Genomic DNA, 41,818 nt, shown 5'->3' with positions numbered 1-41,818 from the left:
TGAGAAGTCTATATAATCGTTATGAAATTTTACGTCAATCTTAATAGAACCGCCGTATACCGAACGGTATGTACGGTGGTGTGAGAGGTCGGGGGTTAGTCACTCCCTCCTACTCGATTTTAAAGCCTTTTTTCTAAAATATTGTTGTTAAGCTAAACTTTGTGAAGGTTGAAGGCGAACACTGCACGTGGAAATCAACGAAAACAACCTAGTTAAAAGACAAGAACAAATTTATCCTATATGGTAACTTGCCTTGTTATTATTGATATAATTATATAAAGCTTTATTTTTTATGATAGGTGATAGATATGTCAGAAATGAAAAAATTCCCGCTAATTACAGGTATTATTTCACTAGATTTTATTAATACAGAGGTTGTAAGGCGTGGACAGCGCCATAACTTATTAAGTTCAGAAAATGATGTGAAAGATTGGCTTCACGAAATGAAGGATTATAATCCGACAATTTCATTGCTTTTCACTGATGAGATAGAAGTAACAAATCTTTTGCTAAATGAGCTATTAACATTTCGTTCTTTATTAAGAGAAGCTTTTGAAGCAATTGCGGATCGGAAAGGTGCTTCAAGTGAGTTTCTTGGATTGTTAGAAAAGAAGATTGAAGCGGCTCCCTTTAGCTTTAAGGTTAGCGAACATCAAATTATTCCTCTTCCGGTTGGGAAAATAGAGGATTCAATTATTTCACTCATAGCTTATGATGTCATCAAGTTAGTTGAGGGAAAAAAACTAAATTCTTTAAAACGTTGTTCAAATCCAGAATGCGTTTTGCTGTTTATTGATGAAGGTGGAAGACGTAAATGGTGTTCAATGAAAATATGTGGGAATCGTAAGAAAGTAGCACGGTATCAAAAGAAGGAAAAAGGTAGATAACTGACCAACTTGTTTTAATTAGCAGGAGGGTCTTTTTATTTTGCGGATATCTTTAAAACAATAGTAACTAACCATAAAAATAACGTTTGACAGGTTAGTTAGCTGCGGTGTAAATTATAGGTGGTATGAAAAATATGGAAGATAATTAGGGGGATGGGTATGGAGCATTATATTTTTAAACAGTTGGATTTTGTGAGAGGGAATACGATTCGTCTTTTGGAAAATATAGATGATGACACCTCAGAAATCATTCCTGCTAGATTTAATAATCATATTAAATGGAATGCTGGACATATTTATCTTGTCCAAGAAAGGTTTGCTTTTTATTTTATCGGGAAGGAAATGATTTTACCTAAGGAATTTCAAGCGTTATTCAGCCCTGGAACTAAGCCAGCTGAATGGTCACTGCCGATTCCATCAATGAGTGATCTTACTAGTCTGTTAAAGGAACAGGTAGAACGGATTGAAAGGGAATTGCCGCTGCACTTAAGCGAGAAGCTGTCACAGCCGTATACAACATCAACAGGATTAACGCTATCTTCAGTTGAAGAGCTGTTAAGCTTTTGTTTATATCACGAGGGGATGCACTTTGCGACAATTAAAGCGCTGAAGCAGGCCGTTACGCAGATCTAAGTAAAAGGTTTTATTGGAACAGACATGTGAGACTCGAGCAGATGAGAAATGTGAGTAGCTTTACAAGTCTGTAACGCGACAAGCAACAAATAAAAAGAACCATTCTCACCATATAGTTTTTGAGAATGGTTCTTTCGGTGTTTACTTTGCATTTGCGCCAATGCTTCCTGTTTTGATTTCGTATGGCGAACATAAGGATTAACATTTCCCCAGCTGCCACGCTTCATTGAAACATCTAGCTTGCCTTCCCTAATTAATTTTTCACGGTGCTTTTTGGCTTTTGATTTGGACATCTACATTCCTCTCCAATCCTTTTATTTTGGCTGCTATGTGTTTTTCCTAAGAGTGGATTTATCGCGATAAAAACCCATTAGCCATTGCTTTGATAAGGTCAAAAATCCTATATCAATTAAATTATAACCAAATATTTGAAAGAAATGAATTAATTTAGGTTGAAATTCTCATCTCAATGACAGGAGAATCATGTATAATAATAGACTGATTATTTATTAAATCTCGCTTATATTGAGGTGTTTACATATGATTATTTGGATTAATGGAACATTTGGTGCCGGTAAAACAACGGTTGCTTATGAATTACATAGAAGATTACCTTTATCACATGTATATGACCCTGAACGAATTGGGTATGTGTTAATGGATAATATCCCAAAGGAATTATTAAAAAAGGACTTTCAAGATTATCCACTTTGGAGAGAAGCGAACTATAAGCTATTAAATCAGCTTTCAAAGGAATACGTTGGAACGATCATTGTTCCTATGACACTTACAAATGAGGAATATTATGATGAAATAATAGGGAAGCTAAGTGCGGACGGTATCGAAATCAAACATTTTACTTTAGCTGCTTCAAAGCAAACAATTGAGAAAAGATTAAGAAAGCGATTTGAAGGTAAAAAATCGTGGGGATATGAGCAGGCAGAAGAAAGAATCATGAACTTAAAAAAGGATCGATTCAAGGAGCATATACAAACAGATACGCTGTCAATAGATGAGATTGTCAATGTTATCGCAAATACATCAGGGTTAACATTGCTACCTGATTTAAGAACGAAAGGCAGACGTTTCTATGAGAGATTATTAGTTACCATGAAGGAAATAAGTTTGTTTAAGTAGCACTTCTTTGATAAAGCATTAAGGAAAAAGGCTACTATAATCGGAATTTATTAAGAATATTAAATTATCCTAATAAAATAATTAAAAAAACGTTTACAAACAATAAAATCTTCTCTATAATGACACTAACAAGTTAAGAATCGTGCTGATGAGTCTATGAGAGACAGCTTATTGTGTTAAAAGGTTTATTGATCTTTTAATGCATGAGCTGTCTTTTTGTCTTTTAACACGGTTTTTAACTGATTACATTCTTTGAAAACGCTTAAAAGGGAGAGAGGGGTAGAGGCTATGTCTGCATTTTTAGGTGAAGTCATTGGCACAATGATTTTAATTATTTTTGGTGGCGGTGTTGTTGGAGGAGTTGTCCTAAATAAATCTAAGGCGCAAGACTCTGGCTGGATTGTGATTACAATGGGGTGGGGATTTGCGGTAGCATTTGGTGCTTATGCGGTTGGAAGTATAAGCGGAGCACACTTAAATCCTGCTGTAACATTAGGTTTTGCTTCTATAGGTGAATTTCCATGGGCAGACGTTCCCGTTTATATTGCAGGGCAAATGCTTGGAGCGTTTCTCGGTGCAACAATTGTCTGGCTCTATTATTACCCTCATTGGAAGGCAACAGAAGACAAAGGCGCAAAGCTAGCTGTGTTCTCAACAGATCCAGCGATTAAGCATACACCAGCAAATTTTATTAGTGAAACAATCGGAACAGCAGTTTTAGTGTTTGGCTTACTAGCCATAGGTGCCAATGAATTTTCGCAAGGCTTAAACCCGATTATAGTTGGATTTTTCATCATGGCAATTGGACTTTCATTAGGAGGAACAACAGGATATGCGATAAATCCTGCGCGTGACTTAGGGCCACGGATTGCACACTTTATTTTACCGATTGCTGGGAAGGGTTCATCTAATTGGAAGTATGCCTGGGTACCTGTAGTCGGTCCAATTGTCGGTGGGATATTAGGTGCACAGTTTCATCAAGCCGTATTTGTAACGGGGTCACTAAATGCGTTATATATATTAATAGGGATTTTGGCAGTAAGCGTACTAATTGCTAGATTTTCAAATACAAATAATAGTAATGATCTGAAAAGAAATGAAAGCATTTGACAAAGATAGATTCGGCTTTTATTTGATAAAGGGGAGGAATCAAGTATGGAAAAAAAGTATGTATTAAGCTTAGATCAAGGAACAACAAGCTCAAGAGCAATTTTATTTAATAAACAGGGAGAAATTGTTGATGTTGCACAAAAAGAGTTTACTCAATATTTTCCAAAATCAGGCTGGGTTGAGCATGATGCCAATGAAATCTGGAGTTCAATTTTAGCGGTTATTGCCGAGGTCTTAACGAAGACAAATGTAAATCCAAAGGAAATTGCTAGTATCGGGATTACAAACCAACGTGAAACAGCGGTTGTTTGGGATAAGGAAACAGGCCGTCCTGTTTACAATGCGATCGTCTGGCAATCAAGACAAACTGCTGACATTTGTGATGAACTAAAGGAAAGGGGTTACAACGACCTTTTCCGTCAGAAAACAGGGCTGTTAATTGATGCTTACTTTTCGGGGACGAAGGTGAAATGGATATTAGACAATGTTGAGGGAGCTAGACAAAAAGCAAACGATGGAAAGCTATTATTTGGAACAATCGATACATGGTTAATTTGGAAGCTTTCCGGCGGAAAAGAGCATGTAACGGATTATACAAATGCTTCTAGAACACTTATGTATAATATTTATGAATTAGCATGGGATGACGAATTGCTTGAGATATTAGATGTACCAAAATCAATGCTGCCTGAGGTGCGCTCATCTTCGGAAGTATATGCAGAAACCGTTGATTATCATTTCTTTGGTGAGGCTGTTCCGATTGCAGGGGTTGCTGGTGACCAGCATGCAGCGTTATTCGGTCAGGCGTGCTATGAGAAAGGAATGGCTAAAAATACGTATGGTACCGGCTGCTTTATGTTAATGAATACCGGTGATAAGGCCGTACCTTCTGAGCATGGTTTATTAACAACAATTGCTTGGGGGATCGACGGAAAAGTAGAATATGCGTTAGAGGGAAGTATTTTTGTTGCAGGATCAGCAATTCAATGGTTACGTGATGGTCTTAGAATGATTGATAATGCACCTGCAAGTGAAGGATATGCATCAAAAGTGGATTCTACAGATGGTGTTTATGTTGTTCCGGCATTTGTAGGTCTCGGAACTCCGTATTGGGATAGTGATGCACGTGGAGCAATTTTTGGGCTAACGCGTGGAACATCAAAGGAGCATTTTATTCGCGCAACACTTGAGTCACTTGCTTATCAAACAAAGGATGTTTTAAAGGCGATGGAGGCAGACTCAGGGATTGAATTGAAAAAATTACGTGTCGATGGCGGTGCTGTAAAGAACAATTTCCTTATGAGCTTTCAAAGTGATATATTAAATGTTGCAGTAGAACGCCCTGTTGTAAATGAAACAACGGCTTTAGGTGCAGCTTACTTAGCAGGTCTTGCGGTAGGGTTTTGGAAAGACCGTTCAGAAATTGCTAATCAGTGGAAAATGGAGAAATCATTTGAACCAACAATGGCCGAAGAAGAAAGAAATACATTGTATGATGGATGGAAGAAAGCTGTTGAAGCAACAATGGGGTTTAAACCGAATAAAAAATAAAAATTTTGTTATCAGAGGCATTGAATAAACATATAGATATAGTAAAATGAAGCTATAAACATTTACAAGTTAATAAATAATGGTCTGAGAATCTGAGGGGACCACAGCAAGGCTGTTAGCAAGCGCTAATACAGCTTATGTTGTGGTCCCTTTTTATTTTACTTTTCTTAAAGAAGGGACGGAGAGAATATGACATTTTCAAGTTTAAAAAGAGCAGAGTATTTAGAGGAAATGGAGAAGCAAACATTTGATTTACTTGTTATTGGTGGTGGAATTACAGGGGCAGGAATTGCCTTAGATGCACAGGCAAGAGGATTAAAAACAGCGTTAATTGAAATGCAGGATTTTGCAGCTGGTACGTCTAGTCGTTCAACAAAGCTTGTTCATGGGGGACTTCGTTATTTAAAGCAGCTTGAGGTGAAGCTAGTTGCTGAGGTTGGAAAAGAGCGGGCAATTGTTTACGAAAATGCACCACATGTGACAACACCAGTATGGATGATGCTACCGATTTATAAAAATGGTACATTTGGAAAATTTTCAACGTCAATTGGTTTAAAGGTGTATGATTTCTTAGCTGGAGTAAAAAAGTCAGAGCGTCGCAGCATGCTAGATGGTCGTTCGACAATCGCTAGAGAGCCCCTTTTATTAACAGATGGACTTAAGGGATCAGGAGTATATGTTGAATATAGAACAGATGATGCCCGCTTAACACTTGAAGTTTTGAAGGAAGCTGTAAACCGTGGAGTATTAGCTACTAATTATACAAAGGCTGAATCCTTCATCTATGAAAATGAAAAACTAGTAGGAGTAGAGGCGATCGATCAGATTACAGGTGAGAAAAAAACAATCTATGCTAAGAAAATCGTCAATGCAGCAGGACCATGGGTAGACTCTTTAAGAGAAAAAGACCAGTCAAAGAAGGGGAAATACCTTCATCTTACAAAAGGAGTACATCTTGTCATTGATTCCTCACGCTTTCCATTGAAAGAGGCAGTTTATTTTGATACACCGTTCAATGATGGAAGAATGATGTTTGCGATTCCGCGTGATGGCAAAACATATGTTGGTACGACAGATACAAACTATAAAGGATCAATAAAACACCCAAGAATGACTACAGAAGATCGCGACTATATATTAAATGCGATAAACTATATGTTCCCTACATTAAAATTACAAGTAAATGATGTTGAGTCAAGCTGGGTTGGTCTTCGTCCCTTAATTCATGAGGAAGGTAAAGACCCATCAGAAATTTCAAGGAAGGATGAAATCTTCCTTTCAAATAGCGGCCTTATTACAATTGCAGGGGGCAAACTAACAGGCTATCGAAAAATGGCTGAAAGTGTAGTTGATTTAGTTCTTCAGCAATTAAGCGGAAATAAAAAGATTCCACGAACAACAACCGATCGATTAACATTATCTGGTGGCTATGTTGGTGGCTCAGCTGGCTTTTCACAATTTGTAAAAGATAAGGTGAACGAAGGAATTAGCGTAGGCTTAACGAGAGCAGAGGCAGAGAAACTAGTAAAACGATATGGCTCAAATAGTGATAAGTTATTTGACATTATTAAAGGCGATAAGGATGAGGCAACGAAATATGGTTTATCAATGGAAGTTTATGCCTCTCTTAAATATGGAATTGAGCATGAAATGGTGACAACTTTAACAGATTATTTCATACGGAGAACAGGAGCATTATTTTTCGATATTCATTGGGTGAAGGAGTGGAAAGCTGCTGTGTGCCGTTATATGGAAGATGTGCTATCATGGTCAAATGAGGAAAAGCTTCATCAACAAGAGGAATTGGAACGACAGCTTCACGATGCAGTTAACCCATTAGAGGTTAAAGAGGAAATATAAATGGCCTAATGATGAACATAATCCCTCTGCATATTAAATATTGTAGAAGATGAGGGACGCTCTACTAGAAAGAAATTAAAAGAAAAAGGAGGGCACTTATGGCGTTTAATGGGCAATATATATTACCTGCAATAAAATCAATGAAGGATTTTGAAAAAATATTAAAAAGTGAGATTGAGTATATTGTCATGTTAGAGGTTCACATTGCTCAGCTAGAAAGTATAATGAAATATGCTGGGCAACATCATAAAAAGGTTATCTTACATGCAGACCTGATTCAAGGCTTGAAAAACGATGAATATTCAACAGAATACCTTTGTCAAAAAGTAAAACCAGCAGGCTTGATTTCAACAAGGGGAAGTGTAGTAAAGACGGCAAAGAAAAATAAAATATTAGCGATCCAACGGCTCTTTCTCCTTGATACACTTGCTATTGAAACAAGTTATCGACTTGCAGAAAAAGTGCATCCGGATTATATTGAGGTTTTACCAGGCTGTGTACCACATCTTATTGAAAAGGTACACTTGGAAACGAAAATTCCTGTTATTGCAGGAGGGCTCATCACGAAAAAGGAAGAGATTACAAGTGTTCTAAATGCGGGAGCAAAGGCAATAACGACGTCCCGTAGTGAGCTATGGTCAGTAAATGTCGGGTAATTCTATAAGGGAAGGTAACAAAATGAAGAAAAGAATGCGTTATTCTGTACTCGCAATCATTATTATTATTATCGCTATTCTATTTAGTACCTATAAATTAATGAATTCTCGAACCTATCAATTATTCGGATCGATCACACATGAGGTAAATACAAAGGAGAAGGTAGTTGCATTAACCTTTGATGACGGACCAACAAAACAGGTGGAAGGTCTTCTAACTGTTTTAAAAAAACACAATGCAAGGGCTACCTTTTTCTTAATAGGCAATGAAATCGAAAAATTTCCAGATGAAGCAAAGAAAATTGTTGAAACAGGCCACCAAATTGGCAACCATACCTATTCTCATAATCGAATGGTTTTCAAATCACCTTCATTTATAAAAGAGGAGATTGAAAAAACGGATAAACTAATTCGTGAAGCTGGATATAATGGCGAGATTGACTTCAGACCTCCTAACGGAAAAAAGCTGATCGGCTTGCCATATTATCTAAACAAGCATAATCGCGAAACGATTACATGGAGCCTTGAGCCTGATAGTTATTATTCTTCTGCAGCTGATAAAGCAAATTATGTAAAGGAAAATATTAAAAATGGCTCAATTATATTAATGCATCCAATGTACGATGAGACAGGAGAAGAATTAAAAGCTGTGGAACAAATAGTGAAGGAGCTTTCAGCAGAAGGCTATCAATTTGTCACAGTTGATGAATTACAAAGTATGGAAAGATAAACAAAGGACAAGGGTTGGCCCTTGTCCTTTTGTACTGTTTTATTTGTTATCTGAAGGTAATCGCCCTTATCTTTTATCTTTATTGCAACATTACGGACTGTTAAGAGACCGTCATTTATATCTGTGATAAGTGCCGCTTTATCATTTGTAAGAATAGGTGTTTCCGCTTTTCTTACAATGAACCTGATAAAAATTCAATTACCTGTTCAGGTGTTTTAGCATTTGCACTATGTAAATGTGCTAGTTTTTCTCCGTCTTTGAAAACAAGGAGACTAGGAATTCCCATAACATCATATTGTTCTGCAAGCTCTGGAAATTGATCCTTGTCGATTTCGCGCATTGTCACGTTTTGTACTTCTTCAAAAACCGTTGGCAAAAACATATCCATTCTTTTGCAATCAGGACACCAATCAGTGACAAACTTAACGACAACGGGCTCCTGACTTGAAATAAACTGTTGGAATTCCTCTTTTGATTTTAATTGTTCCACTTCATATCACCTCTACGTTATTTTAACCAATTCACCAAGAAAAAACAGTATCTATGCTTCTGTTTCAAATAATGTCCAAGAAATAACTACTAATCACGCATATTTCTTGACGGCTCATTTAAATTGTCCCTATACTCACCTTACTACATAAAAAAATTGATTAATAGTGAGGAAGGTTTATAAAGATGGAAATAACGAAAAGTAATAAAATAGATCTTATAAAAGAAAAAGTAACGATCGTACCACATGATAACGGTGCTACTTATTTAGTTGGTCCCATTCGTTTACCTGTTCAGTTAGAAGGAAATACTGTTCACTTTAAATGGTATTGCTGGTTAGATGTGGAGCAGAGTAGTAAAAGCTTAGAAGAAATTTTAGAAAAGCTACCTGAGTCTAATTTAGCTAGTCAGCAGCAATCAAGTGTATTAGTTTATGGTGATTTTAATGAGTCTGAGGATGCGCTTATTCGGATGCATAGTATTTGTCATACAGGAGATATTTTTGGTAGTAAGCGTTGTGATTGCGGGTATCAATTAAAACAATCGATGAAGATGATTGTTGAGCATGGTTCAGGAGCGGTCTTTTATCTTGCTAATCATGAAGGAAGAGGCATTGGATTATTTAGTAAGGCGTTAGCCTATCTCCTTCAAGAAGAAGGGTTAGACACGGTTGAAGCGAATGAGGAGCTAGGGTTTGCTGATGATACAAGAAGCTATGATGAGGCGATACGAGTATTAAAAAATCTTCGTACGAAGCCTGTAACGGTCATTACGAATAATCCGAAAAAGCTTTCTGCACTTCAAAATTCAGGTGCAAATGTTTTAGGTCGAGTTCCATTATGGGGAGATATTTCAGGTTATAATAAGCATTATCTCGAGACAAAGATGGAGAAGGCAGGTCATCTTAAAGGAGGATATCCAATTGAGTGAGCATGAGTTTTATATGAATTTAGCCTTGACGAATGCAAGAGCGATGAAGGGACAAACAGACCCGAATCCATTAGTAGGCTCAGTTATTGTCAATGAAAATCGAATAGTTGGTGTTGGGACACATTTAAAGGCTGGAGAACCACATGCGGAAATCCATGCCTTAAGAATGGCTGGCGAGAAAGCGAGAGGTGGAACAATTTATGTGACACTTGAGCCTTGCTCACACCATGGTCGGACAGGCCCTTGTGCTGAAGCTATCGTAAAGGCAGGATTAAAAAAAGTAGTTGTAGCCACTTTAGATCCAAATCCAGTAGTTGCCGGGAATGGAATAAAAATTTTAAAAGATGCAAATATAGAAGTAGAGATAGGGATTTGTGAAGAGGAGTCTAAAAAGTTAAATGAAGTTTTTAATAAATTCATTGTGACCGGAAAACCATTTATCACCTTAAAATCCGCGATGACACTGGACGGGAAAATATCTTCCTTTAGCTGGGATAGTAAATGGATTACGTCCGAAGAGGCAAGAAAGGATGTTCATCAATTACGCCATGAACATGTTGGAATTCTTGTCGGGGTTAATACTGTTGTAAAGGATAACCCAGAATTAACAACTAGAATTCCGAATGGCAGAAATCCGATACGAATTATTTTAGATAGTTCCTTGAAAATTCCCTTTGAGGCAAAGGTCGTTACAGACAAACTAGCAGAAACATGGATTTTTACATCACAGCAATATTCAAGAGGAGCAAAGGAAAAGCTTGAACAGCTTGGCGTAAAGGTTTTTGTAACGAGTGGAAGAGAACGTGTTGATTTACATGAGACCCTTTCGATTTTAGGTGAGCATTCTGTTTCATCTGTCCTAATTGAAGGAGGGGGAGAGGTAAATGCATCTTTCCTCCAAGAGGGATTAGTTGATAAGCTTATCCTCTATGTAGCGCCAAAATTAATTGGTGGAAGAACAGCACCAAGCTTCTTTTCAGGAGAAGGGATCGAAAAGATGGCAGATGCGATAAAGATAGACAACATGGAAGTCGAAAAAGTAGGGATTGACTTTAAATTTACCGGTTATGTTAATAATTAATAACACGCTTATACTTAAAAGTCCTTTCTTAACAGTCTAACGTTAAGAAAGGCTTTTGTTTATATATTAGTATTGTCATCGCTAGAGAAATAGCGTAAAATAAAACCAAGTAAACATATAAGAATTATAATATATAAAATGAAGATACATGAAAATAGAAGCGTTATAGGAGGCATCGATATGAGTGATGAGGTATATCCAGTCCTATCTGGAGCAGATAGTTTATTTTACCGAGGAAATGAAATAGGGGTTATCCTCTGCCATGGATTTAACGGAACACCACAAAGTATGCAATATATTGGTGAACAATTAGCGAAATATGGCTATACGATTTCAATTCCACGACTATATGGACATGGAACACATTATTTAGAGCTAGAAAAAAGCAGTTATCATGATTGGATAGATAGCTTACAGTCTGCCTATAAAGATTTAGCCAAAATATGTGAAAAGGTATATATTGTAGGGCAATCAATGGGAGGGGCATTAACGATACAAATTGCTGCAGCAAATCCCGAGATTGCAGGTGTTTTCCTAATAAATGCTGCGATAACGGATGTATGTTATCGCCAGTATCAACATCAGGAAGAGCCAAGATTCATAGAGGAAGGAAAACCTGATATTAAAAAGCCTTCAGTCTATGAAATTACGTATGATAAAGTTCCAATTGCAGCAGTTCATCAATTATTGAACGTAATGGAGGATTCGCAGGAAAAGCTACCTCATGTTACAACATCAACGGTTATTTTTAAGTCAGCGGTTGATCATGTCGTTCCACCTGAAAACTCACATTATATTTTTGAACATGTAAATTCGAAAGATAAAAAAATGATTGAACTTCAAAATTCCTACCATGTTGCTTCAATGGACTATGATGCAGTGGAGATTGTGGATAACATTTATCAACATATTCAACAAGATATGCGAAAGAAAATAGGGAATCCTGTGCAATAAATAAATGAACCTGTGGATAATCCGAGAATTACCCACAGGTTTATCCACATAACTCATTACTTTTCCACATTAATGTAAACGTTTTACAAATTATTAGGAGGAATTTACTTGATAAAACAAAGTTATCCCCAATCCTTGTCAATCCCCCATAACTTAAAAATATAAAAGCTCGCTGAATACGAGCTTTTATATAGAAAATCGTTTCGTTGAAGCAGGAGCTTTTCCTACTTTAACATGCCTTTTAGTTCGTGTTATATAACTATGCAACACTAAACCTACGACTACTAATAGGATGCCAATTAAGGAAATGGCTGTAGGAAGTGGCGTATGTAAGAACATAATTTCACCGAATAGAACAAAAACAACTTGAATTGATTGTGTTGCTTCAACAGCTGATAGCTTTGCCATATCATGTTTTACTAAAGTAGTTGCTTGGAAGAAGAGCAGAGTTGCAATAACTCCTGAGCAAATAGCAATAATAAATGATTGAATCGTTTGTGTCCTAGATGGTGCACCAGAAGTAAATAGTGCGATAACGGCTAACAATATCCAAAAAGGCATACTGCAGATTGTCATACCGAGAACACGCTGGAAGACATCGATTTTTTTACCGCTTAACTCCATCATTTTGCGATTTCCTAACGGATAAGCAAAGGAGGCGATGATAATGGGAATTGTACATAATAAAACGGGCTTTAATGAAAGAGTTGTCGCATGTTCAATTTGCATAAGTGCAACACCGGCAATAATAATGAATGACATAAAAAGCCCCTTCATAGGGATTTTCCCCTTGACCTTGATTACGCCATTTTCTGTCTGTTTTTCCTCATAAAAGAACGGAACAAGAAGTGAGCCTGATAAAATTGTTATTTGCCATGTTGCAGAAACTAACCAGCCCGGTCCATAGGCACCTGCAAAGCATATCGGCGCATAAAAGAGGCCGAATCCAATTGTCCCCCAAAGCACCCATTGCTTAGGATGCTGTTTCATTTCTTCTAATAGAGGCTGCCATCCCTTTCTCCCGAATACGATTAAAAACAAAAAGGGGAGCATAAAAAAGTAGCGCAATGATGCGCTCCATAGCCAGCTTCCTCCTGATAATTCCATAGAACGATTCAAGACAAATGTAAAAGCAAAAAAGAATGATGAACAAATTCCAAGAAGAATAGCTTTCAAGATTGACCACCTCAGCTTTTGAATGAATGGATAAATTATATAATACTAGTAAGCTCATTACGAATTAGATAGTTTAGAAGAAAAATGTGATAATTTCTATCCTCAAGAATAATATGTACAAGCACACCTTTTTTGGAGGAATAGAGAATGAACATAATATTTAGTTATATTTTTCTAGGACTATCGTTAGCAGCCCCTATTGGACCAATAAATGCAGCACAAATAGATAAAGGGATTAAAGGGGGATTTTTAAATGCTTGGCTAGTAGGCCTTGGAGCAACGATGGCAGATATCGTCTATATGCTACTCGTATATTTAGGCTTAGTTCATTTTCTGGAAATCCCATTTATGAAAGCATTTTTGTGGTTATTTGGATTTTTTGTATTAGTCTATACAGGAATAGAGAGCCTTATTAGTGCGGGAAAATAAACCTTACACGGAAATCGCTCAAACGTAACCTATTCAAGATCATTTATTTCTGGCTTTTTTATGTCTTTAGCAAATCCTCTCACTATATTATTTTGGCTAGGAATTTATGGTTCCGTATTAGCAAATGCTGTCGAGGCTTATAGTATGAAACAGCTTATGATAAATAGCTTTGCGATTATTTTAGGCCTTTTAATTTGGGATTTTACGATGGCTTGTGTTGCTAGTACATTTAGAAGATTTTTAACAAACAGATTGCTAATTGGGATTTCTTATTTGTCAGGTTTATCTTTAATAGGTTTTGGTATCTATTTTGGTTATCAAGCATTTAAGCTACTCTTTTAACAGAATAAAAAAGGGGGAAGGAAGCCTCATAAGAGACGACCCCATTTACTTATTCTCAAGATATGAACTAATAAGTCCGATCACAATTCCTAGCAAAGCACCACCTGCAACCTCAGCTGGCTGATGGCCTAATAGTTCATTTAATTCTTTCTCCTGTTTTACGTGGAAGATTCCAGGTAAATGACCGGAAAGTACTTCAATATCAGCATCTATATCATTGACGATTTTGGCTATTTCACCAGTATGCCTGCGAATTCCTTGAGCATCATACATAACGATAATTCCGAATATGACTGCTAAAGCTGCATCAATAGAGTCCCAGCCTTTTTTCGATGCTACATATGTTGCAAGTGCAGATACACCAGCCGAATGGGAGCTTGGCATGCCGCCTGTTGAAAATATTGGTCTCCAATCCCATACGCCATTTTCCTTACGATGTGTAAAGATTTTTAACCCTTGTGCAATACCTATTCCTGATAGAGCAGTCCATATTCCTCGATTCATTGCATTCACCTCATATGATTAGTGTTTAACAAATCGTATATGATATGCATCCAAAAAGCTTTAATAGGATTTCAAATCGCAAGGGTTAAAAATCAAAATTCAGTTTGTTATGAAGAAATTATTTTTCGGGAAATAATTTGTCTTTTTTAGTCGATTATTAAATTTCTTGTCGACTAATCCTTTTTGGTAATACGGTTGGAGTGTACTGTTTAAATTTATCAAGTAAAAGATTTGGTTGTTCTTCAACAATTAATAGTGAGTGATACTCTTCTTTTAAAAATTGCTGTTCAATCATATGATTGAAAAAGTCGAGAAGCTTATCATAGTAATGATTTGTGTTTAAGATGCCAATTGGTTTTTGATGTTCACCAAGCTGAGCCCAAGTATATACTTCAAAAAACTCTTCCATTGTCCCTGGTCCGCCTGGTAGGACAATAAATCCATCGGATAATTCCTCCATTTTCGCCTTGCGCTCATGCATTGTATTGACGATGACTAACTCTGTTAGACCTTTATGAGCAATTTCACGCTCCATTAGCATTGTTGGAATTACTCCAATTACTTCTCCGCCTGCCTTTAATGAAGCGTTTGCGACCGCACCCATAATCCCAACTTTAGATCCGCCATATACAAGTGTAATCCCTTCTTTAGCTAGTTGGGTGCCAAGACGTACGGCATCCTGTTCGTACAAAATAGAAGCACCGTGGTTAGAACCACAAAATACACTTACACGTTTCAACCTCATCACATCCTTAAAAATTTTTGCATGATATAATTGATATTAATAATAATTCAACCCCGATTAAGCGAGGGATTGTGACATGTTGAATAGGAACCGGTAATAGTCCGTAATGGTCAATAACAATTGACGCGATGATTTGACAAGTAAGTACAAAAGCTTTGGTGAGGACGATCGTGGTTAATACGAAAAATGCAGCTAATAGGCTACAGATCCATACCCACCAAGAGTACTGTAAATACTTGTTTACTCAAGCTCCATGTTCCTTGAAAAAGAGTTACGAATTTTAATACTAAAAGGCAGGTGAAAATATGAAATGGTAGATGCTAATCATGGATTACCAACTACATTTTTTAAATCTGAATTCTAACTTAAAAAAAGGTAAAACGTGCCTCCGCATATGTATTCTTATTTCCACTACCATCATTTATAGTTTAATTTCTTTTAAATAAATTGGAAACCATTTATTAAAATCACTTTCTAAGATTATTGAAAAAATAAGTTATTTCAATTTGGGAAATATTATAAATTTTTGGAACCATTTTGTTCTTAAGACGTAAATAAATGAAGAAGAGATATAAGAGGAAATAAATTTCGGGGTGGGTCAGACTTCAGTGGGATGTTCCTTAGATATCCCTTCGAAGACTTATTATTGAAAAGGGGACAAGCTAATATGGTAGTCGTGAGTACAACAAATTATTATGTAAGAGCTTATAGCTGTAGTGGTCAATCAATCTCAACAAACAATTTGCAGTCAGAATCCTCAGGTTATACGTGGATTATTAATAAGGGATGGAAGGGCTATATACAGCAAGGAAGCTCCGGTGGGGAAACATTAGGAGTTGTTCTAAATGATACAAAAATAGATTTTAGCAGCTCTTATTTAGCTAAAAAAGGGTATTCCGGCAATATATCATCTTATGTAAAAGGAATTCAAGCGGCATTAAATTGTCTTGGGTATGATGCAGGTCAACCAGATGGAATATTCGGAGCAAATACAGAAGCTGCCGTAAAAGCCTTTCAGCGAAATAAAGGCTTAACAGTAGATGGTATTGTTGGAAAGCAAACCTATCATTATTTATCGTTTGCATCAAGCTAAAAAACATTTGAAGGGTCAGGCACCATTTGTATTTGGTTTCCTGACCCTTCAATAGCCTTTTGGGCTAAACCTTATCTACTGAATCGTCTCATCAACTATTTTTGCTCCTTCTGGGGCAATAAAGTCAAATAGCTTGTGATCCTTCTCAACTTCAATAACTTTAAATTCCTTAAGGAACTCGTTCTCCTCGCGTTTTCCGTTTGTAATTTCAACGACTTTTAATAACATCCTAGTTTCCTTATCAAACCAATATTCACTTTGAAAATCCTTTGATTCCTTAACAAGATAGACTTCAACAGTACGATTTGCATATGATTTTTCTCCTAAATAACTAATTGTGTCAGAATGTATATCCTTGAACATATCAATCATCGGATTTTCCTCGTTTTGTTCTTGAATAAGAAATAAATTGTCCTTTTTCGAATAAGTGGCAAAATATTTATCATTATAAATAATAAAATCTCCGTTTTCATATTGTGTCCGAACATGTTTTCCAGAGGCATAGCTGATCACTTCACCTTCAGGTTGTTGGAATTTTGCATAGGTTATTTTTTCGGTTTTAGACGTTTCATTTTCAGGTTCTAAAGGTTCCATATTTTTTATTAAGTATTCGACAATGACTTCATTTATCGTTGATTCGATAACAGCCCTCACTGAATCATTATTCCAGATTAGTAAAAAAATGATGAACATCGATGCGCAGGCGAGCAATGCCGGTCTCAATATTGCAGGAATGCTTTTTTTCTTATTAGCGGATAGCGGTATCGCTTCATCCATAAGTAGGACGTCTAGTCCTTCCTCTAATAATAAGTATTGGTCAAAATAGGTTTCACACTTTGCACACGTCTTAATATGGTCTAACAGCTGATTTTGTTCACTCTCTGTTAGCTGGTCAAACATAAGGATTCTATTTTGCTTTCGACAGGTCATTACAACACCCCCTTATCAATTAGATGATCCATCATTTTTTTTCTCCCACGAAATATTTTTGTTTTTACTTTACCGAGAGAAAGGTTTTTTAGCTGAGCTATTTCCTGGTATGAATAACCTTTATTACGGAGAATAAAGATTTCTCTTGTTTCTTCATCAAGTAAGTGGAAGACTTGATTAATATGCTGGACCTGTTCTTTTGATATAAGTTGTCTCTCCGGTGTATCGAGTGTTTTTTCCTGTTGGTATCCATCACTAACCTGTTGATGTACTTCTTGATGACGTTTTAATTTTCTAAGATGATCATAGGCGGTGTTTTTAGTAAGAATTGTTACCCATGCTTCAATATTTTTAGGAATCTCATAATCCCGTTTTTGAAAGTAAGTGTAGATTTTGATACTTGCATCTTGAACAATATCTTCTACCAGAGAGGGATTTTTGATGATGTTTTTCGTTACCTTAATAATTTTTGCTCGATGTGTCTCGATCAACTGTGTAATTGTCTCTTTGTCCAAAATTGTCTCCCCCCTAGCTTCATTTAAAAGACGTATAAAAATTGCAGATGTTTCGTTTTGTTTTCATAAAAGAGAAAAAAGTAGTGAAACTAAAATGATAGTAAAAACGACTAACAGGTATGAAATTAACGGTTTTATTAGTGGCCTTGTGCCTAAAAGGAACATACATATAATTGAAAAGCCAAAAAAATATTAAGCGAACGTATGTTATATATATGTAACTATCTTGATTATGACATATATTTCCTAAATCACCTTTAGGAAAATTTGTTCGTAATGGGTTTGAGAAAGTAAAACTTAGTTGAGTAAATATAGATTCATGGCTAACAATTTCTATGTAAAGTGATAAAATAGGAATGATTAAACTCGAGGAGGAAGTCTAAAAATGAAAATGAAATTAGGTCTTATCTACGGTGGGAAGTCTGCAGAGCATCAAGTATCATTGCAAACAGCCCTTGCAGTTATAAATGCGTTAGATTTTAACAAGTTTGAAATACATCCTATATATATATCAGATAAAGGTGAGTGGATTAGAGGGGGAGCATTACAAGAGCCAATTAAAGAAGTAAGTGTACTAAAGCTTGAACAAGGAAGTTTGTTTTCCCCAGTCACATTAAACTCAGATTTATTCCCTACAACTGTTGAAGCGGAAAAGCTAGATGTAATTTTCCCATTATTACACGGACCTAATGGAGAGGACGGTACTGTTCAGGGGCTTCTAGAGTTATTGAATATTCCGTATGTTGGGAACGGCGTTTTAGCATCTGCAGCTGGAATGGATAAAGTAGTCATGAAAAATTTATTTGCACAAGCTGGTTTAGCACAAGCAAATTATGTATCTTTTATTAAGAGCGATTTTGAAAGTAATCAAGAACAAGCCTATAAGGAAGTAGAAGAACAATTAGGTTATCCTTGCTTCGTGAAGCCTGCCAATTTAGGCTCAAGTGTAGGGATTAGCAAATGTAAAGACAGAGCTGAGCTTGAGGCTGCATTCAAAGAAGCGTTTGAATACGATCGGAAAGTCATTATCGAAGAGGGAATTGTTGGTCGGGAAATTGAAATTGCTGTAATTGGAAATGACAATCCACAATGCTCTGTAGTAGGAGAAATTGCCCCTAAAAAAGAATTTTATGATTATAAGGCAAAGTATGAAGATGGCGACACAGATTTAATCATACCTACACAGTTATCTCATGATGAATATGAAACAATTAAAGACATGGCAATTAAAGCCTTTAAAGCAATTGATGGCTCTGGTTTAGTCCGTGCAGACTTTTTCCTTACTGAGGATGGGAAGGCATTAATCAATGAGGTAAACACAATGCCAGGATTTACTCCATATAGTATGTTCCCGTTATTATGGAAAGAGAGTGGTATTAACTATCCTAGCCTTATTGAAAAGCTAGTGGACTTAGCGCTTGAACGTTATGAACAAAAACAACAAATCAAATATACTTTTTAATCATCTTTTTATATAGATTTTACAAAAGCTGGAACTGAATAGCGATCATATCAGTTCCTCTTTATTTTGTGAGAAAGAAATGTTGAAAAAGGAGTGAAGAGATTGATACGAAGAACGTTATCTCATATTGAAAAAGTAGTACATGGCTGGGGATTAGCTGAAAAAGATTACAATCTTGAAATTTTTGGAGTCACAACAGATTCCCGTGCAGTAATTAAGGGGAATTTGTTTTTTCCGCTAGTTGGGGAAAAATTTAATGGGCATGAATTTGTTGAAAGTGCATTAGAAAATGGTGCGAGTGCAATTGTATGGCAGGAATCAGAAGGAAACCCTCCAAAAGATGTTCCGGTCATTTTCGTTAAAGATACATTACGTGCATTACAACAACTTGCAGAGGCCTACTTAAATGAAGTGAGACCAAAAATAGTTGGAATTACGGGAAGTAATGGGAAGACAACAACAAAGGATATGGTCGCAGCTCTTCTTGAAACAACCTATAAAGTTCATAAAACAAAAGGGAATTTCAATAACCATATAGGTTTGCCATTAACTGTGCTAAATATGGAAGAGGAAACGGAGATAGCCATATTAGAAATGGGCATGAGCGGTAAAGGGGAAATTGAACTTTTATCAAACATTGCAAAACCAGATGTAGCGATTATAACGAATATTGGTGAATCACATCTGATGGATTTAGGCTCAAGGGAAGGAATAGCTGATGCTAAGCTAGAAATTGTAAAAGGTTTGAAGGAAGACGGCGTCTTAATTTATCATGGTGATGAGCCACTTTTAGAAGAGAGAGTGCAGGCTTTACCAATTAAAACCATTACTTTTGGGGAACGCAGCCAAAACGACTTTGTTGCAACGAATATGAAGCAAGCGATTAATGGCACTAGCTTTCAAGTAAATAATGTTGAATACACAATACCTGTTTTAGGTAAGCATAATGTTCTAAATGCTTTAGCAGCATATGCAGTCGCAAAGCATTTCAAAGTACAAGAAGATGCAATGATTCAAGGGTTTAGCCAATTAAAGGTAACGGGAATGAGATTAGAACTCATAGAGACAGAGCAAGGTGTATCTGTCATAAATGATGCGTATAATGCAAGCCCCAGCTCAATGAAGGCGGCAATCAATCTATTAATGGATCTTGATGGTTTTAATCAAAAAATCGTTGTTTTAGGAGATATGCTTGAATTAGGGGAAGCAGAAAAGGAATATCACTATCAAATCGGAGCTTCTATCGATTCTTCTAAAATAGATTATGTGTTTACATATGGCTCTTTAGGGAAAGAAATTGCGAGAGGTGCGGCAGAGAAATTTTCTCCAGATGTAATTCACCATTTTGATGATAAAAATGAGTTAATTAAACAGCTAAAATCGTATCTGCAGCCTAAGGATATTGTTCTTGTAAAAGCATCACGTGGAATGAGGCTTGAAGAAGTAGTCAATGCAATAACTAATTGAAAAACATGTGGATGAAAATTTTATAAAAAGTGAATGATAACATTGTGGAAAAACCATTTCCTTACCTTCGAAAAATGATATTTTGCCATATAAACGTGTCCGTATGCTTTCAAAGGGAGGTTTACATTTCATATGATAGGTTGCCTTTTTATTCATGGCTTTACCGGTGCGCCTTATGAAGTAGATCCATTGGCAAATGATATTAGGGAAAAAACAGGATGGATTGTGAGAGTCCCAACTTTACCTGGGCATGGGGAAACCCTTTCGTTAAAGGGACACACATATGATGAATGGGTTTCCCATGCTGAACAGGAGCTTTTAGCTTTAATGGAAGAAGTTGATGAAGTATATGTTATTGGATTTTCTATGGGGGGAATTATTGCCTCTTATTTAGCGGCAAATTATCAGGTGAAAAAACTCGTTTTACTAAGTGCTGCAGCATATTATGTTAATCCAAAGCAGCTTTTGTTAGATTTTAAAGACATGCTAAAAGATTTCTGGTCAGGGAAGCTAAGTCAAAATGAGCTTTATAACCGTTATAGAAGGAAGCTTTTTGAGACTCCATTACGTGCAACGCTTGAATTTCAAAAGCTTGTCAAAAAGGTACGTCCTATTTTAAAGGAATTGACGTTACCTGTCCTAATTATTCAAGGTGAGCGTGATGGGATTGTCCCTGTCAAAAGTGCCTATTATTTATATGAAGCAATTCCTTCCAAGGAAAAGAAGCTTAAGCTACTTCCAACTTCTAAACATCACGTTTGCTATGGAGAAGATTATGAAGTGTTAAGAGAATCTGTAGAAAGATTTCTCTACGAGGAACAAATGAATAACGCCCTATTGTCATAATGATAGTTGAAGTGAAGGTAAGAGACGAAATTTTTCTATCCATGCATATTTTTAGAAGTAGCTGTCTTACATTAAGTTGAAATAAGGGGCTTGTAGTGGTATGATTACTTTTAAAGTGTTTGCGGGCTTTAAATAAGGTAAACTGCTGCCCTTGTAAGAAAATAAAGGGCTTTTTTTGTGTGAAGGTGAGGGAAAGGAAAGCTTAAAGGCGTACTTTAATGATTAAGCCACATTTGTTGAGTAAGCTTTGTTTGAATCAATCCCTTTGAATAGACTTCAGCTTTTTATCCTTCTATAACAGGACGTTAAGGAGTACAAGATGAGGATTTAAGGCTGAAATCTGTCCATTACTATCAGAGAGTTCGGCGATAGTTTGTTTTCTTTCAGTTAAATAATGGCAGGTACCATTGTTGATTGAACACAATTTTATTTAAGCGGTTTTTTCATCACTGTTTTCATGATGAATCATTATTAAATAATCTTTCTTATAGCTTTTAGATAAAGCTAAGGTTGAATATATAACATCGTTTCATTATGAATACGATTAAGAAACCTATTACCTATAAGGTCTGTAAATATTTACAGCAAACGATATAGAAGGAGTATGAATACATTGACATTAACGTTTCAAGATTTAGGTTTAAGTTCGTCACTTATGCAATCAATAAGTAAAATGGGCTTCGAGGAGCCATCACCAATTCAAGCACAAACCATTCCGTTAGGCTTGCAAAATAAAGACGTAATTGGTCAAGCACAAACAGGAACTGGAAAAACAGCAGCATTCGGAATACCTCTTATCGAAAAGATCGATGTGAAAAAGGAGCATATTCAAGCAGTTGTCGTTGCTCCAACTCGTGAATTAGCGATTCAAGTTTCGGAAGAGCTTTATAAAATTGGATATCATAAACGCACACGCGTTCTTCCAATTTACGGTGGCCAAGATATTAACAGACAGATTCGTTCATTAAAGAAAAACCCGCATATTATTGTCGGAACTCCTGGACGTTTAATTGACCATATTAATCGTAAAACTATTCGTCTTAACGCGGTTCACACAGTTGTCTTAGACGAAGCAGATGAAATGCTAAATATGGGATTCATCGAGGATATTGAATCAATTTTATCAAACGTACCAGAGGAACGTCAGACATTATTATTCTCAGCTACTATGCCAGATCCGATTAGACGCATTGCAGAGAAATTTATGCAAAATCCGGAGTTAGTCAAAGTAAAAGCAAAAGAAATGACTGTTCCGAATATTACTCAATATTATTTAGAAACACAAGAAAGAAAGAAATTTGATATTTTAACAAGACTTTTAGATATTCAATCTCCTGAGCTGGCGATTGTCTTTGGACGCACAAAACGTCGTGTAGATGAGTTATCTGAGGCATTAACATTAAGAGGTTATACAGCTGAAGGTATTCACGGTGACTTAACTCAAGCAAAACGTATGTCAACTTTACGTAAATTTAAAGAGGGTGCAATTGAAGTCCTTGTTGCAACAGATGTTGCTGCACGTGGTCTTGATATCTCTGGCGTAACACATGTATATAATTTTGATGTCCCACAAGATCCTGAAAGTTATGTACACAGAATTGGTCGTACTGGACGTGCTGGTAAAACAGGTATGGCGATGACATTCGTTACACCACGTGAATTAGATATTGTTAAAAATATCGAGCGCACAACAAAACGTAAAATGGATCGTATGAAGCCACCAACATTGGATGAGGCAATCGAAAGCCAACAACAAATGACTGTTGAAAAAATCCGCTCAATTATCGAAAGCGATAATTTATCTTTCTATAAGCGTACGGCAGAAGAGCTTTTAGAGGAATTTGATGCTCAAGATGTAGTGGCAGCGGCGATTAAATTTATGACAAAAGAACCTAACTCTGTTGAAGTGAAATTAACAGAAGAGGCTCCTTTATATTCAAAATCAAAAAACAAAAACCGTTCTTCTAATAACCGTAGACGTGGCGATTATAATCGTAGTGGCGGACAAAAGAAGCCGAATAATCGTTCTTACGGTGATCGTGATCGAAGCAAAGGTAATAATAACAAGCGTCGTTACTCTAATTCAAAATAATGATAAGGTCGAATCCAATTTCTTGGGTTCGGCTTTTTTATTGTGTCATAAAAATGGTTTTATTTTATTTGGGAATGCTAGTGGGGAGAAGAAATTAATAAATATACCAATTATCTCTATTGGTTAAATAGGGGTGCTTTGAGATGACGATTATTCGATTAGGTTATGTTGCGATGAGTATGAATCTACAAAATTGTTCACCTTCCAAAACGATGACTTTTACACAATTTCAAAAAATAAAGGACAGAGAGGCAGCAATTGCAAAGCTTGAAAGAATTGCCCAAATAAATCTTGAGAACTGCCTTCGCTTATTGAAGCATAATGCTGCTCATGACATTCACTTTTTTCGGTTTAGTTCTAAATTAATTCCTTTAGCAAATCATGAAGAGCTTCTTGATTGGGACTATATGGGAAGTTTAATCCCTTCTTTAAAGCGAATTGCTGATTATTTAAAGGAGCATCCGATGAGGGTCGATTTTCATCCAGACCATTTTGTTGTACTTAATTCAACAGATCCATCTATCCTCAAGATGTCTTTAAAGACTTTACAAATGCATGAACGCTTACTAAAGGGGATGGAAATTCCCTCAAGGCACCGATGTGTTTTGCATATAGGTGGTGCCTATAATGATAAGGACAAAGCGTTAGAGCAATTTATCAATAATTGGGGACATATTCCGGTTAAAATTCAGGAGATGTTAATGCTGGAAAATGACGATACTACTTTTCATGTAAATGATGCCTTGTATTTATGTGAAAAGCTAGGGATTCCACAAGTGTTCGATTATCATCATCATTTAGCCTATCATGATGACGAAAACTGTGAGCATAATTGGCAAAGAATTCTTTCGACCTGGAACGGTTCAAGTTTACCACCTAAAATGCATATCTCCAGTCCGAAAAATGAAAAAGACTTTCGCGCCCATTCTGAGTATGTCGATGACAAACTGTTTATGAAGTTTTTAACAACGATTAAGGGAAGCCTTGATAAACTTGATTGTATGATTGAAGCAAAGCAAAAAGATAACGCACTCTTTCAGCTTGCAAACGATTTACGCAAGTATTCAGAAATCGAATGGATCGATAAAACAACCTTTAAAATCCATTAAATTATAAAGTTTACATAAAATAGAAAAGGGTAGGGAGTCATTATGATATAATAAACTGAGTTTTTATTGGTTATATCATATGTTATTGGGTGTTTAAAGGGGAGAGTGTCTTGCGAGAATTACCTCGAAATCAAATAAGCTTAAAAGCACTAACTGTTTGGAAAATCAGTGCAGTGATTAGTGCATGTATTTGTTTAATTATCGGCATTGCTATCGGATTCGGTATTTATTTTTTTGAGTTTCCTTTTTGGATTACGGTCGGTTTAGCGGTGGTATGGGTGATTTATTCAATTTTATCAATTTTTATCATCCCTAAGCTGCGACACCGTGTCTGGCGTTATGAAGTTCATGAGCATGAGATTGATCTTCAATACGGCTTTTTCGTTGTCAAACGGGTTCTTATTCCGATGGTAAGAGTACAGCATGTTGATACACATCAAGGTCCTTTATTGCGGAAATATCGTTTAGCCTCCATTGAAATTTCAACAGCTGCTACAACACATGAAATTCCAGCTTTAGATATTAAGGAGGCTGAGGTGCTGAGAGATCGAATTTCAAAGCTAGCTAGGGTGACTGATGATGATGTTTGAACCTAAGCGTATTCACCCGGTTGGCATGATATTAAACCTAATCAAGGCGATTAAATCTTATATTGCTTCATTTATTGTTCTATTTTTCGTTGGAGGAAATATAGATTTCAATATCTATTTCTTCCTCGGTATTGTCGCAATTTTTGCCTTCATGCTGTTATCTAGTTTTTTAGAATGGTTAAAATTCAAATATTGGATTGAAGACGGGGAATTTAGAATAGAGCATGGAGTTTTTGTAAAGAAAAAGCGCTATATCCCGATTGAACGGATTCAATCTATTAATATTCGTGCCGGAATTATTCAACAAATCTTCGGACTAGTCAATGTTCAAATAGAAACAGCTAGCGGTGGTATTGAGGCTGAAGCTATCTTAACAGCGATTAAGAAAGAAGATGTACATACTATTGAACAGGCCATTTCAATATATAAAAACGGGGCCTCACTTTCACAAGATGATGAAGAGAAAGAAATTGAACTTCCAACCTATAAAATTAGCAAGAAAGAGCTGCTTATTGCAGCATCTACCTCAAGTGGAGTAGGGGTTATTTTATCAGCTATTGCGGCATTTATATCACAATTTGATGAAATTATTCCATATGAGAAGATATACGAACAGTTTGATTTTTTAGCAAATGCTAGCTTCACAATCTATGCCATTTTAATTTTCATTGCGTTCGTCATTACGTGGATATTAAGCGTTATTGGAGTCTTACTGAAATATGCATATTTTACGGTAACAAAGGATGAAAAGGAAATAAGAATTTCGAAGGGGATATTTGAGAAGCAACAAGTATCTATTCCAATATCGCGGATTCAAGCAATTAGAATTGTTCAAAATCCATTAAGAGAACTACTGGGCTATTCAACAATTTATATCGAAAGTGCAGGAGGTAGTGCGAGCGATCAAGGACTTTCAACAATACTATTTCCTGTCGTTAACCGAAAAGATGTGCAAATATTGCTTGCTCAGTACCTCCCTTCATTTGCAAACGAGCAAACCGTATACCCTTTGCCTAAAAAATCTTTACAACGATATTTGTTTAGAAAACTATTACCGGCGGTAGTTATTTGCATCCCATTAATTATTGTTTATTTACAGTGGGGATTATTATCAATTGTTTTACTCCCGATAGGCTATTATTGGGGTTACCTTGCCTTTAAAAATGCTGGATGGGTGATTAATGATAATCGACTCCAATTAAGCTTTCGAGTGATTTCGAAAACGACCGTATTAATTCAGCGAAATAAAATACAATCGATGAAAAGTAAAACCTCTTATTTTCAAAGAAGAAATGGGCTGCAAACGATTAGTGTGACAATTAAATCTGGAGTATTGGGTAAATCATTTGTTGTAAAGGATTTAGATGAAAGGGATGCTGATTCGATCGTTGGTTGGTACTCTTATTCATAAAGAAGGAAAACAGGCACGAATACTTTTTCGTGTCTGTTTGTTATGAATACATTCTTCTAATGTAGCTATGAAATCTAATTAAATTGAACGAGAACACCAATTAAGATGAGGATACCAAAAATCATCCATGCAATATGTTTTGCTTTGAATTTATTTATTGAAAAGCTTCGAGACTGTGGACTGTAATATGTTTGATGAACAAACCGGCCGCTTTTTTTGACAAAGAGAGGAGCTATAAGAAAACCGCCAAATAAACCGAATAGATGGGCAACAACATTTGTATTTGAATTAAAAAAGGTCATAATAACACCTATAACTAGGATACTAATAATAACTTGAGAATTTGCTTGGTCAATTAAGCCCTTTCTAAAATAGACAATAAAAAGATAGACTCCGAACAACCCAAATATTGCCCCGGATGCACCTAAATGGGAATAATTGAGCGGTTCAATAAGATAGGTTGCTATGTTTGCGATAATACCGGAAATACAATAGATGAGAATAAATTTAACCTTTTTTAGCATTCTTTCTAATGCAGGTGCAAATAAAATGAGGGAGATTGTATTAAAAAATAGATGACTAAAGGTCATGTGAAGAAAAATAGGGGTAATTAACCGCCAATATTCTCCATTTGCAATCCCTGCATTGTAACCGTCTAATAACCCTAAAAAGAGTTGAATAGCTGGAATGGGCAATTGAAATAAAAGCCAGAATACAAGATGTATGCAAACAATAAGCGATACGATTGGGTACAGGGAAAGGAAAGTGCGGAAATTTTCAGTTCTAGTAAACATAATTCGCCCTCCTGGATTTTGTTAGGTTGTCATCATAATCATTTATATGAAATTTGCCTTTGTTATTAAAAAAATGTATGAATCATAAATGGGGAAACTTCTAGTAAATGACTTTATGGTTGAACCACAAAATCTTGTTGTCGTGAATAAACCCACTAATTAAGATCCCAACTTTATACTAACACGAATATGTACAAGTTGGATAAAATAGTACTATAAATGGTTTTGTGGAAGGATGTTACGTTAGATGATAATGGGCATTGGTTTAGATATTATTGAATTAGATAGAATTAGAAGAATTATTGAACGACAGCCTGGATTTATAAAGCGAATTTTAACAATCGGGGAAATTGAGAAGTTTATGACTCTTTCAAAGGAAAGAAAGGTTGAATTTTTAGCAGGACGATTTTCTGTAAAAGAAGCCTTTTCAAAGGCATTAGGTACAGGTATTGGGAAAGAGATAGGATTTTTAGATATTGAGGTCTTGAATGATGAAAGAGGCAAGCCTTTTATCCAGCTGCTAAAGGAAATAGAGGAGCCATTAACGATTCATGTCACGATAACACATACAAGGCAATACGCCGCAGCTCAAGTTATTATAGAAAAATGAAGCTCTAGTAAGATAGATATAGGATTCATTTCACTTTTATTATGAATCAATCCCTAAACTACTTTCTGGACAAAATATCTTGCATATTAGGAAAGTTTGTCTCATATATTTGGTAATGCGATAGGGAAGACAAGTTGTTTTAGAAGTTCATCTTTTAATCTTTGGCTAAGCAAAATAATGTATAACAAGTCTCTTCAGCTGATGAAGGTGAGGTTCTAGCAAAATGATTTCTTCCTTTTTAACGTTATATGAGGCAAAGGGGTTGGACATGTTGAAAAAAAGCTTGGTGTTATTATTAGTAGGGCTTTTAACAGTATTCGTTCTCGCAGCATGTGGCGAGAAATCACAGTCAGATGTAGTTCGGGCGTTAGAAAAGAAGATGGATGAAATGTCAGGGTATAAGGCCAAAGGGAAGATGACGCTTCAAACAGGTAGTGAGCCACAGGAATATGAAATTGAAATATGGTTTAAAGGACCGGAATATTACCGAGTAAATCTTAAAAATTCGCAAAAAGAGCAAAGTCAAATGATTTTGCGTAATGATGAAGGTGTGTTTGTGTTAACTCCGGCATTAAACAAAAGCTTCCGTTTCCAAAGTGAATGGCCGCAAAACAGTAGTCAAGCCTACCTTTATGAATCATTAATTAAAGATATTGTGAATGACCCGGAAGCTACTTTTAGTGCAGCGGAAAACAAATATGTGTTTGAAACTAAAACGAACTATCAAAATAATAAAATGCTGCCTACACAAGAGATTACCTTTAATAAAAGAGATCTATCACCATCTAGTGTGAAAGTGATGGATACAGATAAAAATCCACTTGTTATTGTTGAATTTACGAAATTTGAATTTAATGCATCATTTGACGATAACTCATTCGATGTCGAAAAGAATATGTCTAGTGCGCAAATTGAAGTCCCAACAATGGCATCTGGCGACAATGAGTCATTTGCTGTTAAGTATCCTTTAGAAATGCCAGAAGGATTCTCATTAGTTGAAGAAAATGAAGTGAAAACTGAAAATGGCAAACGAGTTATTCTTACCTTTGAAGGAAATGAAAAATCATTTACTTTAATTCAGGAAAGTGCTGAAATTGCTGCACCAGCTTCAGCCTCAACATCAACATATGTAAACGGTCAACCGACAGATTTAGGATTCACAATTGGAGCGATGTCTGATACAACATTGACATGGACTCATGACGGAGTTGACTACATGTTAGCGTCTGAAGATTTATCAGAGGATGAAATGCTTATGGTAGCAAAATCAATCCAAGGTCAGGCGGCAAAATAATCATTCGGGTGGCAAAGTCCACCCGTTCTTTCATTTATCCTTTTGGATGTAAGTGGAAGGAACCTTCCTCAATTGCTTATTGTAATGGAGTAACCTATTAAAATAAGAGCTACGTATCAAATGTTTAAATCATTGTAAAATCCTTCTATTTTCCCCTCGAAACTATTTGACAATTTTGCAATGTAATCAAATAATAAATGTTGTAGTAAAGTCAGGCTGAGGAAGTGTAATTGTAAATGCAGCAAGAATTTTATCGAGATACGTGGGTTGATATTGATTTAGATGCAATTTCACATAATGTTAAGTCAATGAAAGAGCATGTTGGTAAAAATGTTAAAGTTATTGCAGTTGTTAAGGCAAATGCTTATGGTCATGGCTCCGTTCAGGTAGCAAAAACTGCTTTAAAATCTGGAGCATCCATGTTAGCTGTAGCATTTCTTGATGAAGCGATCGCGTTGCGTAACAGTGGGATTGAGGCGCCGATTTTAATCCTCGGTGCAACAAGAGCGAGTGCTATCCAGTTGGCTATTAAGTATGATATTACATTAACGGTGTTTTCTTTAGATTGGCTTGTTGAAGCATCGCAATATATTCAAGAGGGTACTGTGAAAATTCACGTCAAATTAGATACGGGAATGAGTCGATTAGGAGTAAGGGAGGAAACAAGCCTTTTAGCGATATTCGACTATGTAAAAACATCATCGTGTTTTCATATTGAAGGAATTTATACTCATTTTGCAACAGCAGATGAGAAAGACGTCACATATTTTAATGAACAATATGAGAAATTCGATGGGTTTTTAGAACTAATTCCACACGATGAATTACTTGTTCATTGTGGGAATAGTGCAACAGGACTCCGGTTTCCAGAGAAGGTATATAATGCTGTAAGACTTGGCATCTCCATGTACGGCTTAACACCTTCACTTGAAATAAAGGATGAATTGCCATATACACTTAAAGAGGCTTTTTCTTTAAAAACCAAATTAGTGAATGTTAAGAAGGTTCCAAAGGGAACAAAAGTAAGCTATGGTGCAACATATGAAGCGAAATCGGAGGAATGGATTGGGACGATTCCAATTGGATATGCCGATGGTTGGATTAGGGCTTTAAGGGATGTAGATGTACTTGTAGCAGGTCAACGGGCTCCATTGGTTGGGCGAATTTGTATGGATCAATGTATGGTCAAGTTGCCATATGAGTTACCAATTGGTGAAACAGTCACACTAATTGGTAGACAAAATAATGAAAAAATCTCTGTTGATGAAATTGCAAGTCATTTAAATACAATAAATTATGAAATAACATGTATGATCTCTATGAGAGTGCCGCGAATTTTTTGGGAAAATGGACAGAAAATCGGTGTAGATAATCCGATCATAAATAACCTTTAACATAAAAACCTAAACTGATCTAAATGTTCCAAATAAAATGAATAAATAACATGTATATGTCGATAATAGAGAAGGGTTAACAAACAAGGTTGTTGAATAATAAAATAGTTCATTATGGTTCTTGCTTTTTATTGTAGACTGGCTAACCACCGCACTTTGCTTATAATCGTCATAGGATAAAGCCAAAGTGAAGATATCCAAGGTAAATAAGCCAATCATGAATAGAGGGTAATGAATTCCTTTGTTTTGATTGGCTTATTTATCTGTGGTTAGTGTTTTTGTTCAATCTTTCTAATTAGCGGAAAACGGTGTTTAGTCACAAATCTATTTGAGCAAAGGATTATTTAAAGTTTTTTATTTTCCAACTCCAACCCCTAGCATACAAAGAACACACAATCCTCCTTATGATAAGCTAACATCGAAAAGATCGCTCTTCGTGTTTTTATCTCAGATGGATTGCTCTGGTTCATTCTCGATGACCAAACGGTTCCACTTTTCTAGGGAAAATGCTTTGCTTATTGGGAAGTTAATGTTATTATTAAACTTGGAATGAATTATAGGATGGTAAGTTTTGTGGAGGTGTGTGTTTGTGTCTGAATCCAGCGCAACAACAGAAATCTTAATTCAGTTACCTCAAGCATTAGTTTCAGAATTAGATGGACTGGTTAAACAGGAAAACGGAAACAGAAACGAGCTTATTTATCAAGCAACAAAGATGTATATTCGTGAGCGTAAAATGCGCCATATTCGCGAATCTATGAGACGTGGTTACATGGAAATGGCGAAAATTAATTTAAATATTGCATCTGAAGCATTTCTGGCAGAATCTGAGGCTGATCATACCGTTGAACGCTTAGTAAGCGGGGGTTAATCATTTGATTGTTAAACGCGGTGACGTATATTTTGCTGATCTTTCCCCTGTTGTAGGCTCGGAGCAAGGTGGCGTACGTCCTGTATTAATTATTCAAAATGATATCGGAAACCGCTTTAGTCCTACAGTTATTATAGCGGCAATAACGGCCCAAATTCAAAAAGCAAAATTGCCAACTCATGTTGAGATTGATGCAAAGCGTTACGGATTTGAACGGGATTCAGTAATACTCCTTGAACAGATTCGAACGATTGATAAGCAAAGGCTAACAGATAAAATTACCCATCTTGACGATGAAATGATGGATAAGGTGGACGAAGCCTTACAGATAAGCTTAGGACTCATTGATTTTTAGGGAAAAATAAATTTAGTTACAATAAAGAAAAAGGTTGCTGAACTGCAACCTTTTTTATTTATACTAATTTAAGATATGTTACCTTGAAATGTAAGAATAGAAAAAAATTATAAGCTATTTAGCGTATTTCTTTTTTTAGAATAAAATCGATATAATGAAGAGGATACAAGGTGGTATTACATTATAGGGGAGATTAATATGCAGGAATCATTAAACCCGTTATATAAATTTATTCTTATCCATAAAAAAGAAATTTTAAATAATTGGGTAAACGTGATGGGAGAAACCGTGTTACTAAAAGCCTCAAATACCAATAACTCTCAAGTGATTTTTACTATTTATAATGAATATATCAATATAGTAGTCCAGTATTTACAAAACCCAAAAGAAGATATGGTTAGCACAATCAGTGATTTTTCAAAAAAAATTGTGCAAATAGGGTGGTCATTACAGCTAGTTTCCATGAGCTTAATAGAATTTAACAAAATTGTATTTGATTTGATGACAATAGATCAATCAGATGAAGAAAAAATGAAGCTTGTATTTGATTTCGATAAATGGTTAACACCTCTGAATTATGAGGTACTTAATCAATATGCTGAGTCGTGGGAAAAAATTGTAGCACTTCAAAAACTAGCATTAAAAGAATTATCAGCACCATTAATACCAATTTTTGATAATATTAGTGTTCTTCCGTTAGTTGGGACGATTGATACAGAACGAGCAAGGAACATTATGGAGAACTTGCTATTTGGTGTCGTTAAGCATCGCTCAGAGGTGGTATTAATAGATATTACTGGTGTTCCGATAGTTGATACGATGGTGGCTCATCACATCATTCAAGCTTCTGAAGCGGTTAGACTCGTCGGTGCTAAATGTTTACTCGTAGGAATTAGGCCTGAAATAGCCCAAACGATCGTAAACCTTGAGATTGATTTAAGTCAAATCATTACGAAAAACAGCTTACAAGCTGGCATTGAATATGCACTACAATTAACAAATCGTAAAATTGTTACATTGGGGGATAGAAAATGAACACCAGAATACCAATTTTAAAATTAGGAAATTGTTTACTCATTTCAATTCAATGGGAGCTTGATGATCAAACTGCACTTCAATTCCAAGAGGACTTATTACATAGAATATATGAAACTGGTGCAAACGGAGTAGTGATTGATTTAACTTCACTAGATGTCATTGACTCCTTTATTGCGAAAGTACTTGGGGATGTAATAAATATGTCAAAATTAATGGGAGCAAAGGTTGTGTTAACGGGGATACAGCCTGCTGTAGCAATCACTTTAATTGAACTTGGGATTCAGCTAGAGGGAGTGCAAACAGCTTTAGATTTAGAAAAAGGCCTCGAAACATTACGGCGGGAGTTGGGGGAGTAAGCATGGAGAACCAATCCTGTGTGAAGATTACCACTGAGTGGGATATTGTGGCGGCACGTCAATTAGGACGTAGCGCAGCAAAAGAGATCGGTTTCGGTCCGGTAGATCAAGCAAGAATTACAACAGCGATATCAGAACTAGCCCGTAATATTTACTTATATGCAGGACGTGGTGAAATACAAATTGAACTTATTGAGCAAAATGGCAAAAAAGGATTAAAGATAATCGCGGATGATAAAGGTCCTGGAATACAAGATATTCGCCAAGTTATGGAGGATGGTTATTCGACATCAGGTGGGTTAGGTGCTGGGTTACCTGGTGTTAAGCGCTTAATGGATAATTTTGATATTAATTCCGAGGTTGGAATTGGTACAACGATTCATGCGGTGAAATGGTTACGGTAGGAGGGGTTGAATGGATTTTAGACATTTTTTAGAGGAAAAGTATGTAAGTCTTTTAAGAAATTACATAAATAATCAAACGGAAACAGCTTTGTATCAGGGACAAAAGTTTAGTAGAAAATCGATTGAGCACCAAGTACCCCCTGAGGAAATTATTAGTACACATCGTAAAGCTCTTCAGGAATTATATCCGCAAATCCAGAGTGAAGTCCTCACCTCTTTGGACTTTTTACTAGAGGTCATGATGGGGTATGGCTTAGCTTATCAAGAGCATCAAAGTTTACGAGATCAACAATTAGAAATTAAGTCAGAAATTCAAATCGCCGCAAATGTTCAACGTTCCTTATTAGAAACATCTATACCACATGTAGATTCATTAGATATAGGAGTTATAAGTGTTCCTGCCAAGCAGATGAATGGAGATTTTCATCACTTTGTACAGGATGATGAGGCAATTAGTGTTGCAGTAGCTGATGTGATTGGGAAAGGGATTCCTGCGGCACTTTGTATGTCGATGATTAAGTATGCGATGGATAGCTTGCCAGAATCACGAAAAAGCCCAAATCAGGTTTTAGAAAATTTAAATAGAGTTGTTGAGAGAAATGTAGACCCAAGCATGTTTATTACGATGTTTTATGGAATGTATAACATTGAAAAACATATTTTTACATATGCATCTGCTGGCCATGAGCCTGGCTTTTATTATTTCGCAGAGAAGGATACATTTGAGGATTTAAACTCAAAAGGACTTGTTTTAGGTGTAAATAAACAAGTAACGTATGAGCGGTATGAAAGACAAATTGAAGTGGGAGATATGATTGTATTATTGACTGATGGAGTAACTGAATTAAGAACGGAAAGTGGTTTTGTTGAAAGGTCGTTTATCACCAGCTTAATACAAAAATATAAACATTATTCTTCGCAGAAATTAGTGGAAAAAATATTTAAACATTTTGAAAAGATGCAGGACTTTCAATTAAGGGATGACTTTACTTTAATAATACTAAGAAGAGTGGTTTAATCTACCCGTTTTTCGGGTATGGAAAGGATACAAAAGCTCTTTCTGAGGTGAAGAAGGATGGACATAAAAATTGAAATTACGAATAATAGTGATGAAACGAATATATCGATTACAGGTGAAATTGATGTATATACAGCTCCAAAATTGAGGGAGTCAATTTTCCCGCTTGCACAAATGCCGAATCCTTCTATTGTTGTAAGTCTTGCAAATGTTTCTTATATGGATAGTACAGGATTAGGAGTGTTTATCGGTTTGTTAAAAATGGTTAGAAAAAATGAAGGTCAGCTCAGACTAATTGAGCTGTCAGAACGATTGGTACGCTTATTTAGAATAACAGGCTTAAATGACATCATTGATATATCTTCTAAATCAAAGGGTGGAGTACAATGAATCAATTAGTGGATTATATAGAAATGAAGATTCCCGCAAAGCCAGAGTATGTAGGAATTATACGATTAACTCTTTCAGGAATTGCCAGTAGAATGGGATATTCATATGATGAAATTGAGGATTTAAAAATTGCCACTAGTGAAGCGTGTACAAACGCAGTACAGCATGCCTACAAACATGATGAGGGTGGAGATATTGTTGTAGGGTTTGGCCTTTATGAAGATCGCCTGGAGGTAATCATTGCAGACGATGGTAACAGCTTTGATTTTGAACAAGTGAAAAGTGAACTCGGCCCCTTTTCTGCTTCAAGTCCTATAGATCAGCTGCCTGAAGGTGGATTAGGTCTGTATTTGATGGAAACGCTTATGGATGAAGTCCGTATCCTTGATAAATCAGGTGTTACAGTCTTCATGATTAAGTATTTAAGTGAGGGGCGAATCAAACATGGCGCAACCATCTCAAACTTCGAAGCTAACTAAAGAGGATATAAATAAGCTCATCTTACAATTTCAACAGAATGAAGAAGAAATGGCTCAAACTGTTCTTGTTGAATACTATTCGGGCTTAGTCGATACGTTAGCGAAAAAGTATTCTAAAGGGAAAGGGTTCCATGAAGACTTAAAGCAAGTGGGGATTATTGGATTGCTAGGGGCGATTCGGAGGTATGATCCTTCTATTGGAAAGCCATTTGAGGCTTTTGCGATTCCAACGATTATCGGAGAAATAAAACGATTTCTTAGAGATAAAACATGGAGTGTCCATGTGCCAAGACGGATCAAGGAATTAGGACCGAAAATGAAAGCCGCGGTTGATGCTTTAACAAATGAAAAGCAACGCTCTCCTAGAGTCGAAGAGATAGCAGAGTATTTGGATGTTACAGAAGAAGAAGTGTTAGAAACGATGGAAATGAGTAAAAGTTATCATGCTTTATCTGTTGATCATCCAATCGATGCTGATGCCGAAGGAAGTACGGTGACAATTCTTGATATAGTAGGTGCGGAAGATCAAGGCTATGAAAAGGTAAATCAAAGGCTCATGTTAGAAAGTGTTCTTCATGTTTTAACAGAACGTGAAAAGGAAATTATTGATTATACGTTTATTATGAATAAAAGCCAAAAGGAGACGGGCAAAAAGCTGGGGATTTCGCAAATGCATGTTTCGCGGATACAGAGGAGGGCTATCCAAAAATTGAAAGAAGCGATCGATGGAGATTTGTTTAACTCGGAGATGGAAAAATGATAATTCAGGAGTCAAATAGTTTTGTTCGGACGTTAGCATATCAAATACCTAAACAAGGAAAGGATTGCTGTGGGGATAGTTTTTTTCTAAAGGCAACAGATGAATATTTGATTTGTGCATTGGCTGACGGACTAGGAAGTGGTGAACGTGCAAATGAGTCATCCTCTGCGATAAGTACGTTAGTTGAAGAGAAACATGATGAAAAAGTTGAAGTGTTAATTGAGCTATGTAATAAGGAATTAAAAAATAAACGTGGCGCAACAGTTTCTATATTAAAGATAGAATTCCAGACAAAGCAGTTCACATATAGCTCAGTAGGTAATATTCGCTTTGTTTTTTCTTTGCCCTCAGGCTCATATATTTATCCGATACCGATTTTAGGATATTTATCAGGGAAACCCCAGAAATATCGCACTCAAACGTATTCCTATGAACAAGGGTCTAAATTTATCATTTATACAGATGGTCTTGTATTACCTGCTGTTAAAGCATTGTTAGAAAAAAGCCATTCTGTTGAGGAATTATCACAATCCTTGAAACAGTATACAAACAATCGTAATGATGATTTAACCTATATAGTCGGTCAACTATTTTAGTATTAGGTATTAGGAATGGTTGAACGGCTTTTATTTTTATTTAATCGTAGCTCTTAGCAGCAGATTAGCGAATTATCCTCTCTAAGTGCTTAGGTGGAATGAAAGGTAAGGAGCAAATTTTTGGCTTTAGGCTTACTAAGTCCACTGTTTTCCTTTGTTTGGAAAACGAATTTAAGATAAAATGATATGAGAATGCTGAAATATATTGGAGGCTTATGATGATCGATAAACAGGATTATATCATGCAACATATTAGTAAAGAGCTTTCTATAAATGTAAAACAAATAGCGAATGTTATATCGTTATTAGAGGAAGGGAATACAGTTCCGTTTATAGCTAGATATCGGAAAGAGCAAACTGGTGCACTTGATGAGGTGCAAATTCGCGATATTTCAGAAAAGTGGACATACATACAGAATTTAGAGAACCGTAAAGAGGAAGTCCTTCGCTTAATAGAAGAACAAGGAAAACTAACAGAACAGCTTGCTGCAGAAATAAAAAGCGCAATGAAGCTTCAACAAGTTGAAGATTTATATCGACCATACAAACAAAAAAGACGTACTAAAGCAACGGTTGCAAAGGAAAAGGGATTAGAACCGCTTGCTAAGTGGATTTTACAATTGCCAACTGAAGGAGATGTTTTTGATAAGGCAAAGGAATTTATAAATGAAGAAAAAGAGGTTCACACGGCTGAAGAGGCAATACAAGGTGCAAAGGACATTATTGCTGAGCAAATTTCTGATGAGCCAAAGTACCGTCAATGGATTCGCGATGTGACATTTAGAAAAGGGAAAATAGCTTCTGTCGTAAAAGATGAAGAGAAAGACGAGAAAAATGTTTACGAAATGTATTACGAATATGAAGAGCCTATCTTAAAAATTGTTCCGCATCGTGTGCTTGCGATAAATCGTGGTGAGAAGGAAGAAATTCTTCGCGTATCAATAATGCCACCTTATGAGCAAATCGTAGAATATCTTCAGAAGCAGGAACTGAATAAAGCGACGATAGTGAGGGATCTTATCGTTGAAACAATTGAAGATGCGTATAAAAGGTTAATTCAGCCTTCAATTGAAAGAGAAATACGAAAAGAGTTATCTGAAAAAGCAGAGGACCGTGCCATTCATATTTTCTCTGAAAATCTAAGAAATCTATTATTACAGCCGCCTTTAAAAGGAAAAATGGTATTAGGTGTAGACCCTGCATATCGGACAGGCTGTAAATTAGCAGTAGTTGACCAAACGGGGAAAATGCTACATATCGGTGTTGTATATCCACATCCGCCAGTAAATAAAACAGAACAAGCAAAGACTACTGTCATAGAGATTCTTAAAAAATATAATATTGAAGTAATAGCAATCGGAAATGGAACAGCGTCAAGAGAAACAGAACAATTTATCTCTGATATTTTAAAAGATAGCAAAAGTGAAGCCTCATATTTAATTGTTAACGAGGCAGGTGCAAGTGTATATTCAGCATCTGATTTAGCGAGAGAGGAATTCCCTGACCTTCAAGTAGAGGAACGAAGTGCAGTTTCTATTGCGCGAAGATTGCAGGATCCTTTAGCAGAGCTAGTGAAAATTGACCCGAAATCAGTTGGAGTTGGCCAATATCAACATGATGTTTCTCAAAAGAAGCTAAATGAATCATTAACATTTGTTGTTGAGACTGTAGTTAACCAAGTTGGAGTTAACGTCAATACCGCATCGTCTTCATTGCTACAATATGTTGCTGGCCTTAGTAAATCGGTAGCAAATAATATTGTAAAAAGAAGAGAAGAGCTTGGTGGGTTCTCCAATCGTAAGCAATTAAAGGACATACCAAGACTAGGTGCAAAAACATACGAACAGTGTATAGGTTTCTTAAGGGTGTTAGAAGGTGATCAACCTTTAGATCGTACAAGTATCCATCCTGAGCATTACAATGAGGTGAAGAAACTACTAAAGCAACTTGGTGTAACAGAGTCAGATTTAGGTAGTGATAAATTAAAGGAACAAGTAAAAAACCTGAATTTAAAAGAAACCTCATCAATACTTGAAATTGGTGAATTAACTTTAAAAGATATATGTGATGCGCTTATTCGTCCTGAAAGAGATCCGCGCGATGATGTTCCTAAGCCGCTATTAAAGAAGGATGTTCTGAAGCTGGAGGACCTTAAGGAAGGTATGGAGCTCCAAGGAACGGTACGTAATGTTGTAGATTTTGGAGCATTTATTGATGTCGGAGTAAAACAGGACGGACTTGTTCATATATCAAAGTTAAGTAATAGCTTTGTTAAACATCCACTAGATATCGTATCTGTTGGTGATGTTGTAACGGTATGGGTAGATAGCGTTGATTTTAAAAAAGGAAGAGTAGCATTAACAATGGTAAAAGAATAAAAAGAAACACTGCCTACGAGCAGTGTTTTTCTCTATAGAAAAACCAACACTGATTAAGTAATCTGATTTGATATCGATTTTTTTCTAAGAAAGCACGTCGCATTTGGCTTTGTAACCATGATGGCATTGCTCATACCTCCTTATCCATTATAATGGAGTATGGGTGTTTATAATGTATGCATAAGACTAGGTTGATGTTACTAAAAAAGTGAGGAAATAATTTTGGATGATAAAAAGCTGCAACAACTAGTTGAGGAAATTTCATTAAGGTTTTTTAATAAAAAATTTACCCACAAAGCAACATTCAATAAAAGACTTAGAACTACTGGTGGACGTTACATATTGAATACCCACAACATAGATATTAATCCGAAATATTTAGAAGAGCACGGACTTGATGAAGTGATAGGTATTATTAAACATGAGCTCTGTCATTATCATCTTCATATAGAAGGAAAAGGATATAAGCATCGTGACAACGATTTTAGAGATTTGTTAAAGAAGGTTGGTGCACCAAGATTTTGTACACCTTTAAAATCCGAACCCAAAAGCGTGAGAAAAATCCTTAAATATCAATGTAAAAGCTGTCAGCAAATATTTAATCGGAAGAAAAAAGTGGATACGACTAAATATGTATGCGGGAAATGTGGTGGGAAAATCTATCTGATGAAATAGGGTTGACGAAAGAGGTAAAGCTATGATAAATTATAAAAGCCGTCGCTGATGGCATGTAATTGAATAAAAAATAGATAGTATTGACATGATAAGTGATACTAACTATAATAAAAGAAGTCTTTTATATTGTTCCGCAGTAGCTCAGTGGTAGAGCTATCGGCTGTTAACCGATCGGTCGTAGGTTCGAGTCCTACCTGCGGAGCCATATGGGGAAGTACTCAAGTGGCTGAAGAGGCGCCCCTGCTAAGGGTGTAGGTCGTGTAAGCGGCGCGAGGGTTCAAATCCCTCCTTCTCCGCCATACGTTATGGCCCGTTGGTCAAGCGGTTAAGACACCGCCCTTTCACGGCGGTAACACGGGTTCGAATCCCGTACGGGTCATTTTTAATATGTGGAATCTAATAGGAAGTGGACATATCTTATTTCCATGATTCGTCCACCTCCTATTTATTTCTTTGATTTCGTTTGGTCCGGTAGTTCAGTTGGTTAGAATGCCTGCCTGTCACGCAGGAGGTCGCGGGTTCGAGTCCCGTCCGGACCGCCATTTTACTTTTTGGCAATAATTACAACTTGAAGTTGTAGTTGAGACGTGGTATTATATAATTCTTGTTGTTTAATTTACTCAAAACATAATATTCGATGGGCTATAGCCAAGTGGTAAGGCAACGGACTTTGACTCCGTCACTCGTTGGTTCGAATCCAGCTAGCCCAGCCATTTTTATTTTTTCTTTAAAATACTATATTTCATTATTGTAATGAGCCATTAGCTCAGTTGGTAGAGCACGTTCGAATAAGCTACAAAGCGAAACATCAGCGCGCAAATCGAGCTTCTACTTGAATAATCATACTGAGATTTGGGCGTCAGATACAAGTCGTGTAAAGAATAGTAATACTCATTGATAAAATGAGCCATTAGCTCAGTTGGTAGAGCATCTGACTTTTAATCAGAGGGTCGAAGGTTCGAGTCCTTCATGGCTCACCATTTACACACCGTGCGGGTGTGGCGGAATTGGCAGACGCGCTAGACTTAGGATCTAGTGTCCTTGTGACGTGGGGGTTCAAGTCCCTTCACCCGCACCATTGATTCGTTCGCGGTCGTGGCGGAATGGCAGACGCGCTAGGTTGAGGGCCTAGTGGGGGCAACCCCGTGGAGGTTCAAGTCCTCTCGGCCGCACCAAAATAAATCAAAAAAGTTCTTGACTTTACGTATTGCACTTGATATAATATTCTAGTCGCTTTAAAACAATATAAGTTGCGCCCGTAGCTCAATTGGATAGAGCGTTTGACTACGGATCAAAAGGTTAGGGGTTCGACTCCTCTCGGGCGCGCCATAATAACGGGAAGTAGCTCAGCTTGGTAGAGCACTTGGTTTGGGACCAAGGGGTCGCAGGTTCGAATCCTGTCTTCCCGACCAGCGGAGTTATAATTTAATGCGGGTGTAGTTTAGTGGTAAAACCTCAGCCTTCCAAGCTGATGATGAGGGTTCGATTCCCTTCACCCGCTCCAATGATCTTTGAAAACTAAACAAAACCAAGCGTGCCAACGTTAATTTCGATTAACACAAATCGTACTATTAAGTACACAATGAGCAAGTCAAACACTTTATTGGAGAGTTTGATCCTGGCTCAGGACGAACGCTGGCGGCGTGCCTAATACATGCAAGTCGAGCGAATCTGAGG

42 protein-coding genes, 11 tRNA genes, 1 rRNA gene and 3 pseudogenes are annotated in these 41,818 nt (G+C 36.4%); 47 read left to right on the top strand and 10 right to left on the bottom strand.

Annotated features, from left to right (window positions below; translation table 11 throughout):
* Positions 1 to 308: 308 nt before the first annotated feature.
* Both ACTJJ9_RS22300 and ACTJJ9_RS22295 read left to right on the top strand, forming a co-directional pair.
* The gene (locus tag ACTJJ9_RS22300; protein WP_145583683.1) at positions 309 to 887 is read left to right on the top strand and encodes a CGNR zinc finger domain-containing protein; all 579 of its coding nucleotides are present in this window, start codon (positions 309 to 311) and stop codon (positions 885 to 887) included.
* A gap of 159 nt (positions 888 to 1,046) precedes the next feature.
* Positions 1,047 to 1,520: a DinB family protein gene (locus ACTJJ9_RS22295; protein WP_145583681.1), complete on the top strand. Its 474-nt coding sequence runs from the start codon at positions 1,047 to 1,049 to the stop codon at positions 1,518 to 1,520.
* Here ACTJJ9_RS22295 and ACTJJ9_RS22290 read toward each other — a convergent pair.
* On the bottom strand, positions 1,517 to 1,813 hold the full coding sequence (locus tag ACTJJ9_RS22290; RefSeq protein ID WP_186324270.1) for a hypothetical protein: 297 nt from the start codon (positions 1,811 to 1,813) through the stop codon (positions 1,517 to 1,519). The genes ACTJJ9_RS22295 and ACTJJ9_RS22290 overlap by 4 nt on opposite strands.
* A gap of 247 nt (positions 1,814 to 2,060) precedes the next feature.
* Here ACTJJ9_RS22290 and ACTJJ9_RS22285 point away from each other — a divergent pair, with 247 nt between their 5' ends.
* The 6 genes from ACTJJ9_RS22285 to ACTJJ9_RS22260 all read left to right on the top strand — a co-directional run bounded on the left by ACTJJ9_RS22285 (position 2,061) and on the right by ACTJJ9_RS22260 (position 8,564).
* A complete protein-coding gene (locus ACTJJ9_RS22285; RefSeq protein WP_145583680.1) occupies positions 2,061 to 2,657 on the top strand; it encodes an AAA family ATPase in 597 nt (198 codons plus the stop codon).
* A 288-nt stretch (positions 2,658 to 2,945) separates the two neighbouring features.
* Entirely contained in the window at positions 2,946 to 3,767 is an 822-nt protein-coding gene (locus ACTJJ9_RS22280) for an MIP/aquaporin family protein (RefSeq protein WP_145583677.1), read from the top strand.
* Positions 3,768 to 3,812: 45 nt separating this feature from the next.
* On the top strand, positions 3,813 to 5,318 hold the full coding sequence (glpK, locus tag ACTJJ9_RS22275; protein ID WP_174879898.1) for a glycerol kinase GlpK: 1,506 nt from the start codon (positions 3,813 to 3,815) through the stop codon (positions 5,316 to 5,318).
* A 189-nt stretch (positions 5,319 to 5,507) separates the two neighbouring features.
* Positions 5,508 to 7,178 carry a glycerol-3-phosphate dehydrogenase/oxidase gene (locus tag ACTJJ9_RS22270; RefSeq protein WP_440768882.1) on the top strand — a complete coding sequence of 557 codons (1,671 nt, stop codon included), beginning with the start codon at positions 5,508 to 5,510 and terminating at the stop codon, positions 7,176 to 7,178.
* A 98-nt stretch (positions 7,179 to 7,276) separates the two neighbouring features.
* The gene (locus ACTJJ9_RS22265; RefSeq protein ID WP_095303483.1) at positions 7,277 to 7,834 is read left to right on the top strand and encodes a glycerol-3-phosphate responsive antiterminator; all 558 of its coding nucleotides are present in this window, start codon (positions 7,277 to 7,279) and stop codon (positions 7,832 to 7,834) included.
* A 22-nt stretch (positions 7,835 to 7,856) separates the two neighbouring features.
* Positions 7,857 to 8,564 (top strand): polysaccharide deacetylase family protein, encoded by a 708-nt coding sequence (locus ACTJJ9_RS22260; RefSeq protein ID WP_145583670.1) that lies wholly within the window; start codon positions 7,857 to 7,859, stop codon positions 8,562 to 8,564.
* 172 nt (positions 8,565 to 8,736) lie between these two features.
* Here the strand turns inward: ACTJJ9_RS22260 and ACTJJ9_RS22255 are convergent, their stop codons facing one another.
* Positions 8,737 to 9,054, bottom strand: coding sequence for a thioredoxin family protein (locus ACTJJ9_RS22255; RefSeq protein ID WP_095302499.1), 318 nt, complete (start codon positions 9,052 to 9,054; stop codon positions 8,737 to 8,739).
* A gap of 191 nt (positions 9,055 to 9,245) precedes the next feature.
* Between ACTJJ9_RS22255 and ACTJJ9_RS22250 the strand changes: the two genes are divergently transcribed.
* The 3 genes from ACTJJ9_RS22250 to ACTJJ9_RS22240 all read left to right on the top strand — a co-directional run bounded on the left by ACTJJ9_RS22250 (position 9,246) and on the right by ACTJJ9_RS22240 (position 12,018).
* Positions 9,246 to 9,983 (top strand): GTP cyclohydrolase II, encoded by a 738-nt coding sequence (locus tag ACTJJ9_RS22250; RefSeq protein ID WP_186324271.1) that lies wholly within the window; start codon positions 9,246 to 9,248, stop codon positions 9,981 to 9,983.
* Positions 9,976 to 11,064, top strand: coding sequence for a bifunctional diaminohydroxyphosphoribosylaminopyrimidine deaminase/5-amino-6-(5-phosphoribosylamino)uracil reductase RibD (gene ribD / locus ACTJJ9_RS22245; RefSeq protein ID WP_440768881.1), 1,089 nt, complete (start codon positions 9,976 to 9,978; stop codon positions 11,062 to 11,064). The genes ACTJJ9_RS22250 and ribD overlap by 8 nt, the downstream gene beginning before the upstream one ends.
* Positions 11,065 to 11,244: 180 nt before the next feature.
* Positions 11,245 to 12,018: an alpha/beta hydrolase gene (locus ACTJJ9_RS22240; protein ID WP_440768880.1), complete on the top strand. Its 774-nt coding sequence runs from the start codon at positions 11,245 to 11,247 to the stop codon at positions 12,016 to 12,018.
* A 186-nt stretch (positions 12,019 to 12,204) separates the two neighbouring features.
* On the opposite strand, the gene ACTJJ9_RS22235 is transcribed toward ACTJJ9_RS22240, so the two are convergent.
* The gene (locus ACTJJ9_RS22235; RefSeq protein WP_440768879.1) at positions 12,205 to 13,194 is read right to left on the bottom strand and encodes a DMT family transporter; all 990 of its coding nucleotides are present in this window, start codon (positions 13,192 to 13,194) and stop codon (positions 12,205 to 12,207) included.
* A gap of 147 nt (positions 13,195 to 13,341) precedes the next feature.
* Between ACTJJ9_RS22235 and ACTJJ9_RS22230 the strand changes: the two are divergent.
* A pseudogene (locus ACTJJ9_RS22230) lies at positions 13,342 to 13,965 on the top strand (LysE family transporter).
* Between the two features lie 45 nt (positions 13,966 to 14,010).
* Here the strand turns inward: ACTJJ9_RS22230 and ACTJJ9_RS22225 are convergent.
* From ACTJJ9_RS22225 to ACTJJ9_RS22215, 3 genes and pseudogenes are all read right to left on the bottom strand, one after another.
* Positions 14,011 to 14,478 (bottom strand): divergent PAP2 family protein, encoded by a 468-nt coding sequence (locus ACTJJ9_RS22225; RefSeq protein ID WP_095302504.1) that lies wholly within the window; start codon positions 14,476 to 14,478, stop codon positions 14,011 to 14,013.
* 148 nt (positions 14,479 to 14,626) lie between these two features.
* Positions 14,627 to 15,208, bottom strand: coding sequence for a TIGR00730 family Rossman fold protein (locus ACTJJ9_RS22220; protein ID WP_145583660.1), 582 nt, complete (start codon positions 15,206 to 15,208; stop codon positions 14,627 to 14,629).
* Between the two features lie 13 nt (positions 15,209 to 15,221).
* Positions 15,222 to 15,437 (bottom strand): annotated as a pseudogene (locus tag ACTJJ9_RS22215) (DMT family transporter); the annotation flags it as partial.
* Positions 15,438 to 15,881: 444 nt separating this feature from the next.
* Here ACTJJ9_RS22215 and ACTJJ9_RS22210 point away from each other — a divergent pair.
* Positions 15,882 to 16,307, top strand: coding sequence for a peptidoglycan-binding domain-containing protein (locus ACTJJ9_RS22210; RefSeq protein ID WP_412964526.1), 426 nt, complete (start codon positions 15,882 to 15,884; stop codon positions 16,305 to 16,307).
* A gap of 75 nt (positions 16,308 to 16,382) precedes the next feature.
* Here the strand turns inward: ACTJJ9_RS22210 and ACTJJ9_RS22205 are convergent, their stop codons facing one another.
* Both ACTJJ9_RS22205 and ACTJJ9_RS22200 read right to left on the bottom strand, forming a co-directional pair.
* Complete coding sequence (locus ACTJJ9_RS22205; protein ID WP_145583656.1) at positions 16,383 to 17,237, bottom strand: hypothetical protein; 855 nt, start codon at positions 17,235 to 17,237, stop codon at positions 16,383 to 16,385.
* Positions 17,237 to 17,752: an RNA polymerase sigma factor gene (locus ACTJJ9_RS22200; protein ID WP_170944468.1), complete on the bottom strand. Its 516-nt coding sequence runs from the start codon at positions 17,750 to 17,752 to the stop codon at positions 17,237 to 17,239. The genes ACTJJ9_RS22205 and ACTJJ9_RS22200 overlap by 1 nt, the downstream gene beginning before the upstream one ends.
* A gap of 385 nt (positions 17,753 to 18,137) precedes the next feature.
* On the opposite strand from ACTJJ9_RS22200, the gene ACTJJ9_RS22195 reads away from it, so the two are divergent.
* The 7 genes from ACTJJ9_RS22195 (at position 18,138) to ACTJJ9_RS22165 (ending at position 26,729) form a co-directional block, all read left to right on the top strand.
* Positions 18,138 to 19,214, top strand: coding sequence for a D-alanine--D-alanine ligase (locus tag ACTJJ9_RS22195; protein WP_145583654.1), 1,077 nt, complete (start codon positions 18,138 to 18,140; stop codon positions 19,212 to 19,214).
* A gap of 102 nt (positions 19,215 to 19,316) precedes the next feature.
* Positions 19,317 to 20,681: a UDP-N-acetylmuramoyl-tripeptide--D-alanyl-D-alanine ligase gene (locus ACTJJ9_RS22190; protein WP_412964528.1), complete on the top strand. Its 1,365-nt coding sequence runs from the start codon at positions 19,317 to 19,319 to the stop codon at positions 20,679 to 20,681.
* 132 nt (positions 20,682 to 20,813) lie between these two features.
* The gene (locus ACTJJ9_RS22185; RefSeq protein WP_145583650.1) at positions 20,814 to 21,527 is read left to right on the top strand and encodes an alpha/beta hydrolase; all 714 of its coding nucleotides are present in this window, start codon (positions 20,814 to 20,816) and stop codon (positions 21,525 to 21,527) included.
* A 613-nt stretch (positions 21,528 to 22,140) separates the two neighbouring features.
* Positions 22,141 to 23,619 carry a degradosome RNA helicase CshA gene (gene cshA, locus ACTJJ9_RS22180; RefSeq protein WP_304951830.1) on the top strand — a complete coding sequence of 493 codons (1,479 nt, stop codon included), beginning with the start codon at positions 22,141 to 22,143 and terminating at the stop codon, positions 23,617 to 23,619.
* Between the two features lie 143 nt (positions 23,620 to 23,762).
* The gene (gene uvsE, locus ACTJJ9_RS22175; protein ID WP_440768878.1) at positions 23,763 to 24,728 is read left to right on the top strand and encodes a UV DNA damage repair endonuclease UvsE; all 966 of its coding nucleotides are present in this window, start codon (positions 23,763 to 23,765) and stop codon (positions 24,726 to 24,728) included.
* 110 nt (positions 24,729 to 24,838) lie between these two features.
* Positions 24,839 to 25,318: a PH domain-containing protein gene (locus ACTJJ9_RS22170; RefSeq protein ID WP_095302514.1), complete on the top strand. Its 480-nt coding sequence runs from the start codon at positions 24,839 to 24,841 to the stop codon at positions 25,316 to 25,318.
* Complete coding sequence (locus ACTJJ9_RS22165) at positions 25,308 to 26,729, top strand: PH domain-containing protein (RefSeq protein WP_440768877.1); 1,422 nt, start codon at positions 25,308 to 25,310, stop codon at positions 26,727 to 26,729. The genes ACTJJ9_RS22170 and ACTJJ9_RS22165 overlap by 11 nt, the downstream gene beginning before the upstream one ends.
* 203 nt (positions 26,730 to 26,932) lie before the next feature.
* Here ACTJJ9_RS22165 and ACTJJ9_RS22160 read toward each other — a convergent pair.
* A pseudogene (locus ACTJJ9_RS22160) lies at positions 26,933 to 27,523 on the bottom strand (rhomboid family intramembrane serine protease); the annotation flags it as partial.
* Between the two features lie 247 nt (positions 27,524 to 27,770).
* On the opposite strand from ACTJJ9_RS22160, the gene acpS reads away from it, so the two are divergent.
* From acpS to ACTJJ9_RS22090, 14 genes are all read left to right on the top strand, one after another.
* Positions 27,771 to 28,133 carry a holo-ACP synthase gene (acpS, locus tag ACTJJ9_RS22155; protein WP_095302517.1) on the top strand — a complete coding sequence of 121 codons (363 nt, stop codon included), beginning with the start codon at positions 27,771 to 27,773 and terminating at the stop codon, positions 28,131 to 28,133.
* Between the two features lie 271 nt (positions 28,134 to 28,404).
* Positions 28,405 to 29,427 carry a DUF4367 domain-containing protein gene (locus tag ACTJJ9_RS22150; protein WP_440768876.1) on the top strand — a complete coding sequence of 341 codons (1,023 nt, stop codon included), beginning with the start codon at positions 28,405 to 28,407 and terminating at the stop codon, positions 29,425 to 29,427.
* Positions 29,428 to 29,663: 236 nt separating this feature from the next.
* Positions 29,664 to 30,821, top strand: a complete 1,158-nt coding sequence (alr, locus tag ACTJJ9_RS22145) for an alanine racemase (protein WP_440768875.1) — start codon at positions 29,664 to 29,666, stop codon at positions 30,819 to 30,821.
* 589 nt (positions 30,822 to 31,410) lie between these two features.
* Positions 31,411 to 31,692: a CopG family ribbon-helix-helix protein gene (locus tag ACTJJ9_RS22140; RefSeq protein ID WP_095302519.1), complete on the top strand. Its 282-nt coding sequence runs from the start codon at positions 31,411 to 31,413 to the stop codon at positions 31,690 to 31,692.
* Between the two features lie 4 nt (positions 31,693 to 31,696).
* Entirely contained in the window at positions 31,697 to 32,047 is a 351-nt protein-coding gene (gene ndoA, locus ACTJJ9_RS22135) for a type II toxin-antitoxin system endoribonuclease NdoA (protein WP_026562078.1), read from the top strand.
* Positions 32,048 to 32,245: 198 nt separating this feature from the next.
* Positions 32,246 to 33,082, top strand: a complete 837-nt coding sequence (locus tag ACTJJ9_RS22130; protein ID WP_440768874.1) for an STAS domain-containing protein — start codon at positions 32,246 to 32,248, stop codon at positions 33,080 to 33,082.
* A complete protein-coding gene (locus tag ACTJJ9_RS22125; protein WP_095302521.1) occupies positions 33,079 to 33,441 on the top strand; it encodes an STAS domain-containing protein in 363 nt (120 codons plus the stop codon). The genes ACTJJ9_RS22130 and ACTJJ9_RS22125 overlap by 4 nt, the downstream gene beginning before the upstream one ends.
* Before the next feature lie 2 nt (positions 33,442 to 33,443).
* Positions 33,444 to 33,845 (top strand): anti-sigma regulatory factor, encoded by a 402-nt coding sequence (locus tag ACTJJ9_RS22120; RefSeq protein ID WP_095302522.1) that lies wholly within the window; start codon positions 33,444 to 33,446, stop codon positions 33,843 to 33,845.
* 10 nt (positions 33,846 to 33,855) lie between these two features.
* Entirely contained in the window at positions 33,856 to 34,863 is a 1,008-nt protein-coding gene (locus ACTJJ9_RS22115) for a PP2C family protein-serine/threonine phosphatase (RefSeq protein ID WP_440768873.1), read from the top strand.
* 57 nt (positions 34,864 to 34,920) lie between these two features.
* Positions 34,921 to 35,253 (top strand): anti-sigma factor antagonist, encoded by a 333-nt coding sequence (locus ACTJJ9_RS22110; RefSeq protein WP_095302524.1) that lies wholly within the window; start codon positions 34,921 to 34,923, stop codon positions 35,251 to 35,253.
* Positions 35,250 to 35,732 (top strand): anti-sigma B factor RsbW, encoded by a 483-nt coding sequence (gene rsbW / locus ACTJJ9_RS22105; protein WP_440768872.1) that lies wholly within the window; start codon positions 35,250 to 35,252, stop codon positions 35,730 to 35,732. The genes ACTJJ9_RS22110 and rsbW overlap by 4 nt, the downstream gene beginning before the upstream one ends.
* Positions 35,698 to 36,492: an RNA polymerase sigma factor SigB gene (gene sigB, locus ACTJJ9_RS22100; protein WP_095302526.1), complete on the top strand. Its 795-nt coding sequence runs from the start codon at positions 35,698 to 35,700 to the stop codon at positions 36,490 to 36,492. The genes rsbW and sigB overlap by 35 nt, the downstream gene beginning before the upstream one ends.
* Entirely contained in the window at positions 36,489 to 37,088 is a 600-nt protein-coding gene (locus tag ACTJJ9_RS22095; RefSeq protein WP_145583632.1) for a PP2C family serine/threonine-protein phosphatase, read from the top strand. The genes sigB and ACTJJ9_RS22095 overlap by 4 nt, the downstream gene beginning before the upstream one ends.
* Before the next feature lie 242 nt (positions 37,089 to 37,330).
* Positions 37,331 to 39,466, top strand: a complete 2,136-nt coding sequence (locus ACTJJ9_RS22090; protein WP_440768883.1) for a Tex family protein — start codon at positions 37,331 to 37,333, stop codon at positions 39,464 to 39,466.
* Positions 39,467 to 39,479: 13 nt separating this feature from the next.
* Here the strand turns inward: ACTJJ9_RS22090 and cmpA are convergent, their stop codons facing one another.
* Positions 39,480 to 39,593, bottom strand: a complete 114-nt coding sequence (gene cmpA / locus ACTJJ9_RS22085) for a cortex morphogenetic protein CmpA (RefSeq protein WP_095302529.1) — start codon at positions 39,591 to 39,593, stop codon at positions 39,480 to 39,482.
* Between the two features lie 95 nt (positions 39,594 to 39,688).
* Here cmpA and ACTJJ9_RS22080 point away from each other — a divergent pair, with 95 nt between their 5' ends.
* From ACTJJ9_RS22080 to ACTJJ9_RS22020, 13 genes are all read left to right on the top strand, one after another.
* Positions 39,689 to 40,141, top strand: a complete 453-nt coding sequence (locus tag ACTJJ9_RS22080; RefSeq protein WP_095302530.1) for a SprT family protein — start codon at positions 39,689 to 39,691, stop codon at positions 40,139 to 40,141.
* Between the two features lie 130 nt (positions 40,142 to 40,271).
* Positions 40,272 to 40,346, top strand: a tRNA-Asn gene (locus tag ACTJJ9_RS22075).
* A 3-nt stretch (positions 40,347 to 40,349) separates the two neighbouring features.
* Positions 40,350 to 40,440, top strand: a tRNA-Ser gene (locus ACTJJ9_RS22070).
* A gap of 8 nt (positions 40,441 to 40,448) precedes the next feature.
* Positions 40,449 to 40,520 (top strand) — tRNA-Glu (locus ACTJJ9_RS22065).
* A gap of 86 nt (positions 40,521 to 40,606) precedes the next feature.
* Positions 40,607 to 40,683: transfer RNA gene (locus tag ACTJJ9_RS22060), tRNA-Asp, on the top strand.
* 96 nt (positions 40,684 to 40,779) lie between these two features.
* Positions 40,780 to 40,854: transfer RNA gene (locus ACTJJ9_RS22055), tRNA-Gln, on the top strand.
* Positions 40,855 to 41,045: 191 nt separating this feature from the next.
* Positions 41,046 to 41,121 (top strand) — tRNA-Lys (locus ACTJJ9_RS22050).
* A 12-nt stretch (positions 41,122 to 41,133) separates the two neighbouring features.
* Positions 41,134 to 41,219, top strand: a tRNA-Leu gene (locus tag ACTJJ9_RS22045).
* A gap of 11 nt (positions 41,220 to 41,230) precedes the next feature.
* A tRNA-Leu gene (locus ACTJJ9_RS22040) sits at positions 41,231 to 41,316 on the top strand.
* Positions 41,317 to 41,393: 77 nt separating this feature from the next.
* A tRNA-Arg gene (locus tag ACTJJ9_RS22035) sits at positions 41,394 to 41,470 on the top strand.
* A gap of 6 nt (positions 41,471 to 41,476) precedes the next feature.
* Positions 41,477 to 41,553: transfer RNA gene (locus tag ACTJJ9_RS22030), tRNA-Pro, on the top strand.
* An 18-nt stretch (positions 41,554 to 41,571) separates the two neighbouring features.
* A tRNA-Gly gene (locus ACTJJ9_RS22025) sits at positions 41,572 to 41,645 on the top strand.
* 96 nt (positions 41,646 to 41,741) lie between these two features.
* Positions 41,742 to 41,818 (top strand): 16S ribosomal RNA (locus tag ACTJJ9_RS22020); the annotation flags it as partial.

The organism is Metabacillus sp. 22489 (genome assembly GCF_052044855.1).
Classification (GTDB): Bacteria; Bacillota; Bacilli; order Bacillales; family Bacillaceae; genus Metabacillus; species Metabacillus niabensis.
Note: the sequence above shows the minus strand (reverse complement) of the source record. Positions and strands in the feature narration are given on the sequence as shown.

Bases quoted from the DNA above. Each gene is read 5' to 3' on its own strand.
- ACTJJ9_RS22300 (WP_145583683.1), top strand. From the start codon at position 309: ATGTCAGAAATGAAAAAATTCCCGCTAATTACAGGTATTATTTCACTA.
- ACTJJ9_RS22295 (WP_145583681.1), top strand. From the start codon at position 1,047: ATGGAGCATTATATTTTTAAACAGTTGGATTTTGTGAGAGGGAATACG.
- ACTJJ9_RS22290 (WP_186324270.1), bottom strand. From the start codon at position 1,813: ATGTCCAAATCAAAAGCCAAAAAGCACCGTGAAAAATTAATTAGGGAA.
- ACTJJ9_RS22285 (WP_145583680.1), top strand. From the start codon at position 2,061: ATGATTATTTGGATTAATGGAACATTTGGTGCCGGTAAAACAACGGTT.
- ACTJJ9_RS22280 (WP_145583677.1), top strand. From the start codon at position 2,946: ATGTCTGCATTTTTAGGTGAAGTCATTGGCACAATGATTTTAATTATT.
- glpK (WP_174879898.1), top strand. From the start codon at position 3,813: ATGGAAAAAAAGTATGTATTAAGCTTAGATCAAGGAACAACAAGCTCA.
- ACTJJ9_RS22270 (WP_440768882.1), top strand. From the start codon at position 5,508: ATGACATTTTCAAGTTTAAAAAGAGCAGAGTATTTAGAGGAAATGGAG.
- ACTJJ9_RS22265 (WP_095303483.1), top strand. From the start codon at position 7,277: ATGGCGTTTAATGGGCAATATATATTACCTGCAATAAAATCAATGAAG.
- ACTJJ9_RS22260 (WP_145583670.1), top strand. From the start codon at position 7,857: ATGAAGAAAAGAATGCGTTATTCTGTACTCGCAATCATTATTATTATT.
- ACTJJ9_RS22240 (WP_440768880.1), top strand. From the start codon at position 11,245: ATGAGTGATGAGGTATATCCAGTCCTATCTGGAGCAGATAGTTTATTT.
- ACTJJ9_RS22210 (WP_412964526.1), top strand. From the start codon at position 15,882: ATGGTAGTCGTGAGTACAACAAATTATTATGTAAGAGCTTATAGCTGT.
- ACTJJ9_RS22205 (WP_145583656.1), bottom strand. From the start codon at position 17,237: ATGACCTGTCGAAAGCAAAATAGAATCCTTATGTTTGACCAGCTAACA.
- ACTJJ9_RS22195 (WP_145583654.1), top strand. From the start codon at position 18,138: ATGAAAATGAAATTAGGTCTTATCTACGGTGGGAAGTCTGCAGAGCAT.
- ACTJJ9_RS22185 (WP_145583650.1), top strand. From the start codon at position 20,814: ATGATAGGTTGCCTTTTTATTCATGGCTTTACCGGTGCGCCTTATGAA.
- uvsE (WP_440768878.1), top strand. From the start codon at position 23,763: ATGACGATTATTCGATTAGGTTATGTTGCGATGAGTATGAATCTACAA.
- ACTJJ9_RS22165 (WP_440768877.1), top strand. From the start codon at position 25,308: ATGATGTTTGAACCTAAGCGTATTCACCCGGTTGGCATGATATTAAAC.
- acpS (WP_095302517.1), top strand. From the start codon at position 27,771: ATGATAATGGGCATTGGTTTAGATATTATTGAATTAGATAGAATTAGA.
- alr (WP_440768875.1), top strand. From the start codon at position 29,664: ATGCAGCAAGAATTTTATCGAGATACGTGGGTTGATATTGATTTAGAT.
- ACTJJ9_RS22130 (WP_440768874.1), top strand. From the start codon at position 32,246: ATGCAGGAATCATTAAACCCGTTATATAAATTTATTCTTATCCATAAA.
- ACTJJ9_RS22125 (WP_095302521.1), top strand. From the start codon at position 33,079: ATGAACACCAGAATACCAATTTTAAAATTAGGAAATTGTTTACTCATT.
- ACTJJ9_RS22120 (WP_095302522.1), top strand. From the start codon at position 33,444: ATGGAGAACCAATCCTGTGTGAAGATTACCACTGAGTGGGATATTGTG.
- ACTJJ9_RS22115 (WP_440768873.1), top strand. From the start codon at position 33,856: ATGGATTTTAGACATTTTTTAGAGGAAAAGTATGTAAGTCTTTTAAGA.
- ACTJJ9_RS22110 (WP_095302524.1), top strand. From the start codon at position 34,921: ATGGACATAAAAATTGAAATTACGAATAATAGTGATGAAACGAATATA.
- rsbW (WP_440768872.1), top strand. From the start codon at position 35,250: ATGAATCAATTAGTGGATTATATAGAAATGAAGATTCCCGCAAAGCCA.
- sigB (WP_095302526.1), top strand. From the start codon at position 35,698: ATGGCGCAACCATCTCAAACTTCGAAGCTAACTAAAGAGGATATAAAT.
- ACTJJ9_RS22095 (WP_145583632.1), top strand. From the start codon at position 36,489: ATGATAATTCAGGAGTCAAATAGTTTTGTTCGGACGTTAGCATATCAA.
- ACTJJ9_RS22090 (WP_440768883.1), top strand. From the start codon at position 37,331: ATGCAACATATTAGTAAAGAGCTTTCTATAAATGTAAAACAAATAGCG.
- cmpA (WP_095302529.1), bottom strand. From the start codon at position 39,593: ATGCCATCATGGTTACAAAGCCAAATGCGACGTGCTTTCTTAGAAAAA.